Source organism: Mycobacterium novum, from assembly GCF_010726505.1.
In the GTDB taxonomy this organism is placed as follows: domain Bacteria; phylum Actinomycetota; class Actinomycetes; order Mycobacteriales; family Mycobacteriaceae; genus Mycobacterium; species Mycobacterium algericum.
On record NZ_AP022562.1, the window covers coordinates 2933883 to 2988656 of the forward strand.

At 69.2% G+C, this 54774-nt stretch carries 64 protein-coding genes and 2 pseudogenes (2 of these 66 running past the window's edge); 50 read left to right on the forward strand and 16 right to left on the reverse strand.

The window, feature by feature from the left end; all coding sequences use genetic code 11:
- Window positions 1–861, forward strand: partial view of a carboxylesterase/lipase family protein gene (locus G6N19_RS13540; RefSeq protein ID WP_013830266.1) — the 3' portion only. It extends 783 nt beyond the left edge of the window; the window shows 861 of its 1644 coding nt (coding positions 784–1644); its start codon lies off the left edge, out of view; it ends in the stop codon at window positions 859–861.
- 95 nt (window positions 862–956) lie between these two features.
- Here G6N19_RS13540 and G6N19_RS13545 read toward each other — a convergent pair whose 3' ends face one another.
- Window positions 957–1439 carry a hotdog fold domain-containing protein gene (locus G6N19_RS13545; RefSeq protein ID WP_193465114.1) on the reverse strand — a complete coding sequence of 161 codons (483 nt, stop codon included), beginning with the start codon at window positions 1437–1439 and terminating at the stop codon, window positions 957–959.
- A 404-nt stretch (window positions 1440–1843) separates the two neighbouring features.
- Between G6N19_RS13545 and rpsJ the strand changes: the two genes are divergently transcribed.
- The 11 genes from rpsJ to rpsQ are packed head-to-tail and all read left to right on the forward strand — an operon-like array spanning window position 1844 to window position 7416.
- Window positions 1844–2149 (forward strand): 30S ribosomal protein S10, encoded by a 306-nt coding sequence (gene rpsJ, locus G6N19_RS13550; RefSeq protein ID WP_003883485.1) that lies wholly within the window; start codon window positions 1844–1846, stop codon window positions 2147–2149.
- Between the two features lie 12 nt (window positions 2150–2161).
- A complete protein-coding gene (rplC, locus tag G6N19_RS13555) occupies window positions 2162–2839 on the forward strand; it encodes a 50S ribosomal protein L3 (protein ID WP_041318655.1) in 678 nt (225 codons plus the stop codon).
- Complete coding sequence (rplD, locus tag G6N19_RS13560; protein WP_193465115.1) at window positions 2839–3516, forward strand: 50S ribosomal protein L4; 678 nt, start codon at window positions 2839–2841, stop codon at window positions 3514–3516. The genes rplC and rplD overlap by 1 nt, the downstream gene beginning before the upstream one ends.
- Window positions 3516–3818: a 50S ribosomal protein L23 gene (gene rplW, locus G6N19_RS13565; protein WP_013830262.1), complete on the forward strand. Its 303-nt coding sequence runs from the start codon at window positions 3516–3518 to the stop codon at window positions 3816–3818. Before rplD ends, rplW begins: the two co-directional genes overlap by 1 nt.
- Window positions 3819–3845: 27 nt before the next feature.
- Window positions 3846–4682, forward strand: coding sequence for a 50S ribosomal protein L2 (rplB, locus tag G6N19_RS13570; protein WP_013830261.1), 837 nt, complete (start codon window positions 3846–3848; stop codon window positions 4680–4682).
- Between the two features lie 17 nt (window positions 4683–4699).
- The gene (gene rpsS / locus G6N19_RS13575) at window positions 4700–4981 is read left to right on the forward strand and encodes a 30S ribosomal protein S19 (protein WP_006245110.1); all 282 of its coding nucleotides are present in this window, start codon (window positions 4700–4702) and stop codon (window positions 4979–4981) included.
- On the forward strand, window positions 4978–5580 hold the full coding sequence (gene rplV / locus G6N19_RS13580) for a 50S ribosomal protein L22 (protein WP_193465116.1): 603 nt from the start codon (window positions 4978–4980) through the stop codon (window positions 5578–5580). Before rpsS ends, rplV begins: the two co-directional genes overlap by 4 nt.
- The gene (gene rpsC / locus G6N19_RS13585; protein WP_193465117.1) at window positions 5580–6437 is read left to right on the forward strand and encodes a 30S ribosomal protein S3; all 858 of its coding nucleotides are present in this window, start codon (window positions 5580–5582) and stop codon (window positions 6435–6437) included. Before rplV ends, rpsC begins: the two co-directional genes overlap by 1 nt.
- Window positions 6438–6440: 3 nt before the next feature.
- Entirely contained in the window at window positions 6441–6857 is a 417-nt protein-coding gene (rplP, locus tag G6N19_RS13590) for a 50S ribosomal protein L16 (RefSeq protein ID WP_013830258.1), read from the forward strand.
- A complete protein-coding gene (rpmC, locus tag G6N19_RS13595; RefSeq protein ID WP_013830257.1) occupies window positions 6857–7099 on the forward strand; it encodes a 50S ribosomal protein L29 in 243 nt (80 codons plus the stop codon). Before rplP ends, rpmC begins: the two co-directional genes overlap by 1 nt.
- Window positions 7099–7416 carry a 30S ribosomal protein S17 gene (gene rpsQ, locus G6N19_RS13600; RefSeq protein ID WP_013830256.1) on the forward strand — a complete coding sequence of 106 codons (318 nt, stop codon included), beginning with the start codon at window positions 7099–7101 and terminating at the stop codon, window positions 7414–7416. Before rpmC ends, rpsQ begins: the two co-directional genes overlap by 1 nt.
- A 15-nt stretch (window positions 7417–7431) precedes the next feature.
- On the opposite strand, the gene eccE is transcribed toward rpsQ, so the two are convergent.
- Together eccE and G6N19_RS21615 are read right to left on the reverse strand one after the other, a co-directional pair.
- The gene (gene eccE / locus G6N19_RS13605; RefSeq protein ID WP_013830255.1) at window positions 7432–8643 is read right to left on the reverse strand and encodes a type VII secretion protein EccE; all 1212 of its coding nucleotides are present in this window, start codon (window positions 8641–8643) and stop codon (window positions 7432–7434) included.
- 156 nt (window positions 8644–8799) lie between these two features.
- Window positions 8800–9843, reverse strand: coding sequence for a hypothetical protein (locus G6N19_RS21615; protein ID WP_193465118.1), 1044 nt, complete (start codon window positions 9841–9843; stop codon window positions 8800–8802).
- A 448-nt stretch (window positions 9844–10291) separates the two neighbouring features.
- On the opposite strand from G6N19_RS21615, the gene G6N19_RS13615 reads away from it, so the two are divergent.
- The 23 genes and pseudogenes from G6N19_RS13615 to G6N19_RS13725 all read left to right on the forward strand — a co-directional run bounded on the left by G6N19_RS13615 (window position 10292) and on the right by G6N19_RS13725 (window position 30348).
- The gene (locus G6N19_RS13615; RefSeq protein ID WP_193465119.1) at window positions 10292–11206 is read left to right on the forward strand and encodes a LysR family transcriptional regulator; all 915 of its coding nucleotides are present in this window, start codon (window positions 10292–10294) and stop codon (window positions 11204–11206) included.
- Between the two features lie 69 nt (window positions 11207–11275).
- Complete coding sequence (locus G6N19_RS13620) at window positions 11276–13624, forward strand: arylsulfatase (RefSeq protein ID WP_041318647.1); 2349 nt, start codon at window positions 11276–11278, stop codon at window positions 13622–13624.
- Between the two features lie 20 nt (window positions 13625–13644).
- Entirely contained in the window at window positions 13645–14502 is an 858-nt protein-coding gene (locus tag G6N19_RS13625) for a formylglycine-generating enzyme family protein (RefSeq protein WP_013830250.1), read from the forward strand.
- A 380-nt stretch (window positions 14503–14882) separates the two neighbouring features.
- Window positions 14883–15251, forward strand: coding sequence for a 50S ribosomal protein L14 (gene rplN / locus G6N19_RS13630; protein WP_013830249.1), 369 nt, complete (start codon window positions 14883–14885; stop codon window positions 15249–15251).
- Entirely contained in the window at window positions 15252–15569 is a 318-nt protein-coding gene (gene rplX / locus G6N19_RS13635; RefSeq protein WP_013830248.1) for a 50S ribosomal protein L24, read from the forward strand.
- A gap of 2 nt (window positions 15570–15571) precedes the next feature.
- Window positions 15572–16135 carry a 50S ribosomal protein L5 gene (gene rplE / locus G6N19_RS13640; RefSeq protein WP_013830247.1) on the forward strand — a complete coding sequence of 188 codons (564 nt, stop codon included), beginning with the start codon at window positions 15572–15574 and terminating at the stop codon, window positions 16133–16135.
- 4 nt (window positions 16136–16139) lie between these two features.
- Window positions 16140–16325 (forward strand): type Z 30S ribosomal protein S14, encoded by a 186-nt coding sequence (locus tag G6N19_RS13645; RefSeq protein WP_013830246.1) that lies wholly within the window; start codon window positions 16140–16142, stop codon window positions 16323–16325.
- 19 nt (window positions 16326–16344) lie between these two features.
- The gene (gene rpsH / locus G6N19_RS13650; protein ID WP_013830245.1) at window positions 16345–16743 is read left to right on the forward strand and encodes a 30S ribosomal protein S8; all 399 of its coding nucleotides are present in this window, start codon (window positions 16345–16347) and stop codon (window positions 16741–16743) included.
- 13 nt (window positions 16744–16756) lie between these two features.
- Complete coding sequence (gene rplF / locus G6N19_RS13655) at window positions 16757–17296, forward strand: 50S ribosomal protein L6 (RefSeq protein ID WP_013830244.1); 540 nt, start codon at window positions 16757–16759, stop codon at window positions 17294–17296.
- A 41-nt stretch (window positions 17297–17337) separates the two neighbouring features.
- The gene (rplR, locus tag G6N19_RS13660; RefSeq protein ID WP_193466396.1) at window positions 17338–17706 is read left to right on the forward strand and encodes a 50S ribosomal protein L18; all 369 of its coding nucleotides are present in this window, start codon (window positions 17338–17340) and stop codon (window positions 17704–17706) included.
- Window positions 17707–17752: 46 nt separating this feature from the next.
- On the forward strand, window positions 17753–18448 hold the full coding sequence (gene rpsE, locus G6N19_RS13665; protein WP_085975778.1) for a 30S ribosomal protein S5: 696 nt from the start codon (window positions 17753–17755) through the stop codon (window positions 18446–18448).
- 2 nt (window positions 18449–18450) lie between these two features.
- Window positions 18451–18639, forward strand: coding sequence for a 50S ribosomal protein L30 (gene rpmD, locus G6N19_RS13670; protein ID WP_013830241.1), 189 nt, complete (start codon window positions 18451–18453; stop codon window positions 18637–18639).
- Window positions 18639–19082 (forward strand): 50S ribosomal protein L15, encoded by a 444-nt coding sequence (rplO, locus tag G6N19_RS13675; RefSeq protein ID WP_041318643.1) that lies wholly within the window; start codon window positions 18639–18641, stop codon window positions 19080–19082. Before rpmD ends, rplO begins: the two co-directional genes overlap by 1 nt.
- Before the next feature lie 272 nt (window positions 19083–19354).
- Window positions 19355–23293 (forward strand): PGRS repeat-containing protein, encoded by a 3939-nt coding sequence (locus G6N19_RS21620; RefSeq protein ID WP_193465120.1) that lies wholly within the window; start codon window positions 19355–19357, stop codon window positions 23291–23293.
- The gene (locus tag G6N19_RS13685; protein WP_109560648.1) at window positions 23293–23511 is read left to right on the forward strand and encodes a hypothetical protein; all 219 of its coding nucleotides are present in this window, start codon (window positions 23293–23295) and stop codon (window positions 23509–23511) included. Before G6N19_RS21620 ends, G6N19_RS13685 begins: the two co-directional genes overlap by 1 nt.
- 68 nt (window positions 23512–23579) lie before the next feature.
- Window positions 23580–24101 (forward strand): hypothetical protein, encoded by a 522-nt coding sequence (locus G6N19_RS13690; protein WP_193465121.1) that lies wholly within the window; start codon window positions 23580–23582, stop codon window positions 24099–24101.
- 15 nt (window positions 24102–24116) lie between these two features.
- Entirely contained in the window at window positions 24117–24368 is a 252-nt protein-coding gene (locus tag G6N19_RS13695; RefSeq protein WP_193465122.1) for a hypothetical protein, read from the forward strand.
- A gap of 148 nt (window positions 24369–24516) precedes the next feature.
- Entirely contained in the window at window positions 24517–24732 is a 216-nt protein-coding gene (locus tag G6N19_RS21625) for a hypothetical protein (protein ID WP_193465123.1), read from the forward strand.
- Window positions 24733–24753: 21 nt separating this feature from the next.
- On the forward strand, window positions 24754–24960 hold the full coding sequence (locus G6N19_RS13705) for a hypothetical protein (protein WP_193465124.1): 207 nt from the start codon (window positions 24754–24756) through the stop codon (window positions 24958–24960).
- Between the two features lie 15 nt (window positions 24961–24975).
- The gene (locus G6N19_RS13710; RefSeq protein WP_193465122.1) at window positions 24976–25227 is read left to right on the forward strand and encodes a hypothetical protein; all 252 of its coding nucleotides are present in this window, start codon (window positions 24976–24978) and stop codon (window positions 25225–25227) included.
- A gap of 68 nt (window positions 25228–25295) precedes the next feature.
- Entirely contained in the window at window positions 25296–28160 is a 2865-nt protein-coding gene (locus G6N19_RS21630) for a collagen-like protein (RefSeq protein WP_193465125.1), read from the forward strand.
- A gap of 72 nt (window positions 28161–28232) precedes the next feature.
- A pseudogene (sppA, locus tag G6N19_RS13720) lies at window positions 28233–30021 on the forward strand (signal peptide peptidase SppA).
- Window positions 30022–30099: 78 nt separating this feature from the next.
- On the forward strand, window positions 30100–30348 hold the full coding sequence (locus tag G6N19_RS13725) for a DUF732 domain-containing protein (RefSeq protein WP_049793053.1): 249 nt from the start codon (window positions 30100–30102) through the stop codon (window positions 30346–30348).
- Here the strand turns inward: G6N19_RS13725 and G6N19_RS13730 are convergent.
- A pseudogene (locus tag G6N19_RS13730) lies at window positions 30345–30512 on the reverse strand (transposase); the annotation flags it as partial. The gene G6N19_RS13725 and the pseudogene G6N19_RS13730 overlap by 4 nt on opposite strands.
- 227 nt (window positions 30513–30739) lie before the next feature.
- Here G6N19_RS13730 and G6N19_RS13735 point away from each other — a divergent pair.
- The 3 genes from G6N19_RS13735 to G6N19_RS13745 all read left to right on the forward strand — a co-directional run bounded on the left by G6N19_RS13735 (window position 30740) and on the right by G6N19_RS13745 (window position 34375).
- Window positions 30740–32131 (forward strand): PPE family protein, SVP subgroup, encoded by a 1392-nt coding sequence (locus G6N19_RS13735; RefSeq protein WP_083037853.1) that lies wholly within the window; start codon window positions 30740–30742, stop codon window positions 32129–32131.
- 58 nt (window positions 32132–32189) lie between these two features.
- On the forward strand, window positions 32190–33983 hold the full coding sequence (gene sppA, locus G6N19_RS13740; protein WP_193465126.1) for a signal peptide peptidase SppA: 1794 nt from the start codon (window positions 32190–32192) through the stop codon (window positions 33981–33983).
- Between the two features lie 86 nt (window positions 33984–34069).
- A complete protein-coding gene (locus tag G6N19_RS13745; protein ID WP_013830232.1) occupies window positions 34070–34375 on the forward strand; it encodes a DUF732 domain-containing protein in 306 nt (101 codons plus the stop codon).
- Window positions 34376–34425: 50 nt separating this feature from the next.
- On the opposite strand, the gene G6N19_RS13750 is transcribed toward G6N19_RS13745, so the two are convergent.
- Genes G6N19_RS13750 through G6N19_RS13760 form a run of 3 tightly spaced genes read right to left on the reverse strand, consistent with a single transcriptional unit; the run spans window position 34426 to window position 37555 of the window.
- Complete coding sequence (locus tag G6N19_RS13750; RefSeq protein WP_193465127.1) at window positions 34426–35658, reverse strand: serine hydrolase domain-containing protein; 1233 nt, start codon at window positions 35656–35658, stop codon at window positions 34426–34428.
- A gap of 50 nt (window positions 35659–35708) precedes the next feature.
- Window positions 35709–36617 (reverse strand): class I SAM-dependent methyltransferase, encoded by a 909-nt coding sequence (locus G6N19_RS13755; protein WP_013830230.1) that lies wholly within the window; start codon window positions 36615–36617, stop codon window positions 35709–35711.
- A 5-nt stretch (window positions 36618–36622) separates the two neighbouring features.
- A complete protein-coding gene (locus G6N19_RS13760; RefSeq protein ID WP_013830229.1) occupies window positions 36623–37555 on the reverse strand; it encodes a class I SAM-dependent methyltransferase in 933 nt (310 codons plus the stop codon).
- A 309-nt stretch (window positions 37556–37864) separates the two neighbouring features.
- On the opposite strand from G6N19_RS13760, the gene secY reads away from it, so the two are divergent.
- Genes secY through G6N19_RS13780 form a run of 4 tightly spaced genes read left to right on the forward strand, consistent with a single transcriptional unit; the run spans window position 37865 to window position 41095 of the window.
- Entirely contained in the window at window positions 37865–39196 is a 1332-nt protein-coding gene (gene secY / locus G6N19_RS13765; RefSeq protein WP_013830228.1) for a preprotein translocase subunit SecY, read from the forward strand.
- The gene (locus tag G6N19_RS13770) at window positions 39193–39744 is read left to right on the forward strand and encodes an adenylate kinase (RefSeq protein WP_013830227.1); all 552 of its coding nucleotides are present in this window, start codon (window positions 39193–39195) and stop codon (window positions 39742–39744) included. The genes secY and G6N19_RS13770 overlap by 4 nt, the downstream gene beginning before the upstream one ends.
- A 57-nt stretch (window positions 39745–39801) precedes the next feature.
- Window positions 39802–40533: a type I methionyl aminopeptidase gene (gene map, locus G6N19_RS13775; RefSeq protein ID WP_408632503.1), complete on the forward strand. Its 732-nt coding sequence runs from the start codon at window positions 39802–39804 to the stop codon at window positions 40531–40533.
- A gap of 55 nt (window positions 40534–40588) precedes the next feature.
- Complete coding sequence (locus G6N19_RS13780) at window positions 40589–41095, forward strand: MarR family winged helix-turn-helix transcriptional regulator (RefSeq protein WP_083037858.1); 507 nt, start codon at window positions 40589–40591, stop codon at window positions 41093–41095.
- A gap of 63 nt (window positions 41096–41158) precedes the next feature.
- Here the strand turns inward: G6N19_RS13780 and G6N19_RS13785 are convergent, their stop codons facing one another.
- Together G6N19_RS13785 and G6N19_RS13790 are read right to left on the reverse strand one after the other, a co-directional pair.
- Window positions 41159–42445, reverse strand: coding sequence for a GAF domain-containing sensor histidine kinase (locus tag G6N19_RS13785; RefSeq protein WP_013830224.1), 1287 nt, complete (start codon window positions 42443–42445; stop codon window positions 41159–41161).
- On the reverse strand, window positions 42442–43092 hold the full coding sequence (locus G6N19_RS13790) for a response regulator (protein WP_193465128.1): 651 nt from the start codon (window positions 43090–43092) through the stop codon (window positions 42442–42444). The genes G6N19_RS13785 and G6N19_RS13790 overlap by 4 nt, the downstream gene beginning before the upstream one ends.
- A 117-nt stretch (window positions 43093–43209) precedes the next feature.
- Between G6N19_RS13790 and G6N19_RS13795 the strand changes: the two genes are divergently transcribed.
- Both G6N19_RS13795 and G6N19_RS13800 read left to right on the forward strand, forming a co-directional pair.
- A complete protein-coding gene (locus tag G6N19_RS13795) occupies window positions 43210–43743 on the forward strand; it encodes an HAD family hydrolase (RefSeq protein WP_193465129.1) in 534 nt (177 codons plus the stop codon).
- A 117-nt stretch (window positions 43744–43860) separates the two neighbouring features.
- A complete protein-coding gene (locus tag G6N19_RS13800; RefSeq protein ID WP_275987176.1) occupies window positions 43861–44484 on the forward strand; it encodes a L,D-transpeptidase family protein in 624 nt (207 codons plus the stop codon).
- 4 nt (window positions 44485–44488) lie between these two features.
- Here G6N19_RS13800 and mmsB read toward each other — a convergent pair whose 3' ends face one another.
- The 7 genes from mmsB to G6N19_RS13835 form a co-directional block, all read right to left on the reverse strand.
- Window positions 44489–45364 carry a 3-hydroxyisobutyrate dehydrogenase gene (mmsB, locus tag G6N19_RS13805; protein ID WP_013830220.1) on the reverse strand — a complete coding sequence of 292 codons (876 nt, stop codon included), beginning with the start codon at window positions 45362–45364 and terminating at the stop codon, window positions 44489–44491.
- Between the two features lie 8 nt (window positions 45365–45372).
- Window positions 45373–46548, reverse strand: a complete 1176-nt coding sequence (locus tag G6N19_RS13810) for an acyl-CoA dehydrogenase family protein (RefSeq protein WP_193465130.1) — start codon at window positions 46546–46548, stop codon at window positions 45373–45375.
- A 12-nt stretch (window positions 46549–46560) separates the two neighbouring features.
- Window positions 46561–48081 (reverse strand): CoA-acylating methylmalonate-semialdehyde dehydrogenase, encoded by a 1521-nt coding sequence (locus G6N19_RS13815; RefSeq protein ID WP_013830218.1) that lies wholly within the window; start codon window positions 48079–48081, stop codon window positions 46561–46563.
- A 147-nt stretch (window positions 48082–48228) separates the two neighbouring features.
- Window positions 48229–49470 carry a carotenoid oxygenase family protein gene (locus G6N19_RS13820; RefSeq protein ID WP_232062389.1) on the reverse strand — a complete coding sequence of 414 codons (1242 nt, stop codon included), beginning with the start codon at window positions 49468–49470 and terminating at the stop codon, window positions 48229–48231.
- A 148-nt stretch (window positions 49471–49618) separates the two neighbouring features.
- A complete protein-coding gene (gene rfbC, locus G6N19_RS13825; RefSeq protein WP_013830215.1) occupies window positions 49619–50191 on the reverse strand; it encodes a dTDP-4-dehydrorhamnose 3,5-epimerase in 573 nt (190 codons plus the stop codon).
- Between the two features lies 1 nt (window position 50192).
- Entirely contained in the window at window positions 50193–51188 is a 996-nt protein-coding gene (gene rfbB / locus G6N19_RS13830) for a dTDP-glucose 4,6-dehydratase (RefSeq protein ID WP_083037862.1), read from the reverse strand.
- 96 nt (window positions 51189–51284) lie between these two features.
- The gene (locus tag G6N19_RS13835; protein ID WP_193465131.1) at window positions 51285–52142 is read right to left on the reverse strand and encodes an LLM class F420-dependent oxidoreductase; all 858 of its coding nucleotides are present in this window, start codon (window positions 52140–52142) and stop codon (window positions 51285–51287) included.
- Between the two features lie 270 nt (window positions 52143–52412).
- Between G6N19_RS13835 and infA the strand changes: the two genes are divergently transcribed.
- The 6 genes from infA to G6N19_RS13865 all read left to right on the forward strand — a co-directional run.
- Window positions 52413–52634 carry a translation initiation factor IF-1 gene (gene infA, locus G6N19_RS13840; protein ID WP_003418601.1) on the forward strand — a complete coding sequence of 74 codons (222 nt, stop codon included), beginning with the start codon at window positions 52413–52415 and terminating at the stop codon, window positions 52632–52634.
- A gap of 63 nt (window positions 52635–52697) precedes the next feature.
- Complete coding sequence (gene rpmJ / locus G6N19_RS13845; protein ID WP_003879483.1) at window positions 52698–52811, forward strand: 50S ribosomal protein L36; 114 nt, start codon at window positions 52698–52700, stop codon at window positions 52809–52811.
- Window positions 52812–52967: 156 nt separating this feature from the next.
- Window positions 52968–53342: a 30S ribosomal protein S13 gene (gene rpsM / locus G6N19_RS13850; protein WP_041318631.1), complete on the forward strand. Its 375-nt coding sequence runs from the start codon at window positions 52968–52970 to the stop codon at window positions 53340–53342.
- A 5-nt stretch (window positions 53343–53347) separates the two neighbouring features.
- On the forward strand, window positions 53348–53758 hold the full coding sequence (gene rpsK / locus G6N19_RS13855; RefSeq protein ID WP_013830211.1) for a 30S ribosomal protein S11: 411 nt from the start codon (window positions 53348–53350) through the stop codon (window positions 53756–53758).
- Window positions 53759–53782: 24 nt separating this feature from the next.
- On the forward strand, window positions 53783–54388 hold the full coding sequence (rpsD, locus tag G6N19_RS13860; protein WP_013830210.1) for a 30S ribosomal protein S4: 606 nt from the start codon (window positions 53783–53785) through the stop codon (window positions 54386–54388).
- Between the two features lie 130 nt (window positions 54389–54518).
- A protein-coding gene (locus G6N19_RS13865; RefSeq protein WP_013830209.1) for a DNA-directed RNA polymerase subunit alpha crosses the window boundary here: on the forward strand, window positions 54519–54774 show its 5' end (the start). 788 nt of this gene lie beyond the right edge of the window; 256 of the gene's 1044 nt are visible here — the first part of the coding sequence; the start codon lies at window positions 54519–54521; its stop codon lies off the right edge, out of view.

Genomic DNA, 54774 nt, shown 5'->3' on the forward strand with positions numbered 1-54774 from the left:
CCCGACGCGCGGCGGATCAGTCGCGACTACACCGAATCCGTCGGGTGCGCCGAACGGGGCAAGCGGGCCGCCGCCGAGGATGCGGCTGTGGCCGGCTGCCTACGCGGGCTGTCGGCCGACCGGCTGACCAAACCGTTGTGGTACGCCCGGTTCGGCACCGACCAGCTCAGTGGACCGGTCGTCGGGACTCCGTTGTTGCCGGCCGACCCGGTGCGGGTGTTCCGGGACGGCGGCGCGGCACGGGTGCCGGTGCTGCTGGGCGTCAACCGCGACGAGTTCACCCTGTTCGTCGCACTGCGCTATCTGCGTGTCGGCCGGGAGATCGCGGCCACGGAGTACTTGGACGAGCTGAAGGACACCTTCGGCTCCGGTGAAGGCCCCGCGGTGGCCGAGCACTACCCGCCGGCACGATTCGGCGACAGCACCTCGCTGGCCTACGCGGCGGCGGCCACCGACGACATCTTCGCCTGCCTGGCCGATCGGATGGCTCGCGGGCTGGCCGCCGGCGCGCCGGTGTACGGCTATGAATTCGCCGACCCGCACGCGCCGGCGCCCGAGCTCTTCGACCATCTGCCGTTCCCGATCGGCGCCACCCACTCGCTGGAGATGCGCTACCTGTTCGACATCGGCGGCGCCCCGCCACTGGATCCCGTGCAACGGCGGCTGTCCGACCAGATGATCGAGTACTGGACCGGTTTCGTGGTCACCGGCGCCCCGGTGGGCGTCGGCCAGCCCGACTGGCCCGCGGCCGCAGCCGGCGCCGACCGGCGGTGGATGTCGCTGCGACCCGACGGCAGCCGGATGATCACCGACTTCGGCGCGGCGCACCGGTGTGACTTCTGGGCAACCGTGCGGAGTTGATTCGCGCCCACCCGCCGAACGTGTGCTCAGTGCGAAAAACCGCGGCAGATTTCGCAGTGGTTGCACGCTCGGCGATAGAGCGGGAGCAGCGGCGATCAGGCCCGAGTCACCCAGGTGGTGATGTCGGCGTGCACCACTTCGACGCCGGATTCATCGGTGACGCTGACCGGCACCGTGACCTCCACGCCGTCGCTGATGGCCTCGAAGTCAGGCAAGTCCGGCGGGTCCAGCCGCGCGGTGGCCCGCAACGACGTCGTCGCCTTGGCCAGGTAGGCCACGTTCATCGACTTGGGGATCCAGCGGTGGCTGCGCGACACCGTGGCCTCCATCAACATCCCCATCGCCACCTCGGCGGCGTTGCAGGAGGCGATCGCGTGCACGGTGCGCAGGTGGTTGTAGACGAACGGCCACTTCGGCACCAGTACCTCGGCCAGTCCGGGCTCCATCCGGACCACGTGCGGCAGCACCGATGCGAAGTAAGGGACTCTGGCCATGGCCGCGGCCGAGAACAGCCGGGTGCCGCCGGGGAGGCCCGCCAACCGGCGCCAGGCCTGATATGTACTGGTAGGTCCGGTCACGGCGAGCTATCTTACCGGCAAGTAAGATCGCTCGCGGGGTGGCTCCACCGGGTCACGGCCGGAGGGCCGGCGTCGATGTGACCGGGGATTTGGCCGCTGACCCGATCTGGGGCATACTGTTCAGGTTCGCCTGCGCCGGGGTTGCCCTGGTCGGGCATACGACCAGCGCCCAACCGGGCGCGTCCGGTCCCACTCTCGCAGCACGGAGTTTTTTCGCCGTGAACGAGGCCGTGTGCGGGCGACACGCCCGACCGCGGGGACCGGTGGACCAGGACAGGTAAACAGCGGCGGCAGCGCCCAGCGCAATGTCGGCACAGGGCCGATGGCCCTGAAGAGGCAGCAGTGCGCGCGGGCACGAAGGGTTCGAAAGCCGGACCCCTTTGCAGGAGTGAGGTAGCAGAAGCGTGGCGGGACAAAAGATCCGCATCAGGCTCAAGGCCTACGACCATGAGGCTATTGACGCCTCGGCGCGCAAAATCGTCGAGACGGTCACCCGCACCGGTGCGTCCGTGGTGGGCCCGGTGCCGCTGCCGACCGAGAAGAACGTGTATTGCGTCATCCGGTCCCCGCACAAGTACAAGGACTCGCGGGAGCACTTCGAGATGCGCACCCACAAGCGGCTGATCGACATCCTCGATCCCACGCCGAAGACCGTTGACGCCCTGATGCGCATCGATCTGCCGGCCAGCGTCGACGTCAACATCCAGTAGGAGCAGAGGACGATGGCACGACAGGAAAATTCCGGCGCTGCGCGTCGGGGCCTTTTGGGTACCAAGCTGGGCATGACGCAGGTGTTCGACGAGAACAACAAGGTCGTGCCGGTCACGGTCGTCAAGGCCGGGCCCAACGTGGTGACCCGCATCCGCACCCCCGAGCGCGACGGCTATTCGGCCGTGCAGCTCGCCTACGGCGAGATCAGCCCTCGCAAGGTCAACAAGCCGCTGACCGGTCAGTACGCCGCCGCCGGGGTCAACCCGCGCCGGCACCTGGCCGAGTTGCGGCTTGACGACGCCGAGGCCGCCGCGACCTACGAGGTCGGCCAGGAGCTGACCGCCGAGATCTTCGCCGACGGCGCCTACGTCGACGTGACCGGCACCTCCAAGGGCAAGGGCTACGCCGGCACCATGAAGCGGCACGGCTTCGCCGGTCAGGGTGCCGGCCACGGCGCTCAGGCGGTGCACCGCCGGCCGGGTTCGATCGGCGGTTGCTCAACCCCGGGCCGGGTGTTCAAGGGCACCCGGATGTCGGGCCGGATGGGCAACGACCGCGTCACCACCCAGAACCTGGTGGTGCACAAGGTGGACGCCGAGAACGGCGTGCTGCTGATCAAGGGCGCCATTCCGGGACGCAACGGTGGGCTGGTTCTGGTCCGCAGCGCGATCAAAAAGGGTGAGAAGTAATGGCTGCCAAAGAGCAAACGGCACTGAAGATTGACGTCAAGAGCCCGGACGGCAAGAAGAGCGGCTCGGTCGAGCTGCCCGCCGAGCTGTTCGACGCTCCCGCCAACATCGCGCTCATGCACCAGGTGGTGATCGCTCAGTTGGCCGCGGCCCGTCAGGGTACGCACTCGACCAAGACCCGCGGTGAGGTTCGCGGCGGTGGCCGTAAGCCGTACCGGCAGAAGGGCACCGGCCGGGCCCGGCAGGGTTCGACCCGGGCGCCGCAGTTCACCGGTGGTGGCGTGGTGCACGGTCCCAAGCCGCGTGACTACAGTCAGCGCACCCCGAAGAAGATGATCGCCGCCGCACTGCGTGGCGCGTTGTCGGACCGGGCCCGCAACGGCCGCATCCACGCGGTCACCGAGCTGGTGAGCGGACAGACCCCGTCGACCAAGAGCGCCAAGGCGTTCCTGGGCACGATCACCGACCGCAAGCAGGTGCTCGTGATCATCGGCCGGGCCGATGAGACGGGCGCCCGCAGCGTGCGCAACCTGCCGGGTGTGCACATCTTGGCCCCGGACCAGCTCAACACCCACGATGTGCTGCGCGCCGACGACGTGGTGTTCAGCGTCGAGGCCCTCAACGCCTACATCTCCGGCAGCGGGGCGCACACCCAGGAGCAGGAGGTTTCGGTCTGATGGCGACCGTCAGCGACCCCCGCGACATCATCGTCGCGCCGGTCATCTCCGAGAAGTCCTACGGGCTGATCGAGGAGAACACCTACACCTTTATCGTGCACCCCGACTCGAACAAGACGCAGATCAAGATCGCGATCGAGAAGATCTTCGCCGTCAAGGTCGCGTCGGTGAACACCGCGAACCGGCCGGGTAAGCGCAAGCGGTCCCGGGCCGGCTACGGCAAGCGCAAGGACACCAAGCGCGCCATCGTGACCCTGGCGCCCGGCAGCAAGCCGATCGACCTGTTCGCCGCACCGGCCTGACCGGAGTGAAAGAGAGACCTAACTGACATGGGAATCCGCAAGTACAAGCCGACGACCCCCGGTCGTCGCGGTGCCAGCGTCTCCGATTTCGCCGAGCTCACCCGCTCTCACCCGGAGAAGTCGCTGGTCCGGCCGCTGCACGGCCGTGGCGGGCGTAACGCCCACGGCCGGATCACCACCCGGCACAAGGGCGGTGGCCACAAGCGTGCCTACCGGGTGATCGACTTCCGTCGCCACGACAAGGACGGCGTCAACGCCAAGGTCGCGCACATCGAGTACGACCCGAACCGCACCGCGCGGATCGCGCTGCTGCACTACCTGGACGGCGAGAAGCGCTACATCCTCGCCCCGCAGGGCCTGTCGCAGGGCGACGTGGTGGAGTCGGGCGCCAACGCCGACATCAAGCCGGGCAACAGCCTGCCGCTGCGCAACATCCCGGCAGGCACCCTGGTGCACGCCGTCGAGCTGCGCCCGGGAGGCGGCGCCAAGCTGGCCCGCTCGGCCGGATCCAGCATCCAGCTGCTGGGCAAGGAAGGTAGCTACGCCTCGCTGCGGATGCCCTCCGGTGAGATCCGTCGGGTCGACGTGCGCTGCCGCGCCACCGTCGGCGAGGTGGGCAACGCCGAACAGGCCAACATCAACTGGGGCAAAGCCGGCCGGATGCGGTGGAAGGGCAAGCGCCCCTCCGTCCGTGGTGTGGTCATGAACCCGGTGGACCACCCGCACGGTGGTGGTGAGGGCAAGACCTCCGGTGGCCGGCACCCGGTCAGCCCGTGGGGCAAGCCGGAGGGTCGCACCCGCCGGCCGAACAAGCCCAGCGACAAGCTCATCGTCCGACGCCGGCGCACCGGCAAGAAGCGCTAGGAAGCGGAGGGAAAGCGATGCCACGCAGCCTCAAGAAGGGTCCGTTCGTCGACGACCATCTGCTCAAGAAGGTCGACGTCCAGAACGAGAAGAACACCAAGCAGGTCATCAAGACCTGGTCGCGTCGGTCGACGATCATCCCCGACTTCATCGGGCACACGTTCGCCGTTCACGACGGCCGCAAGCACGTCCCGGTATTCGTCACCGAGTCGATGGTCGGGCACAAGCTCGGCGAATTCGCCCCGACGCGCACCTTCAAGGGACACATCAAGGACGATCGGAAGGCTAAGCGCCGGTGACCGTAACGACTGAATTTCCGTCCGCTGTCGCCAAGGCCCGCTTCGTGCGGGTCTCGGCCAGCAAGGCGCGCCGGGTGATCGACCTGGTGCGCGGCAAGTCGGTGTCCGAGGCACTGGACATCCTGCGCTGGGCGCCGCAGCAGGCCAGCCTGCCGGTGGCCAAGGTGATCGCCAGCGCGGCGGCCAACGCCGAGAACAACAACGGCCTGGACCCGTCCACCCTGGTGGTGGCGACCGTCTACGCCGACGAGGGCCCGACCGCCAAGCGGATCAAGCCGCGCGCCCAGGGGCGTGCCTACCGAATCCGCCGGCGCACCAGCCACATCACGGTCGTGGTGGAGAGCCGGCCGTCCAAGGGCGGTCCGGCGCGGTCCGCCGGTGCCGCGCGGGCGCGTCGTGCGCAGGCCAGCAAGGCCGCCTCCGAAAAGGGATCCGAGAAGGGCGCGGCGCCGGCCAAGAAGGCACCGGCCACGAAGGCTTCCGCGGCCAAGGCCGCCGAGAAGACGACCGAGAAAGCGGCGGCGAAGAAGGCGCCCGCCAAGAAGGCGGCAGCAAAGAAGGCGCCTGAGACGTCCGACGCGAAGGAGGGCTCGCAGTAATGGGCCAGAAGATCAACCCGCACGGCTTCCGGCTGGGTATCACCACCGACTGGAAGTCGCGGTGGTACGCCGACAAGCAGTACGCGGACTACGTCAAGGAGGACGTGGCGATCCGCCGGCTGCTGTCGACCGGGCTGGAGCGCGCCGGTATCGCCGACGTCGAGATCGAGCGCACCCGTGATCGAGTCCGCGTGGACATCCACACCGCCCGGCCGGGCATCGTCATCGGCCGACGCGGCACCGAGGCCGACCGGATCCGCGCCGACCTGGAGAAGCTGACCGGCAAGCAGGTGCAGCTCAACATCCTTGAGGTGAAGAACCCCGAGTCGCAGGCGCAGCTGGTGGCGCAGGGCGTCGCCGAGCAGCTGAGCAACCGCGTGGCGTTCCGCCGCGCGATGCGCAAGGCGATCCAGTCGGCGATGCGCCAGCCCAACGTCAAGGGCATCCGGGTGCAGTGCTCGGGCCGGCTCGGTGGCGCCGAGATGAGCCGCTCGGAGTTCTACCGTGAGGGTCGGGTGCCGCTGCACACGCTGCGCGCCGACATCGACTACGGCCTCTACGAGGCCAAGACCACCTTCGGCCGGATCGGTGTGAAGGTCTGGATCTACAAGGGCGACATCGTCGGTGGCAAGCGCGAGCTGGCCGCTGCCGCACCGTCCGCCGACCGCCCCCGCCGGGAGCGGCCGTCGGGCACCCGCCCGCGCCGCAGCGGCGCCTCGGGTACCACCGCGACCAGCACCGATGCCGGGCGGGCCGCCGAGACCACCGAGAGCACCGCTGCTGCCGAACCGGCCGTCGAGGGCCAGGGAAGCGCTGCGGCCGCCGAGCCGCAGGCAACGCAGAGCACGGAGAGCTGAATCATGTTGATTCCCCGCAAGGTCAAGCACCGCAAGCAGCATCACCCGAAACAGCGCGGTCTCGCCAGTGGCGGCACCGCGGTGACCTTCGGTGACTACGGCATCCAGGCACTGGAGCACGCCTACGTCACCAACCGGCAGATCGAGTCGGCGCGTATCGCCATCAACCGGCACATCAAGCGTGGCGGCAAGGTGTGGATCAACATCTTCCCGGACCGTCCGCTGACCAAGAAGCCCGCCGAGACCCGCATGGGTTCGGGTAAGGGCTCGCCGGAGTGGTGGGTCGCCAACGTCAAGCCGGGCCGGGTGCTGTTCGAGCTGAGCTACCCCAACGAGGCCATCGCCCGCGCCGCACTGACCCGGGCGATCCACAAGCTGCCGATCAAGGCGCGCATCGTCACCCGAGAGGAGCAGTTCTGATGGCAGTGGGAGTTACCGCCGGCGAACTGCGTGAGCTCAATGCCGACGAGCTCGTCGAGCGGCTGCGCGAGTCCAAAGAGGAGCTGTTCAACCTGCGTTTCCAGATGGCGACCGGGCAGCTCAGCAACAACCGTCGGCTCCGCACGGTGCGCCACCAGATCGCGCGCATCTACACCGTGTTGCGCGAACGGGAACTGGGCCTGGCGTCCGGTCCCGATGGTTCTGAAGGCGAGGCATCGTAATGGCACAGGCTGCAAAGGCTAACGCCACGGAGAAGGGCCCCAAGCACACTCCGCGCGCGGAGAAGCCGCGGGGCCGCCGCAAGACCCAGATCGGTTACGTGGTCAGCGACAAGATGGAGAAGACCATCGTCGTCGAGCTGGAAGACCGGGTGAAGCACCCGCTCTACGGCAAGATCATCCGGACCACCAAGAAGGTCAAGGCGCACGACGAGAACAACACGGCCGGCATCGGCGACCGGGTGTCGCTGATGGAGACCCGCCCGCTGTCGGCCACGAAGCGCTGGCGACTGGTCGAGATCCTCGAGAAGGCCAAGTAACAGCCGGTCTTCCGGTCAAGCCGGGAGTTTGACCCGCGCGAGCGGTTGCTGCGCGGTGGGCCCGAGCGGCACCTGCAGCGGCTCGTGGTCGTCCAACTGCCGGGCGGGCACGGCCAGCGTCCGGCGCATGGGCGTCGGCAGGCTGGTCCGCAGCGCAGTCAACTGCCGGCCGTTGAGGCGGTTCAATCCGGCCCACATGTTGCGGCGCAGCCGGCTGCCGGTGTGGTAGCGCACCAGCACCGACACGTCGGTGTGATTGTGCTGTGCTATGAGCCGGACGGTGACGGCCGTGGTGTCGGCCGCGCGCTGCCAGAGCTGTTCCAGATTCGCCGTGGTGATGTCGCGCGGCGACATCCAGAAGGTGGCCGCGTACTGCCTGGGTCCCTTGCGGTGCTTCTGCTTCAGCCGGCGTCGTCGCCGACGGATCCGGGTGGGCTGGAGCCCGGCCAGCACCGTCGCGTCGACCTGGCCGAACTCCTCGGCCGGTAGTACTCGGGTGACGATGTGTCGCTCCTGCAGGGTCTGCGCGAGCCGCTCGGTGGCCGCCGCCAGCGTCGCCGCCACCGAGTCGCGTACCGCCACCGCTTCGGCGTTGCGCATCGGATCCATCCGCAGGATCAGCCAGGTGTCGCGGGGGCCGGCGGTGTCGGGGACAGCCGGTGCCTGCTCGTCCTCGGCCGGGCCGGTGTCGGTGTCGCCGTCGGAGGTGGCGTCGCAGGTGGTGTCGCACGTTCGCACCGAGACGATGTCGATGCCGTCGAGGCGGACGTCGAACTGCCGCAGGGCGGCGGCGGCCAGACCCGCCGGTAGCGCGCCCAGCGGCTGGTGCCGGCGGGCGTGGCGGCCCGAGGCAGCGGGTGGCGGCGCCACGGCGATCACGGTGACCAACTGGCCCCGGTGTTCGCGCAGGCCGACGACGTCGTGGCTGTAGCGGCGGCGGTGATCGAAGCCGGGTGTGCAGCCTTCGTTGAGAAACGTCGCGGGATTGGCAAAGCGGTCCAGAACCCGTGCCAGCACTATCGAGGTCAGCGGGACCCGGCGGTGGGTGATCAGCGCAGCCGCCGTCACCACTACCGCGACCCCGACGCCCGGCCACCAGGCGCGGGCCGGCGATCCGAGCTCGGTGGGCCAATGGCCGGCGAGCCGCAGAATCGCGAGATCGATGAGGAACACCGTCGTCACGCGCAACCAGGACAGATTCAGCCCAAAGCTGTGCTGCGCTTTCACCGTTGCGCCTGCTTCATGACCCCCCCGGAGATTGTTCAGAAATTGCGCGCTGACCGGGTTTCCCGGTCTGGTCGTGGCCCAAACATCCCAGGCCCCGGCTGCTGGAGGCCTGGGATGCCGGGCCGGCCGAGCGCTCCGGCGGCAACGAGCGCTTGCTCAGAAGCCCAGGAAGCTCAGCGGATCGAACATGCTCGCGATATCGGTGGCGCCGGCGGCATCGGCTGCGCCGGCGGCGGCGTCCGCTGCGCCGCCGGCGGCCGCGTCGGCGGCGCCACCGGCCGCATCGGCTGCCGCGCCGCCGGCTGCGTCGGCGGCATCGGCCCCCAACGCGGACACCCCGCTGAACGCGTCACCCGGATCGAGCAGTCCGGCCGCATCGAAATCGGTCGGGATGTCGAAGTCGCCGAACGGGGTCACCAGGGTGTCGGTGATGGAGTTGGCGGCACCCTCCGATCCCGGGATGTCGGTGTAGATATTCGCGAATCCGTTGCCGAAGTTCATGACGTCATACACCGTGCCGACGGTGGGAAGGTCCGAGGCGGTGGCGTCACTGGCCGGGTCAACGTCGGTGATCGTGAACTGTGTGTTGTGGATACCGCCGAACAGGTTCGTGACGTTCTCGCTGGCCGTGACGCTGCCGAGGTCGGTGGCGTCGGTCCCGCTGCCGCTGGTGATATCGAACGACTGATCGCCCTCGGCCACCTGGAACAGTGGCGGGGCGCTGAACAGCGGGCTGAGCGGGGTGAAGCCCTCCGAACCGTCGGTCTGGACGGGGTTGAAGGTGGTGTCACCGATGGTGAAGCTGTCACCGGCGCCGGGCGTCGCAGCAGTGGACGTCAGGTCACCGGAAGTGATGTCAGGTGTGCCACCGGGGGTGGCGTCCGGCGCACCGGTGACCGGCAAGCCACCGGTATCACCGATCGGCTGCGGGCTGGTCGCGTCCGGTGCGGATGTCAGCGCGCCGAGGCCGCCGAGCTCGGGTGCGTTCGCGTCCGGGCTGAGCGTGCCGACGTCGCCGAGCGGCGCCGTGCCGCCCGTTCCCGCCGTGCTGCTCGTCAGGCCGACCGGCATCGCGGTGCTGCCGATGTCCCCCGCCGCGCCGACACCGTTGTCGGCAGAAGCGATCGTTGCGGGCAGGATTGTGGTCGTGAGTAGTCCGGCGGTGGCACCACCGACCGATAATATGATCCGACGATTCATTTGGGTGCGTTCCTTCCGTCTTTGATATTCCCGGGCATGAGTTCACCCTTGAACTCGCCCGGGCGCCGGTGAACATCGCCAATCACCCGGCGTCCGCGCACAGTAGACCGCGACGCGAACGCGGCGCATCAATAATGGTGGGCGACAACGTATGTCCGGACGCCCGGGACGCTGGCTGAGTCCCCCTCGGCATCCTCGTCAGACGCTAACGGCTCCCGACCGCGGCCACCACCCCTGCTAGCGGATCTTTCAACAGTTAATCTCAATGTAGAGAATCGCTGTCATCGATTGACGCACGTGAAGCTGGCGATGTAAGTCCTTGGGGCAGCTAACTTGTGGTTAGAATAAGCATTTGCCCTAGCTTGGTCTCAGCGGAATCAAAGTAATCCTGTTGGCGGAATGGAACTTTCGGTTTGACCGATCCGAGGCGAGCTGCACACTGATCGCTATGGAACTGCGCCAGCTGAAACACTTCGTCGCCGTGGCCGAAGAGTTGCACTTCACCCGGGCGGCAGCGAAAGTCCACGTGGTGCAGTCCACCCTTTCGGCCTCGATCAGCGGTTTGGAAGCCGAGCTCGGTACCGCGCTGCTGGTGCGAAACAATCGTCGCGTCGACCTGACCACCGCCGGGCAGGCATTGTTGCCGGACGCGCAGCATGCGCTGGCCGCCGCAGAGCGGGCGCGTGCCGCCGTCGACGCGGTCCGGGGGTTGTTGTCCGGGCAGTTGCGCATCGGGGTGATCCAGGGGCTGGGAACCGTCGACCTGCCCGCGCTGCTGACGCGGTATCACCGGAGCTTCCCGCGCATCGAGATCACGCTGCGTCACGATCCCATCGACACGCTGGTGCAGGCGACCGCCGACGGCGGGCTGGACCTCGCCTTCGTCAGCCGACCCTTCGACGGCAGTCGCGTCAAGGAACTGTCACTGGGCGCCGAGCACCTGGTGCTGGCGGTACGACACGACGACCCGCTCGCCGGCACCGGCACCGTCGCCCTGACCGACCTGCAGCAGCGCGACTTCGTCGAACGCCGGGCCGAGCTGCGGACTCGAATGCACATCGACAGCAGCTGCGCCGAACTCGGCTTCGAGCGGAACATCTGCGCGGAATCCAACACGCCCGACGATCTGGTCGACCTGGTCGCCGCCGGCCTGGGTATCGCACTGCTGCCGCCGGCGCTGGTGGCGAAGTCCGAGCACATCGTCGCGGTGGCGACCGACCCGGTGATCCCGCGCGAATTGGCGCTGATCACTCCGGGGGAGCGGGCGCCCTCGCCGGCGGCTGCCGCATTCCTCGGCGAGCTGCTGTCGACCGGTGCCGGGCAGCCCGAGATGTCCGGCCGGCGGGAGCGCTCTGCGGTGTGAAAGCCCGTTGCGGCCTCACCGGGTCGGTAGGCTCTCACCCGATCCGGGGGGCTGACAACGGAGTGAGCGATAGTGGATTTTCAGGGCAAGATCGATCTCGACATCCGAGATTCCGAACCGGACTGGGGGCCGTTCGCCGCGCCGACCGCCGCCGAGGGCGCACCCAATGTGCTCTACCTGGTCTGGGATGACACCGGCATCGCCACCTGGGACTGCTTCGGTGGGCTGGTGGAGATGCCGGCGATGAGCCGGATCGCCGAACGCGGCGTCCGGCTTTCTCAGTTCCACACCACCGCGCTGTGCTCCCCGACCCGAGCGGCGCTGCTCACCGGCCGCAACGCCACCAGTGTCGGCATGGCCACCATCGAGGAGTTCACCGACGGATTCCCCAACTGCAGCGGGCGCATCCCCTTCGAAACCGCGTTGCTGAGTGAGGTTCTCGCCGAACGCGGCTGGAACACCTTCTGCGTCGGCAAGTGGCACCTGACCCCGCTGGAAGAGTCCAACATGGCCAGCACCAGACGGCACTGGCCCACCCAGCGCGGATTCGAACGGTTCTACGGGTTCATGGGCGGTGAGACAAACCAGTGGTACCCGGACCTGATCCACGACAACCACCCCGTCGCGCCACCGGCGACACCCGAAGACGGCTACCACCTGTCCAAGGACATCGCCGACAAGACAATCGAATTCATCCGCGACGCCCAGACGATCGCGCCGGGCAAGCCCTGGTTCGGCTACGTCTGCCCGGGCGCCGGTCACGCCCCGCACCACGTCTTCACCGAATGGGCTGATCGCTACGCCGGACGGTTCGACATGGGTTACGAGCAGTACCGGGAGATTGTGCTGGCCAACCAGAAGAAGCTGGGCCTGGTGCCGCCGGACACCGAGCTCTCCGAGGTCAACCCCTACGCCGATGTCACCGGTGTTGACGGCCAGCCGTGGCCCGCGCTGGACACCGTGCGCCCGTGGGAGAGCCTGGACGCCGACGAAAAGCGGCTCTTCGCCCGGATGGCAGAGGTGTTCGCCGGGTTCCAGAGCTACACCGACGCCCAGATCGGCCGGATCCTGGACTACCTCGAGGAATCCGGACAACTCGACAACACCATCGTGGTGGTGATCTCCGACAACGGGGCCAGCGGCGAAGGCGGGCCCAACGGGTCGCCGAATGAGAACAAGTTCTTCAACGGCTACATCGACACCGTCGAGGAGGCGATGAAACTCTTCGACGAGCTGGGCACACCGGAGACCTACAACCACTACCCGGTCGGGTGGGCGATGGCGTTCAACACGCCCTACAAGCTCTACAAGCGCTACGCATCACACGAGGGCGGTATCGCCGATCCCGCGATCGTGAGCTGGCCCAAGGGAATCGCTGCTCGCGGTGAGGTGCGCGACACCTACGTCAACGTGTGCGATGTGACGCCGACGGTCTATGACCTGATCGGTATCACCCCGCCCGACACCGTCCGCGGCATCACCCAGCGGCCACTGGAAGGTGTCAGTTTCAAAGCTGCGTTGCAAGATCCGAACGCCGACACCGGAAAACACACCCAGTTCTACACGATGCTCGGCACTCGCGGGATCTGGCACCGGGGCTGGTTCGCCAATACCGTGCACGCCGCGACCCCGTCCGGGTGGGGCCACTTCGACACTGACCGCTGGGAGCTCTACAACCTCGCCGAGGATCGCAGTCAATGCCGTGACCTGGCCGCTGAACATCCAGAGAAACTCGAGGAACTCCAGGCGATGTGGTTCGCCGAGGCGGAGAAATACAACGGGCTGCCGCTGGCCGACCTCAACATCTTCGAGATGACGAGCCGGCAGCGGCCGTACCTGTCCCGTGACCGCACCAGCTACACCTACTATCCGCACACCGCCGAGGTGCCGATGGGGGCATGCGTGGAACTGCGCGGCCGCTCGTTCTCGGTGCTGGCCCGCGTCGTGGTGGAATCCGCCGATGCCGAGGGTGTGTTGTTCAAGCATGGAGCACGCCACGGCGGCCATGCGCTGTTCGTCCAGGGTGGTCGACTGCACTACGTCTACAACTTCCTGGGTGAGCGCGAACAGTGGTTGTCATCGCCTGACCCGATTCCGTTGGGGCAGCATGTTTTCGGGGTGCGTTTTGATCGCCGCGGCACCGTCGAGGGTAGTCACACGCCGGTCGGGGAGGCTGCGCTCTACATCGACGACACGGTGGCCGCGACGCTGCCCGACATGATCACCCAGCCGGCAGCGTTCGCGCTGGCGGGTGGCGGGGTGAGCGTCGGGCGCAATACCGGCCAGGCGGTGTCCTCGGCGTACCGGGCGCCGTTCGGCTTCACCGGCGGGACCATCGCCGAGGTCGCCGTCGACGTCAGCGGTGAGCCCTACCTCGATGTGAAAGCGAGTCTGGCAGCGGCTTTCTCGCGGGACTGAGTGGCCGCGGGATTGATGCGATGCTGACAGAACTCGTCGGTATCCCCGGCGGTGTCTTCCGGATGGGGTCGACGAGCTTCTATCCCGAAGAGGCGCCGATCCACACCGTGGCCGTGGCCGCGTTCGCGATCGAGCGGCATCCGGTGACCAATGCCCAGTTCGCCGAATTTGTCGCCGCAACCGGGTATGTGACCGTCGCCGAGCAGGAACCCGACCCGGTGTATGCCGCCGAGCCGGGCGCCCTGGTCTTCACCCCGACCGCCGGGCCGGTTGATCTGCGCGACTGGCGGCAGTGGTGGCAGTGGGTGCCCGGCGCGAGTTGGCGGCATCCGCTCGGTCCGCACAGCACCATCGAGCACAAGCCGGATCACCCGGTGGTCCAGGTCGCCTACCCCGATGCGGCCGGCTACGCCCGCTGGGCCGGGCGGCGGCTGCCCGCCGAAGCCGAATGGGAGTACGCCGCCCGCGCCGGCACGTCCAGCACCTACCCCTGGGGCGAGGAGGAGAAGCCGGGCGGGGAACTGATGGCCAACACCTGGCAGGGCGCCTTTCCCTACCGCAACGACGGCGCGCTGGGCTGGTCCGGAACCTCCTCGGTGGGCAGTTTCCCGCCCAACGACTGGGGGCTGCTGGACATGATCGGCAACGTCTGGGAGTGGACCACCACCGAGTTCTGCGGCCATCACCGCCTGGACGCAGCGCCCAAGTCTTGTTGCGCGCCGGACGGCCCCGCCGACCCGGGCGTCAGCCAGACCCTCAAGGGCGGATCGCACCTGTGCGCGCCGGCGTACTGCCACCGCTACCGGGCCGCGGCACGCTCCCCGCAGTCACAGGACACCGCAACCAGCCACATCGGGTTTCGCTGCGCGGCGGACTGACCAGTGGAGTAACCCCTGCGCGAGTGGGCGCGTCCCCGGTCCGACATGCCGCGCGCGGACCGGGAACGCGCACGTTCACGGCTCGGCTGGCTCGACCCCAGTGATGGAAGCCAGTGCGTCCCGGGGCGCGGGAGTGCGGGAATCCGGTCTCGACACGCAGTGTCGGATCGGGGGCACATTGCTCGCTCGCGGAGGAAGGGGCGAGCGATTTGGTGCAGGGCGGTCCGTCACCTAAGCTCTAGGGGTTGCCGAGGGCAGACCTCGGCCAGCGCAAGCTGGCCCCGCGTGCCCTTCGGCGATAAGAAGACCATGCACGACCGGGGAGATTCCGGCATGCGACTCGTCATGCCGCGCGTCGTCCCGATTATTGAGGAGATCTGGTGATTCAGCAGGAATCGCGGTTGAAGGTCGCCGACAACACCGGCGCCAAGGAGATCTTGTGCATCCGGGTGCTCGGCGGCTCGTCGCGGCGCTACGCCGGCATCGGTGATGTCATCGTCGCGACCGTCAAGGACGCCATCCCCGGCGGCAACGTCAAGCGGGGTGACATCGTCAAGGCCGTCGTGGTGCGCACCGTCAAGGAGCGTCGCCGCGCCGACGGCAGCTACATCAAGTTCGACGAGAACGCGGCCGTGATCATCAAGGCCGACAACGACCCGCGCGGAACCCGCATCTTCGGGCCGGTCGGCCGCGAGCTGCGGGAGAAGCGGTTCATGAAGATCGTCTCGCTGGCCCCGGAGGTGCTGTAGATGAAGGTCCACAAGGGCGACACCGTGCTGGTCATCGCCGGCAAGGACAAGGGCGCCAAGGGCAAGGTCCTGCAGGCCTACCCGGCCCGCAACCGGGTGCTGGTCCAGGGCGTCAACCGGATCAAGAAGCACGTCGCGAACTCGGCCAACCAGGCCGGCGCCTCCTCGGGCGGGATCGTCACGCAGGAAGCCCCGATCCACGTCTCGAACGTGATGGTCGTCGACTCCGACGGCAAGCCCACCCGGGTCGGCTACCGGGTGGACGAGGAGTCCGGCAAGAAGGTTCGCGTCTCCAAGCGCAACGGCAAGGACATCTAGAGATGACGACGGCAGAGAAGATTCAGCCCCGGCTGAAGGTGAAATACCGCGAAGAGATCCGCGACGCGCTGAACAACGAGTTCAACTACGCCAACGTGATGCAGATCCCGGGCGTGGTGAAGGTCGTGGTGAACATGGGCGTCGGCGAAGCCGCCCGCGACGCCAAACTGATCAACAACGCGGTCAGTGACCTGGCGCTGATCACCGGCCAGCGTCCGGAGATCCGCAAGGCCCGGCTGTCGATCGCTCAGTTCAAGCTGCGCGAGGGCATGCCGATCGGTGCCCGGGTGACGCTGCGCGGTGACCGGATGTGGGAGTTCCTCGACCGGCTCACCTCGATCGCGCTGCCGCGTATCCGCGACTTCCGGGGGCTGTCGCCCAAGCAGTTCGACGGCTCCGGCAACTACACCTTCGGGCTGGCCGAGCAGTCGATGTTCCACGAGATCGACGTCGACTCCATCGACCGCCCGCGTGGAATGAACATCACCGTCGTCACCTCGGCGACGAACGACGACGAAGGACGAGCGCTGCTGCGGGCACTCGGCTTTCCGTTCAAGGAGAAGTGACCTGATGGCGAAGAAGGCGTTGATTAACAAGGCGGCCCGCAAGCCCAAGTTCGCGGTGCGCGCCTACACCCGCTGCAACAAGTGCGGCCGTCCGCGCGCGGTGCTCCGGAAGTTCGGCCTGTGCCGAATCTGCCTGCGCGAAATGGCGCACGCCGGCGAGCTGCCCGGTGTGCAGAAGAGCAGCTGGTGAGGGTGGAGGAGCAGCCTAAATGACCATGACGGACCCGATCGCGGACTTCTTGACCCGTCTGCGCAACGCCAACTCGGCGTATCACGACGAGGTGACCCTGCCGCACTCGAAGATCAAGGCCAACATCGCCGAGATCCTCAAGCGCGAGGGTTACATCACCGACTACCACGTCGAAGACGCCCGGGTGGGCAAGGCGCTGGTGGTCAACCTGAAGTACGGCCCGAACCGGGAGCGCAGCCTCGCCGGTCTGCGCCGGGTGTCCAAGCCCGGTCTGCGGGTCTACGCGAAGTCGACCAACCTGCCGCGGGTGCTCGGCGGCCTGGGCGTGGCGATCATCTCCACGTCTTCGGGTCTGCTCACCGACCGTCAGGCGGCCAGGCAGGGCGTGGGCGGCGAAGTCCTCGCGTACGTGTGGTGAGGGAGTAGCAGACATGTCGCGTATTGGTAAGCAGCCGGTCCCGGTTCCCGCCGGGGTCGACGTGACCATCGATGGTCAGAACGTGTCGGTCAAGGGGCCCAAGGGCACCCTGGAGCTCACGGTGGCCGAGCCGATCAACGTCGCCCGCAACGACGACGGCGCCATCGTGGTGACCCGGCCCGACGACGACCGGCGTAACCGGTCGCTGCACGGCCTGAGCCGCACCCTGGTGGCGAACCTGATCACCGGCGTCTCCGAGGGCTACGTCCGCAAGATGGAGATCTTCGGCGTCGGTTACCGTGTGGCACTCAAGGGCTCCGACCTCGAGTTCGCACTGGGCTACAGCCACCCGGTGCTGATCAAGGCCCCGGAGGGCATCACCTTCGCGGTGGAGACGCCCACCAAGTTCTCGATCTCGGGCATCGACAAGCAGAAGGTCGGTCAGATCTCGGCGAACATCCGCCGCCTGCGCCGTCCCGACCCCTACAAGGGCAAGGGCGTGCGCTACGAGGGTGAGCAGGTTCGCCGCAAGGTCGGAAAGACAGGTAAGTAGTCATGGCGCAATCAGAAGCAGGCACCGGGGCGCGCAAGCCCATCGGGCAGAGCGTCTCGGAGGCCCGGCGCACGCACCGGGTGCGTCGGCACGCGCGGCTGCGCAAGAAGATCGCCGGCACCCCCGAGCGTCCCCGCCTGGTGGTGCACCGCTCGTCGCGGCACATTCACGTCCAGTTGGTCGACGACCTGGCCGGTCACACGCTGGCCGCGGCGTCCTCGATCGAGGCCGACGTGCGCGGTGTGGACGGCGACAAGAAGGCACACAGTGTGCGGGTCGGCCAGCTGATCGCCGAGCGCGCCAAGGCCGCCGGCGTGCAGACCGTGGTGTTCGACCGCGGCGGCTACACCTACGGTGGACGGATCGCGGCATTGGCCGACGCGGCGCGCGAGGGCGGGTTGAAGTTCTGATGCGCCGGATGACTGACTTGATGAACATGACTGGAAGGACCGCATGATGGCGGAGCAGCCGACAGGGGCCTCCTCGGCAGGTCCCGACACGGGCAGCGCCCCCCGTACCGACGGGCGTGACAATCGTGACAACCGAGGCGGACGTGGTGGCCGCGACGGCGGCCGCGGCGGCCGGGACGGCCGGGACGGCGACAAGAGCAACTACCTCGAGCGCGTCGTCGCGATCAACCGGGTGTCCAAGGTTGTCAAGGGTGGCCGCCGGTTCAGCTTCACCGCGCTGGTGATCGTCGGTGACGGCAAGGGCATGGTCGGGGTCGGCTACGGCAAGGCCAAGGAGGTCCCGGCCGCGATCGCCAAGGGTGTCGAGGAGGCCCGCAAGAGCTTCTTCCGGGTGCCGTTGATCCGCGGCACCATCACCCACCCCGTCCAGGGCGAGGCGGCCGCCGGTGTGGTGTTACTGCGCCCGGCCAGCCCCGGTACCGGTGTGATCGCCGGCGGTGCGGTGCGTGCGGTGCTGGAATGCGCCGGGGTGCACGACATCCTGTCCAAGTCGCTGGGCAGCGACAACGCGATCAACGTGGTGCACGCCACCGTGGCCGCGCTGAAGATGCTGCAGCGTCCCGAAGAGGTGGCGGCCCGGCGCGGTCTGCCCATCGAAGACGTGGCGCCGGCCGCGATGCTCAAGGCCCGGCGGGAGAGCGAGTCGCTCGCCGCCAGCGCCGCCCGGGAAGGCACGGCATAACCATGGCAAATCTGAAGATCACCCAGGTCCGCGGCACCATCGGTGCCCGCTGGAATCAGCGCGAGAGCCTGCGCACGCTGGGCCTGCGCAAGATCCGCCAGTCGGTGGTGCGTGAGGACAACCCCCAGACCCGTGGTCTGATCCGGGTTGTCCACCACCTCGTAGAAGTTGAACAGGCCGGGGAGGAATGATGACGCCTATCAAGCTGCACGACCTGCGCCCCGCGCCCGGGTCGAAGACCAAGCGCACCCGCGTCGGTCGCGGTGAGGGCTCCAAGGGTAAGACCGCCGGCCGCGGCACCAAGGGCACCAAGGCCCGCAAGAACGTGCCGGTCCGGTTCGAGGGCGGGCAGATGCCGATCCACATGCGGCTGCCCAAGCTGAAGGGCTTCCGCAACCGGTTCCGCACCGAGTACGAGGTCGTCAACGTCGGCGACATCAACCGGTTGTTCCCGGACGGCGGCGCCATCGGCGTCGACGAACTGGTGGCCAAGGGTGCGGTCCGCAAGAACACGCTGGTCAAGGTGCTCGGCGACGGCAAGCTGACCGTCAAGGCCGACGTCACCGCGCACAAGTTCAGCGGTAGCGCCCGCGACAAGATCACCGCGGCCGGGGGCACAGCCACCGAACTGTAAGGCTTTTCAGGAAAAGACGCTACCCCGATCGCACCCCATTTCACCAGATGGGGTGCGATTTTTTGTCCGGGGCACGGGGATTTGACGCAGGCGTAAATTGAGTGCTTGCTATGCATCTCACAGCCTTATATAACGTAATGTGAGTGACGGGACTCACTCGTCCGGGGTCGGTCTGCTGGGAAGGCGTTGGGCATATGAGGCGTCGGCTGCGTTCAGGTTCTACCGGGGGGCGCGCCGGCGCCTCTCGCCGTGCCGTGGGAGCGGGCAGCGCCGTGGCGGCGTTCCTGGCATTCGGGATGACTCCACTGGCGGCCGCGCCGGAGGCCCGTGCGGACTTCGAGTTCGACGATTTTCTGGGCTGGTTCGGTCTGGAACCCGACTCTCAAGCACTGACGTCCGAGTGGATCGGCTCGGCCTGGGATCTGCCCGATTCGGCTGATGCGACTGGGATGGAGATCGCCCAGCTGTGGGACACCTACTTCTACATGCCGCTGCATGCACTTTTGCAGGACTGGATCAACTCTGACTTCGGGTCGCAGGTCAATGGCGTGATCAACCAGATCTTCGCGCCGTTCACCGAGAACTTCTGCGGGATGATCTGCAACGGCGCCGACGGCACCGAGAGCAGCGTGAACGGCCAGGCCGGTGGGCTCTGGTTCGGCGACGGCGGTAACGGCTGGACCTCGGACATCGAGGGTGTAGCCGGCGGTAACGGCGGCCACGCCGGCGGTATCGGCAACGGTGGTGATGGTGGCGCCGGCGGTCTGGGTGCCGATGGTGGTAACGGCGGTCACGGTGGCGAGATGTGGGGCCACGGCGGCGATGGCGGAGCCGGTGGCGCTGCGACGGCGACGCTGGTGGCTGGGGACGGTGGCAACGGCGGGTCCTCGGGTCAGGCCCAAGACTTCTTCGGCATGGGTGCGTGGGGCAACGGGGGCAACGGCGGCAAGGGTGGCGCGGGTCTGAACGGCGCCGACGGTGCGGACTCCTCGGCCGCCGGGGTGGCTGGTGGCGACGGCGGTACGGGCACGGCGGGCGGTAAAGGCGGCGACGGCGGGGCCGGTTCGACGTGGCTCGGCATCGGCGGTAACGGCGGCGCCGGCGGTGCCGGTGGCGGGGGCGGCGCGGGCGGCAGCGGCTTCGACGGTGCCGAGGGCTCCTTCGCCGGCGGCGGAGACGGCAATGGCGGCAACGGAAGTAACGGCGGCGCCGGTGGCAACGGCGGCGCCGGTGGACAGGCCGGCGCTGGCGGGGCGGGCGCGTGGTTGTTCGGTGGATCCGGTGCCGCGGGTACGAACGGCACGGCCGGGGCCGGCGGTGTCGGCGGAGACGGCAAGGACGGCGGTGATGGCGCCGACGGCGCGGCCGGGACCGACGGGACGGCTGTCGACCCGAATGGCGCCGCCGGAATCAGCGGCGGCAACGGCGGGAATGCCGGGCGCGGTGGCGCCGGTGGTGTGGGCGGCGACGGGGTGGTTGCCGCCGACGGCGCCGACGGCCACGCCGGGGCCGGCGGCAACGGGGGCAACGGCGGCGACGGCATCGACGGCATCGACGGCACCGCCACCAACCCGAACGGAACCGCCGGGGGCAACGGCGGCGCCGGCGGCAACGGCGGTCAGGGCGGATTGGAAGCCGACGGCACCACCCGCGCAGCCGACGGCACCGGTGGCGCCGGAGGTATCGGCGGCAATGGCGGAGCCGGATATGACGCGCTCGCCGCCGGTGCGGCGCCGGGCACGTCCGGCGGCAGCGGCGGTGCCGGTGGCAGCGGTGGCGCGGGCGGTACCGGTGCGACCGGAGGAGACGGCGGTAATGCCGGCGATGGCGGGCGGGGCGGTGATGGGGTCGCCGGACTGGCCGGAGCCGACGGCGCCAACGCCGGCGACGCGGGCACCGACGGACAAGCCGGAGGAAACGGGGGGACCGGCGGCGCCGGTGGTGCCGGGGGTAACGGAGGCGCGGCGACCTCGCCGGCCGGGGCGGCCGGCAGCAATGGCAACGGCGGCGACGGCGGCGCCGGAGGCAACGCCGCAGCCGGTGGTGCCGGCGGTGATGGCGCCGACGGCGACGCGAACCATGTGGATGGCGGCGCCGGCGGTAACGCCGGCGATGCCGGCACCGCCGGAGCGGGCGGTGCCGGCGGCGCAGCCGGCACCGGCGGATCCACGGGCACCGGAGTCGCGGGCAGCGGCGGGGCCGACGGATCCGGTCCGGCACCCACCGAAACCCACGGCGGTAACGGCGGCGACGGCTTCACCTCGACAACACCCGGAGTGTCCGGCGGCGCCGGCGGAGCCGGTGGCAGCGGCGGAACCATCGGCAACGGCGGGGCCGGCGGCCACGGCGGAGGCGGTGGTGACGATGCCGACGGCGGAAACGGCGGCGCCGGCGGTGACGGTGGCACCCAGGTCGGTAACGGTGGGGCCGGCGGAAACGGCGGCGCCGGGCAGGGCACCGGCACCGGCGGTGACGGCGGTGACGGCGGGGATGGCGGCGCCGTGCAGGGCGACGGCGCCGACGGCGGCGACGGAGGCGCCAACGGCGGCAGTGGCGGCAATGGCGGTGACGCCATCGGCAGCGGCAACGGCGGCGATGGCGGCGACGGCACCGCAGGGTTCAGCGGCGCCAACGGCGGCTCGGGTACCCAGCCGGGCGAGGCCGGCGGCGACGGCGTCGCCGGCCAGTCGGGTGGCACCGGCGGCAACGGCGGTACCGGCTCGGGCGCCGGTCATCACGGCGGCCAGGGCGGTGCCGGAGCCAACGGCGGCAACGGCGGCAACGGCGGTGACGGTGTGCAGGGTGCGGTCGGCACGTTCGACAACGCGGGCACCGGCAACGGCGGGAACGGTGGCGCGGGCGGAAGCGGCGCCGCCGGCGGTCAGGGCGGCGACGGCGGTGCCGGCGGCGCGGGCATCAACGGCGCAACCGCCGGCAGCCAGGGCGCCGGTGGCAGCGGCGGCAACGGCGGCGACGCCGGGGTGGCCGCCGACGGCGGCCGTGGCGCCGACGGGATCGCCACGCATCCCGATGCCGGCAACGGCGGCGATGGCGGTGCGGTCGGTCACGCCGGCGCAGCCGGTAGCGGTGGATCCGGCTCGACACCCGGTTCGGACGGCACGGCCGGCAACGGCCCGTCCGGTCAACAGGGCAACGGCGGTGACGGGGGCGACGGCTACGACGCCGCCAGTGATCCGAACGCGGCGCCGGGCACCGCCGGCGGCAACGGCGGCCTTGGCGGGGACGGCAGCCTGTTGGGCACCGGCGGCGTAGGCGGTTCCGGTGGCAATGGCGCCGCCGGTGCAACCGGTGAGGCCGGTATGACCGCGGGTGCTGATGGCCAGACCGGCGGAGCCGGCGGGAACGGCGGCAATGCCGGGAAGGGCGGCACCGGAGGCGCCGGTGACGGTGTTGATGGTGTCGCTGGTTCTGGTGGTGCTGGTGGTCGGGGTGGGGATGGTGCCACGGGTGCTGATGGTGAGGATTCGACGCAGGCTGGGGTGGCTGGTGGTGTTGGTCAGGATGGTGGTGCTGGTGGTGATGGGGGTGCTGGGGGCACGGGTGGTTTGACGGCCTCGGGTGCCGCTAGTGGTTTTGATGGTGTTCAGGGTGCTGGCGGTGATGGTGGCGATGGTGGTGTGGGTGGTCGCGGGTTTGATGGGGTTGCCGGTGGAGTCGGCACCGACGGTGAGGACGGCGTCGATGGGACGGCGACGTCGGTGGCGACTGCTGGTGGTGCTGGGGGCACGGGTCAGGCTGGTGGTGCCGGCAGTGATGGTGGTGCTGGGGGCAATGGTGGTGCGGCCGGTCATGGTTCCACCGATGGCACCCAGGGTGTTGGTGGTGTAGGTGGTGCTGGGGGCAATGGTGGTACCGGTGGTACCGGTGGTCGTGGTGGTGATGGTGGTGATGGGTATGACGCTGCGGCTGATGTGAGTGCGGTGGCGGGTACTTCTGGTGGTGATGGTGCGGTTGGTGGTTCCGGTGGTGCCGGGGGTGCTGGGGGTGCGGCCGGCCACGGTGGTGCCGGGGGTAGTGGCCTCAATGGTCAGGCGAGTTCGGGTGCTGATGGTGTCGCCGGCGACCTGGGTGCCGGTGGTGTTGGTGGCAATGGTGGTTCCGGTGGTGACGGGTCGACGGGTGCTCGGGGTGTTGATGGGGTGAACGCCGGTGAGGCCAGTGGCACCAGTGGCACAGTGGCAATGGGGTAATGCCGCCGCCGGTGGTGCCGGTGGTGTCGGGGCTGGTGGCGTGCAGGCGGCCAGTGGTGTTGATGGTGTCGCTGGTTCTGGTGGTGCTGGTGGTCGGGGTGGGGATGGTGCCACGGGTGCTGATGGTGAGGATTCGACGCAGGCTGGGGTGGCTGGTGGTGTTGGTCAGGATGGTGGTGCTGGTGGTGATGGGGGTGCTGGGGGCACGGGTGGTTTGACGGCCTCGGGTGCCGCTAGTGGTTTTGATGGTGTTCAGGGTGCTGGCGGTGATGGTGGCGATGGTGGTGTGGGTGGTCGCGGGTTTGATGGGGTTGCCGGTGGAGTCGGCACCGACGGTGAGGACGGCGTCGATGGGACGGCGACGTCGGTGGCGACTGCTGGTGGTGCTGGGGGCACGGGTCAGGCTGGTGGTGCCGGCAGTGATGGTGGTGCTGGGGGCAATGGTGGTGCGGCCGGTCATGGTTCCACCGATGGCACCCAGGGTGTTGGTGGTGTAGGTGGTGCTGGGGGCAATGGTGGTACCGGTGGTACCGGTGGTCGTGGTGGTGATGGTGGTGATGGGTATGACGCTGCGGCTGATGTGAGTGCGGTGGCGGGTACTTCTGGTGGTGATGGTGCGGTTGGTGGTTCCGGTGGTGCCGGGGGTGCTGGGGTGCGGCGGCCGGTGGTGCCGGGGGTAGTGGCCTCAATGGTCAGGCGAGTTCGGGTGCTGATGGTGTCGCCGGCGACCTGGGTGCCGGTGGTGTTGGTGGCAATGGTGGTTCCGGTGGTGACGGGTCGACGGGTGCTCGGGGTGTTGATGGGGTGAACGCCGGTGAGGCCGGTGGCACCGGTGGCACGGGTGGCAATGGGGGTAATGCCGCCGCCGGTGGTGCCGGTGGTGTCGGGGCTGGTGGCGTGCAGGCGGCCAGTGGTGTTGATGGTGTCGCTGGTTCTGGTGGTGCTGGTGGTCGGGGTGGGGATGGTGCCACGGGTGCTGATGGTGAGGATTCGACGCAGGCTGGGGTGGCTGGTGGTGTTGGTCAGGATGGTGGTGCTGGTGGTGATGGGGGTGCTGGGGGCACGGGTGGTTTGACGGCCTCGGGTGCCGCTAGTGGTTTTGATGGTGTTCAGGGTGCTGGCGGTGATGGTGGCGATGGTGGTGTGGGTGGTCGCGGGTTTGATGGGGTTGCCGGTGGAGTCGGCACCGACGGTGAGACGGCGTCGATGGGACGGCGACGTCGGTGGCGACTGCTGGTGGTGCTGGGGGCACGGGTCAGGCTGGTGGTGCCGGCAGTGATGGTGGTGCTGGGGGCAATGGTGGTGCGGCCGGTCATGGTTCCACCGATGGCACCCAGGGTGTTGGTGGTGTAGGTGGTGCTGGGGCAATGGTGGTACCGGTGGTACCGGTGGTCGTGGTGGTGATGGTGGTGATGGGTATGACGCTGCGGCTGATGTGAGTGCGGTGGCGGGTACTTCTGGTGGTGATGGTGCGGTTGGTGGTTCCGGTGGTGCCGGGGGTGCTGGGGGTGCGGCCGGCCACGGTGGTGCCGGGGGTAGTGGCCTCAATGGTCAGGCGAGTTCGGGTGCTGATGGTGTCGCCGGCGACCTGGGTGCCAGTGGTGTTGGTGGCAATGGTGGTTCCGGTGGTGACGGGTCGACGGGTGCTCGGGGTGTTGATGGGGTGAACGCCGGTGAGGCCGGTGGCACCGGTGGCACGGGTGGCAATGGGGGTAATGCCGCCGCCGGTGGTGCCGGTGGTGTCGGGGCTGGTGGCGTGCAGGCGGCCAGTGGTGTTGATGGTGTCGCTGGTTCTGGTGGTGCTGGTGGTCGGGGTGGGGATGGTGCCACGGGTGCTGATGGTGAGGATTCGACGCAGGCTGGGGTGGCTGGTGGTGTTGGTCAGGATGGTGGTGCTGGTGGTGATGGGGGTGCTGGGGGCACGGGTGGTTTGACGGCCTCGGGTGCCGCTAGTGGTTTTGATGGTGTTCAGGGTGCTGGCGGTGATGGTGGCGATGGTGGTGTGGGTGGTCGCGGGTTTGATGGGGTTGCCGGTGGAGTCGGCACCGACGGTGAGGACGGCGTCGATGGGACGGCGACGTCGGTGGCGACTGCTGGTGGTGCTGGGGGCACGGGTCAGGCTGGTGGTGCCGGCAGTGATGGTGGTGCTGGGGGCAATGGTGGTGCGGCCGGTCATGGTTCCACCGATGGCACCCAGGGTGTTGGTGGTGTAGGTGGTGCTGGGGGCAATGGTGGTACCGGTGGTACCGGTGGTCGTGGTGGTGATGGTGGTGATGGGTATGACGCTGCGGCTGATGTGAGTGCGGTGGCGGGTACTTCTGGTGGTGATGGTGCGGTTGGTGGTTCCGGTGGTGCCGGGGGTGCTGGGGGTGCGGCCGGCCACGGTGGTGCCGGGGGTAGTGGCCTCAATGGTCAGGCGAGTTCGGGTGCTGATGGTGTCGCCGGCGACCTGGGTGCCGGTGGTAACGGCGGCGTGGGCGGCAACGGCGGCAACGGCGCGGCCGGTGGGATCGGGGAGACCGGTGCTGACGGTGGCGTGGGCACGGCAGGAACCAGCGAGGCACCCGACGGTGGCACCGGCGAGACCGGGCACACCGGCGGACAGGGTCTAGCTGGCGGCAACGGCGGGGCCGGCGGCCAGGGCGGCGCGGCAGGCACGGGTTCCACAGACGGCGCGGTGGGCGCCGGCGGTATCGGTGGCAACGGTGGCATCGGCGGCCAGGGCGGAACCGGCGGCAACGGCGGCACCGGCGGCGCCGGCTACGACCAACCCGGCACCACCGGGCTGTCAGGCGGCAACGGCGGCACCGGTGGCGCCGGCGGAACCGGCGGGCAGGGCGGCGAAGGCGGTACCGCGGGCCTCGGCGGCCTGAACGGGGCCGGTGTCGACCGGGCCGACTCCGGAACAGACGGCACAACCGGTCTGCAAGGTGTCGGCGGCAACGGCGGCGAGGGCGGTGCCGGCGGCGACGGTGCGACCGGCACCACTGGCGGCAACGGCAGCACCGGCAACACCGGGACGACGGGAACGGTGGGCAGCCCCACCGGCGGCACCGGCGGTACCGGTGGCGATGGCATCGACGGCGGGGTCGGCGGCAACGGCGGCACCGGTGGCCAGGGCGGCGCCGCGGGTACCGGCAGCACCAACGGCAACGTCGGTGCCGGCGGGAAGGGCGGTGACGCCGGCGACGGCGGTCAGGGCGGCGACGGCGGTGCGGGCGGAACCGGCGGCACCGGGTACACCTCGCCCACGGCGAATGGTGTCGATGGCGGTAATGGCGGGACGGGTGGCACCGGCGGCAACGCCGGCCACGGCGGCACGTCCGGCACCGCCGGCGCCGGCGGCCTCGACGGGGCCGGAAACAACCCGGCGAACGCCGGAAGCGCCGGCAGCACCGGGGCAGACGGTCACGCGGGCGTCGGTGGCGACGGTGGCGTCGGCGGCAACGGTGCGCAAGGCACGGCTGGCACCACGACCCTGGCCGCTGGTACCGGCGGCAAGGGCGGAACCGGCGGCAATGGCGGACAGGGCGGCCTGGAAACCGACGGCGCCACCCACGCTCAGCAGGGCGACGGCGGGGACGGCGGAACCGGCGGCAAGGGCGGTACCGGGTTCGCCGGAGCAAACGGTCAGGACAGCTTCGTACTTACCCCCGCCACCGATGGCAAAGCTGGTGGTGCGGCCGGGAGCGGTGGAACCGGCGGTACCGGCGGTAGCGGCTACAACGCCGGCAACGGCGGAACCGGTGGTGTCGGCGGGGACGGCGGCACCGGCGGCAACGGCGGCAACGCGACATTGGCAATCGGGGGCCTTGTCACCCCGGGCGACGGCGCTTCCGGCGGCACCGGCGGCACCGGCGGCGTCGGCGGCCTCGCCGGTACCGCCGATGGCGGAGCTGCCGGTGCCAATGGAGCCGGTGGCGACGGCGGGGTCGGCGGCACGGGCGGCAATGCCGGCTCGGCCCTGGTCGGGATCGGATCGACCGGTACCGCCGGAACCGGTGGAACCGGCGGCGTCGCCGGCGTGGGCGGCGGCAGCGGCGCCGATCAAGGTGCCGCGGGCGTCGGCGGTACCGGCGGCCAGGGCGGTCAGGGTTCGGTCGGCGCCGTTGCCAACGCTCTCGGCGGCGTCGGCGGCAACGGCGGAACCGGTGGTGCCGCGGCAGACCAGAGCGGCAGCATCGGCGGCGTCGGCGGGCAGGGCGGTACCGGTGGCGGCGGGCTGGTCGCAGGTGTTGTCGGCGGTGCCGGCGGCCAGGGCGGCGCCGGTGGTGCCGCGGCCGATCAAACCGACAGCATCGGTGGTGCCGGTGGCCAGGGCGGACAAGGTGCGACCGCTGTCGTCGGCGCACTCGGCGGGACCGGAGGCACCGGTGGCACCGGTGGGGCGGCCGGTGACGCTGCCGGCAGCAACGGCGGTGCCGGCGGGCAGGGCGGTACCGGGGGCAGCGCGGTGGTCGGTGCCCTCGGGGCTGGCGACGGCGGCGACGGTGGCACCGGGGGTGCCGCCGGGAACATCGCGGGAAGCACCGGTGGCACCGGCGGTCAGGGCGGCGACGGTGGCGCGGGCCTGGCGAACGTGTTGGCCGGCGGGGACGGTGGTGACGGCGGTACCGGCGGCTCCGGCACCGCACCCGGCACGATCGGCGGTGACGGCGGACTGGGTGGTACCGCTGGTCCCGGCGTGCTCAACCTCATCGGTGGCGCCGGCGGGGACGGCGGCGACGGCGGCAACGGTGGCGCGATCGGCGGCACTGGCGGCGACGGCGGAACCAACAGCAATGGTGCCGCTGGTGAGCCGGGTGAAGGGCCGAGCGGTCAAACGGGTGGCGCCGGTGGCGCCGGGGCGCCCGGGGGTCTGCTGTAGCAGAACATCACCCGATGAACGCCCGCAGCCAACACCGCGGTCGGTGACCGCGACGCCGGTAGGCTCAAATCCATGTTCTCCCTGCTGCCCGGGGTACCCGGCCTGGACGACCTGCGCGGCGTAGCCCGTCGTATCGACACCGCTCGCCATCACGGCGTGCCCGACGGTGTGGTGCTCGAACTCGACCTGCAGTCGTTGCCACACGAAACCGGTGGGTTCGATCCGCTGGCGCTGATCCGTTCGGGGAGCCAGCCCCCGGTGCTGCGCGACGTGGTGGCTGCGATCCACCGCGCGGCCGAAGACCCCAGGGTCGCCGGACTCATTGCGCGGGTGCAGCTTTCTTCGGCGGCTGCCGGCCCGGTCCAAGAGCTTCGCGCCGCCATCGCCGACTTCACCGCGGTCAAGCCGTCGCTTGCCTGGGCCGAGACCTACCCGGGCACGCTGTCCTACTACCTGGCGTCGGCGTTCGGCGAAATCTGGATGCAACCGTCCGGGACGGTGGGCCTCATCGGCTTCGCCACCAATGCGACGTTCTTACGCACCGCGCTGGACAAGGCCGGAATCGAAGCGCAATTCATTGCTCGCGGCGAATACAAGTCGGCGGCCAATCTGTTCACCCAGGATTCCTACACCGACGCACACCGGGAGGCCGACACCGCTCTGGTGGAGAGCCTGCACGCGCAGGTGCGCCAGGCCGTCGCCGAATCCCGGAATCTGGACGCCGCCGTCGTCGACGAGCTGGCCGACCGGGCGCCGTTGCTGCGTGACGACGCCGTGCAGGCGGGCTTGGTCGACCGGATCGGCTTCCGCGACGAGGCCTACGGCCGGATCGCTGAACTCGCTGGCGGCCCAGGGGATTCGGCAGCTGATCCCGATGGCCCCGACGCCCCGCCGAGGCTGCTGTACTGTACCTGACGCGGTACGCGCACGCGACCGCCGGGCGTCCGGTGTCGACTACGCCCCTGCCGTCCCTTCCGGGCCGCAAGAACAAACCGGCCGTCGCGGTGGTGACCGTGGCCGGGCCCATCGTCAGCGGGTCCGGTGGCCCCCAGCTGTCACCGTTCGGCAACCGCAGTGTCGGCGGCGACACGATCGCCGCGGCCCTGCGCGAGGCCGCCTCCGACGACGATGTCGCCGCCATCGTGCTGCGGGTGGACAGCCCGGGCGGGTCGGTCACCGGGTCGGAGACCATCTGGCGGGCGGTGCAGCAGGCCCGGGAGGCCGGCAAGCCGGTGGTGGCGTCGATGGGCGCGGTCGCCGCGTCCGGCGGGTATTACATCGCGACGGGTGCGGACACCATCGTCGCCAACCCCGGCACCATCACCGGATCGATCGGGGTGGTGACCGGCAAGCTGGTCGCCCGCGGGCTCAAGGACCGCCTCGGGGTCGGCACCGACACGGTGCGCACCGGCGCCAACGCCGATGCCTGGTCGATCAACGCCCCGTGGGGCAAGTCGAGACCGAAACCGACCTGTTCTACAACGATTTCGTGGTGCGGGTCGCCCAAGGCCGCAACCTGTCCACCGAGGCGGTCGACGCGGTGGCGCGCGGGCGGGTGTGGACCGGTGCCGACGCCGCCGAACGCGGCCTGGTCGACGAGCTGGGCGGCCTGCGCACCGCAGTGCGGCGCGCCAAGGTACTGGCCGGGCTCGACCCCGACGCGCAGGTCCGCACCGTGTCCTATCCCGGCTCGTCGCTGTGGGAATTCATCCGGCCCCGCCAGTCGTCGCAGCCGGCGGCGGCGTTCTCCGATGCGGTCGGGGCCCTGCTGGTCCGCTCGCTGACCGGGATCGCCGAACAGGCGGGGCGATCGATCAGCGGGGCACAGGTGCTCTGGCTCGGGGAATCCCGCTGGATGTAACACAGATTCAACAAACGCTTGCGCGACAGAAAAAGCTTAGTAACGCCCGCGTAACGCGTGCCGCCCATGCTGATGAGCATGAAACGGTTACTGCTGTTGGCGGGTCTGAGCGCGATGATCGGCCTCGCTGCCCCCGCCCTCGCCGCACCCACGGGCGTTGACGGGCAGTTCCTGGCCACCCTGACCGGCGCCGGGCTGAGCCACACCGGAAATGACCAGGCCGCCGTCTCCGCCGGCCGCGCCGTATGCCAACTGATGGACGCGGGACTGTCCCCGATGGACACCGTCGTCGCGGTGCAGGCCACCAACCAGGCTCTTCCGAGTTAGCAGGGGCGTAGCCGCCTGGCTCTGAGTGGCGCTCGCCGTGATTGGCGGGTGCAGGCCCACCGTACTCGGCGGCGTTGGTTGGTGGGGTTACGGAAGCCGAAGGCGGTCCGGCCGACGTGCTTGACGATCCGGTTGTAGCCTTCACTGCGGGCATTTGTCAGGCCTATCGTTGGACAAGGCTCGCGCCCTTCTTGTGTTGGATGCGTGAAGAACACCCAGTTCACAAGGGCGCGAGCCCTCAATCAGTCACCGACACGATCCGAATCGGTCACCCCAGTACCCCCATCAAGTCGGAAGAGCTGAGCATTGGCTGTGTCTGCCGAACGCGTCTCTAGTACAGTCTTCCAAACGGGTGTACACGGAACTGGTGTGAGGGCGAGGCAGCGAGGGCATGGATTTCGGGTTGGTTCCGCCGGAGATCCAATCCGCCCTGATGTACGCCGGACCGGGACCCGGGCCGATCTCGGCGACTGCCGCGGCATGGGATGGGCTGGCCGCCGAACTCGACGCCGCGTCGGCCTCCTACGCCTCGCTGGTCACCGATCTGACCAGCACCGGATGGCTGGGCTCCACAGCGGCGCTGATGGCCGCGGCGGTATCGCCGTACCTGGCCTGGATGCACACCACCGCCGTGCAGTGCGCTGAGACCGCCGCCCAGGTCAGGGCGGGCGTGGCGGCTTATGAGGAGGCGTTCGCGGCCACCGTGCCGCCGCCGGTGATCGCGACGAACCGCGCCGAGCTGCTCACGTTGCTCGCCACCAACATCTTCGGCCAGAACACCGCGGCCATCGCGGCCAACCAGGCCGAATACGCCGAGATGTGGGCGCAGGACGCCGCGGCGATGTTCGGCTACGCGTCCGCGGCGTCGACGGCCACGCAACTGACGCCGTTCACCGCGCCGCCGAAGGCCGCCAACTCCGACGGATCCGACAACACCACCGCGGCGGCGGCGCAGGCGGCCGGCAGTGCCACGGCGACCCAGACCCAAAACGCACTGGCGGGTGTGCCCCAGACGCTGCAACAGCTGGCATTGCCGATGGCGGCGCCCGCGGCGGCCGACCCGGTCGTGGGACAGGCCACCGCGGCCGGTGTTTCGGGGATCAGCGCGAGTTCGGCGTACCACACCATCATCGGGAGTGCCAATTTCTTCCAGCGCATCTACAGCCAGTTCCAAAGCTCGTTCGCGGCCAGCAACGAACCCTCAACCACGGACATCATGGAACGGCTCAACCGGATCGGCCTGGTTACCGGCGCGGTCGACTCCGATGAGGTGGGGAGGGCCGCGGACGGCGGCCCACTGGGCACCCTCGGGCTCGGCGGGTTCGGGGATTGGCACAACTGGGCGCGTTTCTTCAAGGGGTTCCCCCTGCTGAAGCTCTCGGCGGCGGGGAGTATGGGCGAGTCGGGCCTGGTCGGCGGGTTGTCGGTGCCGCCGACGTGGGCCGAGGCGCTCCCGGACGTCCGGCTGGCCGCTGCGGAGACCACCGGCACCGGCGTCAATGCCGCCCCGAGCGCCGCGGGTGGCGGTTTCGGCATGCTGGGCGCGCAAGCGGCACTGACGGGGATGGCCGGGCGCGCCCTGGCCGGCGCTGTGCTCCCCGCCCGGGAGAACACCCGGTCGACCGCCCCCGCCCAGGAGAGGCCGTCGAGTACCGCGGCCAAAGAGATCGCTGAAGCGTTACGCGAGTACGCCTCGCTGCGCGATTCCGGAATCATCACCGAAGTGGAGTTCAACAAACACAAAGAGCGCCTGATGAGCCTGGATCCGCTGTCGGGCCGGTGAGGCCGCGGCGCGGGCGATCACGCTCCCCGTCACCGTGTGACGTCGGTAGGCTCAATCCATGTTCTCGTTGCTGCCCGGGGTCCCCGGCCTGGACGACCTGCGCGGCGTCGCCCGCCGTATCGACACCGCCCGGCACCGCGGTGTGCCCAACGGCGTCGTCCTCGAACTCGACCTGCAGACCATGCCGCACGAGACCGGCGGCTTCGACCCGCTGGCACTGATCCGTTTCGGTGCCCAACCGCCGGTACTGCGCGACCTGGTGGACGCGATTCACCGGGCGGCCGACGACCCTAGAGTCGCCGGATTGATTGCGCGGGTGCAGCTTTCGGCGGCAGCGGCCGGCCCGGTCCAGGAGCTGCGGGCCGCGATCGCCGAGTTCACCGCCGTCAAACCGTCGCTGGCATGGGCCGAAACCTACCCGGGGACGCTGTCCTACTATCTGGCATCGGCCTTCGGGGAGGTATGGCTGCAACCCTCGGGCATGGTCGGGCTGATCGGCTTCGCCACGAACGCGACGTTCCTGCGCACCGCGCTCGGCAAGGCCGGTATCGAGGCGCAGTTCGTCGCGCGCGGCGAATACAAATCGGCGGCCAACTTGTTCACCCAGGATTCCTACACCGATGCCCATCGAGAGGCCGACACCGCGCTGGTGGAGAGCCTGCACACCCAGGTGCGCGCCGCCGTCGCCGAATCCCGGAACCTGGACGCCGGCGCAGTCGATGCCCTGGCCGACCGCGCGCCACTGCTGCGTGACGACGCGGTCGGGGGCGGCCTGATCGACCGGATCGGCTTCCGTGACGAGGCCTACGACAGGATCGCCGAGCTGGTCGCCGGCGGCGGATCGCCGGTCGACGCCGATGACCGTGAGGCGCCGCCCCGGCTGTACCTGACGCGTTACGTGAACGCGACCGCCGGGAATCCGCTGGTACCCGCACCGAGCCTGCCGGCCCTGCCAGGCCGCAAGAATAAGCCGGCGATCGCCGTGGTGACGGTGGCCGGCGCCATCGTCAGCGGCGCCGGCGGGCCGCAGCTGCCGCCATTCGGCAACCGCAGCGTCGGCGGTGACACGATTTCGGCGGCGTTGCGTGAGGCGGCCGCCGACGACGACGTCGCCGCGATCGTGCTCCGGGTCGACAGTTCCGGCGGCTCGGTCACCGGGTCCGAAACCATCTGGCGGGCGGTGCAGCAGGCCCGGGAGGCCGGCAAGCCGGTGGTGGCGTCGATGGGCGCGGTCGCCGCGTCCGGCGGGTATTACATCGCGACGGGTGCGGACACCATCGTCGCCAACCCCGGCACCATCACCGGATCGATCGGGGTGGTGACCGGCAAGCTGGTCGCCCGCGAGCTCAAGGACCGCCTCGGGGTCGGCACCGACACGGTGCGCACCGGCGCCAACGCCGACGCCTGGTCGATCAACGCCCCGTTCACCGCCGAACAGCAGGGCCAGGTCGAGAACGTAGCCGACCTGTTCTACAACGATTTCGTGAGGCGGGTCGCGCAAGGCCGCAACCTGTCCACCGAGGCGGTCGACGCGGTCGCGCGCGGGCGGGTGTGGACCGGTGCCGACGCCGCCGAACGCGGCCTGGTCGACGAGCTTGGCGGACTGCGCGCCGCGGTGCGACGCGCCAAGGTGCTGGCCGGGCTGGACGAGGACGCGCAGGTCCGCACCGTGTCCTACCCGGGGTCGTCGCTGTGGGACTTCGTCCGGCCGCGGCAGTCCTCGCAGCCGGCGGCGTCGCTGCCCGACGCCGTCGGCGGCCTGCTGATGCGATCGCTGGCCGGGATCCTCGACCAGGCGGAACGGTCGGTCAACGGCGCCCACGTGCTGTGGCTGGGGGAATCGCGCTGGTGAGCGTGTAACACAGATTCAACAAAGCGCTTCGCCGCAGTAAAAGCTCGGTAACGCCTGCTTAACGAGCGCCGGCCACGCTTACGGGCATGAAACGGTTACTGCTGTTGGCGGGTCTGAGCGCGATGGTCGGCTTGGCCGCTCCCGCCCACGCCGCGCCCTCCGGCGTCGACGGGCAGTTCCTGGCCACCCTGTCGGGGGCGGGACTGAGCCACCGGGCCAGTGACCAGGCCACCGTCTCTGCCGGCCGCGCGGTGTGCCAGCTGATGGACGCGGGACTGTCCCCGATGGACACCGTCGTTGCGGTGCAGGCCACCAACCCCGGTTTCACCATTCAGACGGCCGGCCAGTTCGCCGCCATCTCCACCGCGCACTACTGCCCGGAGCACATGTAGCCGTCGCGGCACGAGCTGGGTTGTGCCGGGGCGCCGCGGGCGGCGGCCGTCTAGGTCTGCGGCCGGGCGCCCAGCACGTCGCCGAACAACGCCTGGCGCAGCGCGAGCTCCCGAGGATCGCTGTAGAGGTGAAAACCCAGACGGTTCATCACGTACGAATAGCCGACACCGGTGTCGGGGTCGGCGAATCCGAACGAGCCGCCGAAACCTGGTGTGCCGTAAGCCTTGTCGGTGGAGCCGAACACCGCGCCGAACGCCGGTTTGGACAGCCCCAACGAGAACACCACCTCGACGCCCAGCACCTTGTCACGCTCGCCGCGGGATGGCGGCGCCGGCAGCGCGGTGAGCGCATCACGCACCCCGGCGCCCAGGGCCAGTAACGGATCTGCGGTTGCCGCGGCACCGTAGAGTCGCGCGATCGCCGACGCGGCGCCGATCCCGTTGGCCGACGGGATCTCGACGGCGCGCACGTCGTCGCGGTTGTAGTCGCCGTCCCAGGGTTTGATGTCGCGCGGCAAGGAACTCGCCCGCGCCAGCAGACCGAACGGGTTGAACGACGCGGCCACCAGTGCCGCGGGCATCACGCCCAGATGCCGCAGCGACTCGGCCCGTTTCCACTGGTGCAGCAGCGCCACCCGGTCGCGTGGCACCGAAGCCGGTAGACCGATGTGCAGGTCGAGTCCCAGGGGGTTGGCGATCTCGTCGGCGAAGAAGCCGCCGAGGGTGCGCCCGGCGGGGTCGGTGCGGCGGATCAGCTCGGACTCGTACCAGCCCAGTGTGATCGCGTGATACCCGTGCCGGGTGCCCGGAGCCCAGAGCGGTTTCTGGGCGGCGAGTATCGGCGCCAGCCGATCCGGGTCGGCGATGTCGGCCAGGGTGGGCGCGGGTTTCAGCGCGCAGAGCCCGGCCCGATGGCCGAGCAGGTCGCGAATCGTGACGTCGCCCTTGCCGGCCTGGGCGAACTCGGCCCAGTGGTCGGCGACCTTGTCGTCGTAGCCGAACATGCCCCGTGACACCGCCAGCGCCACGGCAAGGGCCGCCACCCCCTTGGTGGACGAGAAGACGTTGACCATGGTGTCCCGGTGCCACGGTTGCCGGGTGAAGCCGTCGCGGTAGCCGCCCCACAGGTCCACGACCTTGACGCCGTCGCGGTACACCGTCACGGCGGCACCCACCTCGTGGCCGCCGGCGAAATTCGCGCGAAACGCGTCCGCTACCTTGCCGTAGCCCTCGTCGACGTCGCCGCCGATCAGGTCCTGCGGAACATCGACCTTGAGCACCATTGGTGTGGTTATACCGTGGCCGGCGGTCAGGGATGGGCCGAATGGCGCAGCTAGCTGCGAAGCGCTTCGATCGCCACCGAACTGCGCAGCCGGGCCACGATGTCGCCGTCGGGGAAGCTGCGGCCGTAGCAGCCGAAGACCTCATCTCGGGTGCGTTCGTTCACCTGCCACCCCCGCTCGTTCAGATAGGGCCCGACCGGGTGTCGCTCGCCGGCGTAGACCAGGTTGGCCATGTCGAGATCCAGGCCCTGATCGGCGAACCGCTGACCCAGCGACTGGTTCGAGTCGCCGAGCGCGGCGGCGCCGTCAGGGTGATACTCGGTGGCCAGCCGGCTGCCCGGCGCGCTGAGCGCGGTGATGTTGTCGAACAGCCGGTCCTGCGCCTGCGGGGGCAGATAGATGAGCAGGCCCTCCGCGCTCCACGCGGTCGGTTTGGTCTCGTCGAACCCGTTGCGGCGCAAGGCGGCCGGCCAATCGTCGCGCAGATCGACGGCAACCGTCCGGCGGTCGGCGGTGGGTTGGGCGCCCAGTTCGGCCAGGGTGCTGGTCTTGAACTCGATCACATCGGGCTGGTCGATCTCGTAGACCGCGCTACCCGGCGGCCACGCCAGGCGGTAGGCCCGCGAATCCAATCCGGCGGCCAGGATGACGGCCTGCCGGGTCCCGGCCTCGGTCGCCTGCAGAAAGAAGTCGTCGAAGAACCGGGTGCGGACCGCCATCACGGCGGTCATGGGTTCGGCAGCGGCGCGGGCCTCGGCGGCCACCGCCGGTTCCAGCGTCCCGTCGAGCATCCCGGTGAAGAAATCGATGCCCACGGCGCGCACCAGCGGTGCGGCGAACGGGTCGGAAATGAGCGGGTCGGCTTCGGCGGTGGCCAGGGCGCGGGCGACGGCGACCATGGTGGCGGTGGTACCCACGCTGGACGCCAGATCCCAGCTGTCGTTCTCGGTGCGCGCCATGCCCGTCAGCCCCGGATCGCGCTGATGTAGGACAGCCCGCCGAACCCGGGACCGTCACCCTCCTGCAGCGGCGGCAGTCCGTGCGCGGCGAACAACTCGCCGACGCCGCGACTGCTGACCTGCCAGCCGTGGTCGGCGAGATAGGAACCGGCCTCGTTGCGGTCGCCGAAGTAGAGCAGTTCGGTCATGTCGAGGTTGAGGCCGTGGCTGCGCATCCGGTCAGCGGCCTCGCGCATCTGCCGCCGAGCCTGCTCCTCGGTGTCGCCGTCCAGGCCCGGCATGCTCTCGGTGGCCACCCGACTGCCCGGCGCGCTCAGTGCGGTGATGGTGTCCAACAGTCGGTCCTGCGCTTCCGGCGGCAGGTAACCCAGCAATCCCTCGGCGCTCCAGGCGGTCGGCCGACCCGGCTCGAAGCCCGCCGCTCGCAGCGCCGCCGGCCAGTTCTCGCGCAGGTCGATCGAGACCGTGCGGCGCTGAGCGGTCGGCGCCGCGCCGTGCTCGGACAGCACTCGGGTCTTGAACTCGATCACCTCGGGCTGGTCGACCTCGTAGACGACGGTGCCGGCGGGCCAGGGGAGTCGGTAGGCGCGGGAGTCCAGACCCGAGGCCAGGATGACCGCCTGCCGGATCCCGGCCTCGGTCGCCTGCAGAAAGAAGTCGTCGAAGAACCGAGTGCGCACCGCCATGTTGTCGGCCATCCGCATCATGCCCATCGGGCTGTCGTCGCCCAGGTCGGCGGGGTCGATCTCGCCGCTGGCCAGTCCGGTGAACAGGTCCAGCCCGACGGCGCGCACCAAGGGCTCGGCGAACGGGTCGTCGATCAGGGGGTGTTCGGCCCGGCCGGCCATCGCGCGGGCCGCGGCCACGCCGGTTGCGGTGACGCCCACGCTGGAGGCCAGGTCCCAGGTGTCGCCAGGAAATCGGCCGGTTTGTGCCATCGCGCATACTCCTTATCTGGACCGGCGGCCGGCCCGAAAGTTAGTTAGCGTATTTAATGAGCTATCGACGACTGTACGCCGGTTCGCTGATCTTCCGCTGGCAGGCGGGTGTCCCTGCGGCTGCCCGGCCCGCGGCGCTGAGCTGTTAGTCTCGTAGACTGCTGACGCGCCTGAAGACACGTGTGGCCGCATCATGACCGGTCGGCGCGTCGATGCGAAAGCGCAGGACCACCCAGGACTAACACGGGCCGGAAGAAACCAGCCCAATGGCACGCCGCGACCGGACCTCGGCTGCGCAGGAGGAGAAGAGTGTTCTCGGCTTTCATCTCATCACTGCGGACGGTCGACCTACGGCGCAAGATCCTGTTCGCGCTGGGCATCATCATCATTTACCGGCTCGGGGCGGCCATCCCGTCGCCCGGCGTCGACTACCAGAACGTGCAGCAGTGCATCAAGGAGGTCAGCGGCGGCGACGCGGCGCAGGTCTACTCGCTGATCAACCTGTTCTCCGGCGGCGCGCTGCTGCAACTGACGGTGTTCGCCATCGGCGTGATGCCCTACATCACCGCCAGCATCATCGTGCAGCTGTTGACGGTGGTCATCCCGCGCTTCGAGGAGCTGCGCAAAGAAGGCCAGTCCGGCCAGAATAAGATGACGCAGTACACCCGTTATCTGACGGTCGCACTGGCCGTGCTGCAGGCGACGTCCATCGTGGCGCTGGCCGCCAATGGCGGGCTGCTGCAGACCTGCAGCCTGCGCCACGACATCATCGCCGACCACAGCATCTTCACCCTGGTCGTCATCGTGATGGTGATGACCGCCGGCGCGGTGCTGGTGATGTGGCTCGGTGAGTTGATCACCGAGCGCGGCATCGGCAACGGCATGTCGCTGCTGATCTTCGTCGGTATCGCCGCTCGTATCCCGATCGAGGGCAAGACCATCCTGGACTCCCGGGGCGGCCTGGTCTTCACCATGGTCTGCCTGGCCGCGCTGGTCATCGTCGTCGGTGTGGTCTTCGTCGAGCAAGGGCAGCGCCGCATCCCGGTGCAGTACGCCAAGCGGATGGTCGGCCGGCGCATGTACGGCGGCACCTCGACGTACCTGCCGCTCAAGGTCAACCAGGCCGGCGTCATCCCGGTCATCTTCGCCTCCTCGCTGATCTATATTCCGCAGCTGGTCACCCAGCTGGTCCGCAGCGGCAGTGGCGGTGTCGGCAACAGCTGGTGGGACAAGGCCGTCAGCACCTACCTGTCGGATCCGTCCAACCTGGTCTACATCGCCGTGTACTTCGGGCTGATCATCTTCTTCACGTACTTCTACGTGTCGATCACGTTCAACCCCGACGAGCGCGCCGACGAGATGAAGAAGTTCGGCGGGTTCATTCCGGGGATCCGGCCGGGACGCCCGACCGCGGACTACCTGCGTTTCGTGCTCAACCGGATCACGCTGCCGGGTTCGATCTACCTGGGCGTGATCTCCGTGCTGCCCAACCTGTTCCTGCAGATGGGCAACTCCGGGACGGTGCAGAACCTGCCGTTCGGCGGAACCGCGGTGCTGATCATGATCGGTGTCGGCCTTGACACGGTCAAGCAGATCGAGAGCCAGCTCATGCAGCGCAACTACGAAGGGTTCCTCAAGTGAGAGTCATCCTGCTGGGACCGCCCGGGGCGGGCAAGGGCACGCAGGCCGTCAAACTGGCCCAAGAGCTGGGTGTCCCGCAGATCTCCACCGGCGATCTGTTCCGCAACAATATTGCCCAGGGCACCGAGCTGGGCCGCAAGGCCAAGGCGTACCTGGACGCCGGTGACCTGGTGCCCTCCGAGCTGACCAACGCGCTGGTCGCCGACCGCATCGACGGAGAGGACGCCGCCAAGGGTTTCATCCTCGACGGCTTTCCCCGGTCGGTGGAACAGGCCCAGGCGCTGCACGACATGCTCGAGGAGCGCAACACCAAGCTGGACGCGGTGCTGGAGCTGCGGGTCAGCGAGGACGAGTTGCTCGCCCGGTTGCGGGAGCGGGGCCGCGCCGACGACACCGCCGAGGTCATCCACAACCGGATGATCGTCTACCGCGAGGAGACCGCGCCGCTGCTGGACTTCTACCAGCACGAACACGAGCTGCACGTCGTGGATGCGCTCGGCACCGTCGACGAGGTCTTCGGCCGGCTGCTGAAGGCGCTGGGACGCTAAGTGATCGGACTGCCGAAGCGGCGGGTGCCGCATCGCAGCCCGGGGGAGCTCGACGCGATGGCCGCGGCAGGCGCCGTCGTGGCGGCGGCACTGGCCGCGGTGCGCGAGGCCGCTGTGGCGGGTACCTCGACCCTGCAGTTGGACGACATCGCCGAATCGGTGATTCGGGACGCGGGTGCGACGCCGTCGTTCCTGGGCTATCACGGCTTTCCCGCCTCGATCTGCAGCTCGGTGAACGATCGGGTGGTGCACGGCATCCCGTCGTCGACCGAGGTGCTCGAGCTCGGTGACCTGGTATCCATCGACTGCGGTGCGATTCTGGACGGCTGGCACGGCGATGCGGCGATCACCCTCGGTGTCGGGAAGCTGGCGCAGGCAGACGAGGACCTGTCGGCGGCGACCCGGCAGGCGCTGGGGGCCGGGATCGCCGCGATGGTCCCCGGCAACCGGCTCAGCGATGTCTCGCATGCCATCGAGACCGGGGCGCGCGCCGCGTCGGCCGAGTTCCGTCGCTCGTTCGGCATCGTCGCCGGTTACGGCGGACACGGCATCGGCCGCCAGATGCACATGGACCCGTTCCTGCCCAACGAAGGGTCGCCGGGCCGCGGACCGCTGTTGGTGGCCGGGTCGGTGCTGGCGATCGAGCCGATGCTGACGTTGGGCACCGACCAGACCGTGGTGCTCGACGACGAGTGGACGGTCGTCACCGCCGACAGTTCCCGCGCGGCGCACTGGGAACACACCGTGGCGGTCACCGATGACGGGCCGCGAATCCTGACCGTGGCCTAGCGGTTCGAACACTTCAGTTCCCACGCGGTCGCAGCCAAAAGTGATAAGAACGGGCGTGGACTTCCACCCTCCCGACGACGCCGACCCGATCGCGCTGGCCCGCGCCAACTGGGAACGGGCCGGCTGGGGCGACGTCGCCGACGGGATGGTGGCGGTGACGTCGGTGATGCGGGCGCATCAGATTCTGCTGGCGCGGGTGGAGGCGACGCTGCGGCCCTACGACCTGAGTTTCTCCCGGTTCGAGTTGCTGCGGCTGCTGGCGTTCAGCCGGTCCGGGGCACTGCCGATCACCAAGGCCTCCGACCGGCTGCAGGTCCACGTCACCAGCGTCACGCACGCGATTCGGCGATTGGAGGCCGCCGGCTTGGTGGAGCGGCTGCCGCACCCCACCGACGGCCGCACCACGCTGGTGTCGATCACCGACGCGGGCCGCTCGACGGTGGCCGACGCGACGGCCAGCCTCAACAGCGAGGTCTTCTCCGACATCGGGATGTCGGGGCAGGAGTCGCGCATGCTGTCGTCGGCGATCGAGACGCTGCGGCGCAACGCCGGGGATTTCTGACGGGCCGGTCCGGGGCGTCTCGGGGATGCGTTTTTCGGGCGCGAGGGTGCCTAATCCCGGTGATCAGTCCGGTGTGTCGGCCGGGGACGCGCACGCTCGCGCGGAGGGGGACGGCACCGGGATGGTGGCGGTGACGGCGGTGCCCGCACCCGGCCGCGAGCGGATGTTGAGCCGGCCGCCCACCAGCTCGGCGCGCTCGGCCATCGACAGCACCCCGTAGCCGCCCATGTCGTCGCCGCCCACCGGGTGCTCGAAGGTGTCGAAACCCACCCCGTCGTCAACGATCTCCAGCCGCGCGACGTCGGGGTCGGCGGTCACCGTGAATCCCAGCCGGACCGTCGTCGCGGCGGCGTGCTTGACGACGTTCTGCAGGCCCTCCTGCGCGATCCGGTACAGCGCCAACTCGATGTGCTCGGGCAGCCGGATCTCGGCCAGGTCCAGCTCGATCTTGAGTTGCGGTATCGACTGAGCCAGGCTGGCCAGCCCGCCGGACAGGCCCAGGTCGTCGAGCACCGGCGGCCGCAGCCCGCTGATCGCCACCCGGGTCTCCTGCAGTGTCAGCCCGGCCAGCTCCCGGGCGGCCTCCAGTTGCTGCGACGCCTCGTCCGGGTCGTTGCCGACCGCCCGGGCGGCGGCATCCAGCCGGTAGGACAGTGTCACCAGCCGCTGCGAGATGCCGTCGTGGATATCGCCGGCCAGCCGGCGCCGCTCGATCTCCTGGGCCTCGATCACCTGCTCGACGAAGAGTTCGTGGGCGCGTTCGCGCGCCACCAGCTGCCGGTGCAGCCGGGCCTGGTGCATGGCGCCGGCGATGAGCCGGCCGATCACCCGCAGCAGCTCGATGTCGCCGGGGGCGAAGTCGCGGCGCTCCACGGTGTGCACGTTGAGCACCCCCACCAGGCCGCCCGGATCTGTCTCCATCGGCACCGACACCATCGAGGTGAAATCGCGCCCGCGCAGCGACTCGATCGGCACGTAACGCGGGTCGGCCTCCTTGTCGTCGCTGATCACCACGGGCTCGCGGTGCCGGGCGACCCAGCCCGACACCCCCGACTCCAGCGGCAGCCGGATCTTGCCCACCTCGGTGTCGAACGGCGGGGTGGCGCCGGTCAGCGTCAGCGAGCGTTCGGTGTCATCGAGGACGTGCACGAAGCAGACGTCGGTGCCGGTCGCCGCGGTGATCATCCGGGCCGCCGCGGCGGCCAGCGGCTCCACCCCGGGCCCGCTGGAGGCGGCCTGGATCAGTTCCCGCAGCAGCGCCAGCTCGTGGTTGGGGTCGACGAAATCACCGAAATCGCGTACCGCGCCCCGTTTGCGGGCGCGGGACCGGTTGTTGCCGGAGGTGCTCACCGGTAGATGCCCTCGCGCAATGCGGTGGCCACCGCACCGGTGCGGTCGGACACCCCCAGCTTGCGGTAGATCGAGCGGAGGTGGCTCTTGACGGTCTCGTCGCCGATCACCAGTTTGGTGGCGATGCCGCGGTTGGACAGCCCGCTGACCATGCAGGCCAGGATCTCGCTCTCCCGCTGGGTCAGGCCCTGGCGAGCGCCCGGCCAGAACTCGTCGCGTTGCAGTCGCGCCGCGGTGCCGGCCGCCCGGGCCGCCATGCCTGGATCGATCACCGTCTCGCCGCGGTGGGCCAACTCGATCTGGTGCACCAGGTCGTCGCTGCTGATGCTCTTGAGCAGGTAGCCGCTCGCACCGACCCGCAGCGCTTCGAACAGGTACTGCTCGTCGTCGTAGACCGACAGCATCACGACCTTGCGTTCCGGATCGCGTTCCCGCAGCGCCAGGCACAGGTCCAGGCCGCTCTCACCGCGCATCCGCACGTCGCACAGCACGATGTCGGGATCGGTGTCGGCGACCACGGCGAGGGCCTGTTCGGCGCTGATCGCCTGCCCCACGACCTCGATGCGGTCGGAGAATGCGGTGAGCATGGCACGCAGGCCCTCGATCACCATCTCGTGATCGTCGACGAGGACCAGTCGCACGGGCATAGCACGACAATAAGGCCCCATCGGTTCAGTGCCCCCGCTCAGACCCTCCGGCGATTACCCGGACGGTTCCCCCGGATGGGGGAGGACGCCCGGCCCGATCTTCGGCATCCTGCTGTTATGCAGATCACAACTGAGCTCGCGACATGGACCAGTGCCGGCCGCCCGTTCTGGTGGGACCAGGTGCAACCCGACGCCGAGGTGTACCCCCTGCAAGCGGTGATCTTCGACATCGACGCCCTTTCCGATGCCGACGGCGAGCCCCGCTCCGGCCTGGTGGACCTGGTGCTGAGCCTGTTCGCCGCCGGTCTCTGGGTGGCCGTGGTCGGCGCCGGACCCCGCGACGTGGTGCAGGCCCGGGTGCGGGAGTTGATCGGGGACGGTATGACCGAGACCATCGTCACCGCCGAGGACCTGACCGGTCCCGCCGGTGACGCCGAGCTCTACCGGCTGGCGCTGTGGGAACTGGGCATCGTCGCAGGCGAGTCGCTGGTGATCGCCGGATCCGAGGCCGGCGCCCGGACCGCCGCGGCTATCGGCCTGCCGGCGATCTTCGCCGACCGGGACGGCTACGACGGGTTGTCGGCCAACGGGTGCCGGGAGCTGCAGGCGCAGCGGGTGGTGGCGCGGTTCAGCTGCCGCGAAGCAGGTTGATGACGGCGCTTGTTGCTTGACGCGCAGCGCGGTCATCATTTGACGTTGCCGCCACCGGCCATCGACCATGACGTGGTGCGTCAACTGGTGCTTCTGCTGTGCGCAGTGCTGTGCGCGATGAGTGTGACGGCGGTGACCGCGCCACCGACCGCGGCGGTTGTCGATCCGTGGTTCGCGAATGCGGTCGGCTTCCCAGTTGCGGCCACCCAGGTGGTTTCGGTTGTCGGAGTGGGTCATTCGACCGCGAAGATCGATGTCTATCAGCGGACTCCCGCGGGCTGGGAACCGGTTGCTGCCGGGATTCCGGCGCATGTCGGTTCGGCGGGCATCACCCCGCGAACCAAAGAAGGTGAGCCGTCGACTCCGATGGGGTTCTACACGCTCGATTCCGCATTCGGCACCGCTCCGAGTCCCGGTGGCGGCCTGCCGTACGTGCAGGTCGGATCCGACCACTGGTGGGACAGCGACTCCAAGAGCCCGACCTACAACACCATGCAGATCTGCAAGAAAGCCCAGTGCCCGTTCGACACGACGGCCAGCGAGAACCTCAACATCCCGCAGTACCGGCACGCGGTGGTCATCGGCGTCAATAAGTCTCGTACACCCGGTGACGGTTCCGCCTACTTTTTTCACACCACCGACGGCGGGCCGACGGCGGGCTGCGTGGCGATCGATGACGCCACGCTGGTGAAGATCATCGGCTGGCTGAGGCCGGGCGCGGTGATGGCCATCGCGAAATAGTCGCTCAACTGCCGCGCAGCATCTCGATCACGGCGCTGAAGTCCTTGCCGCCGTGTTCGGCGGCGAACTCGGCGTAGATCGCCGCGGCATGGCTGCCCAGTGGGGCGTTGGCGCCGGTCGAGCCCACCGCGTCCATCGCCAGGTGCAGATCCTTGTTCATCAGCGCGGCGGCGAATCCCGGCTCGAAGTTCCGGTTCGCCGGCGAGGTGGGCACCGGGCCGGGAACCGGGCAGTTGGTGTGCAGTGCCCAGCAGTTTCCGGTGGCACCGGTCATCACGTCGAACAGCGCCTGGTCGGCCAGGCCGAGCTTGTCGGCCAGTACGAACGCCTCGGCGACGGCCACCTGCTGGACGGCCAGCACCATGTTGTTGCAGATCTTGGCGGCCTGGCCGGCGCCCGCCGCGCCGCAGTGGGTGACCTTGGCTGCCATCGGCTCCAGCACCGGTGTCGCGCGCTGTACCGCGTCCTGCTCTCCGCCGACCATGAAGGCCAACCGCCCCGCGACCGCGCCGGTGACCCCGCCGGACACCGGCGCGTCGAGTTGGGCGAACCCGTGCGAGCCGGCCAGCGCGTGGACCTCACGTGCGTCGGCGACCGAGATGGTGGAGCTGTCGATGAACAGGGCGCCCGGTTGGGCCGCCGGCAGGATGTCGGCGTAGCAGCGTTTCACCGCGTCGCCGTGCGGCAGCATGGTGATCACCACGTCGGCGCCGGCGACCGCTTCGGAGGCCGACGGCTGGACGCTCACGCCGCGCTGCTCGGCGGCCGTGGCCGCCGCCGGCACCGGGTCGAAGCCGCGCACGGTGTGCCCGGCGGCCACCAGGTTCGCCGACATCGGCCCGCCCATGTGTCCCAGTCCCAGAAATGCGACGGTCTGCATCGAAGCTCCTAGCTGCCGGTCCGGACCCGAGCGGCCTCGGCTCGGCCGACGACCATCCGCATGATCTCGTTGGTGCCCTCCAGGATGCGGTGCACCCGCAGGTCCCGGACGATTTTCTCCAGACCGTATTCGCGCAGATATCCGTAGCCGCCGTGCAGCTGCAGTGCCTGATCGGCCACGGTGAAGCAGGCGTCGGTGACGTAGCGCTTGGCCATCGCGCACAGCTCCACCTTGTCCTCGGCGCCGTCGTCGAGGGCGGTCGCCGCCCGCCACAGCAGCAGCCGGGAGGTCTCCAGTGCGGTGGCCATGTCGGCCAGCGTGAACCGGATCGTCGGCTCGTCGAGCAGCGCCTTGCCGAACGCCGACCGGTCGGCCAGGTAGCCGCCGGTCTTGTCGAACGCGGCCTGGCCGCCGCCTAGCGAGCAGGCCGCGATGTTGATCCGGCCACCGTTGAGGCCGTTCATCGCGATGTTAAAGCCGTTGCCTTCGCCGTCTTCGCCGCCGAGCATCGCTTCGGCGGGCACCCGCACCCCCTCCAGGATGACCTGTGCGGTCGGTTGGGCGTTCCAGCCCATCTTCTGCTCGGCGGCTCCGAAACTCAGTCCGGGAGTGTCCTTTTCGATGATGAACGCCGAGATGCCGCGAGGGCCGTCGGCGCCGGTGCGCGCCATCACCACATACACATCCGAGACGCCCGCGCCGGAGATGAACTGCTTGACGCCGTCGAGCACGTAGTCTGCGTTCCGTCCGGGCCCGGACCGCACCGCGCGGGTGCTCAACGCGCTGGCATCGGATCCCGCCCCCGGCTCGGTGAGGCAGTAGCTGGCGACCGCGGTCATCGGCGCCAGTCGCGGCACCCAGTTCTTGCGCTGCTCTTCGGTGCCGTAGCTGTCGATCATCCAGGCGCACATGTTGTGGATCGACAGGTAGGCGGCGATCACCGGGTCGGCGATCGCCAACTGCTCGAAGATGCGCACCCCGTCCAGCCGGCGCAGCCCGGACCCGCCGACGTCGTCGCGGCAGTAGATCGCCGCCATTCCCAGTTCGGCCGCCTCCCGCATCACATCGACCGGAAAGTGGTGGGACTCATCCCATTCCAGGGCGTGCGGAGCGAGGCGCTTCTCGGCGAACGCCGCTGCGGTCTCGACGATCACCCGTTCTTCGTCATCCATCACGGTTTTCATGTGCCCAAACCCCTATTGCATGGTGGGGATGTGGAATTCGGCACCGTCCTTGATCCCCGAGGGCCAGCGCTGAGTCACCGTCTTGACCTTGGTGTAGAAGGTGATCGACGCCGTGCCGTGCTGGTTGAGGTCGCCGAAGCCGGACCGCTTCCAGCCGCCGAAGGTGTGGTAGGCCACCGGAACCGGGATCGGCACGTTCACGCCGACCATGCCGACCTGCACCCGGGAGGTGAAGTCGCGGGCGGTGTCGCCGTCGCGGGTGAAGATCGCCACCCCGTTGCCGTATTCGTGTTCGCTGGGCAGCCGCAATGCCTCTTCGTAGTCCGCTGCGCGCACCATGCACAGCACCGGCCCGAAGATCTCGTCGGTGTAGATCGACATCTCGGTAGTGACGTGGTCGAACAGCGTCGGCCCGGCGAAGAAGCCGCCGGACAGGTCCGCGTCGCCGAACTGGGTGTCGTCGCTGGCCCGTTCCCGGCCGTCGATCACCAGTTCGGCGCCGGCGGCCACGCCCTGGCCGATGTAGTCGTTGACCCGCTCGAGGGCCGCGCGGGTGACCAGCGGGCCGTAGTCGGCCTTGGGGTCGAGGCTGTGGCCCACCCGCAGGTTGTTGATCCGCTCCACCAGCCGGCCGCGTAACCGCTCGGCGGTCTGCTCGCCGACCGGCACCGCCACCGAGATCGCCATGCAGCGCTCGCCGGCGCTGCCGTAGCCGGCGCCGATCAGCGCGTCGACGGCCTGGTCCAGGTCGGCGTCGGGCATCACGATCATGTGGTTCTTCGCCCCGCCGAAGCACTGGGCGCGCTTGCCGTTGGCGGTGGCCGTGGAGTAGATGTACTGCGCGATGTCGGAGCTGCCGACGAAGCCGATCGCGGCGACGTCGCGGTGGTGCAGCAGCGCGTCGACGGCCTCCTTGTCGCCGTGCACCACCTGCAGCACCCCCGGCGGTAGGCCCGCCTCGACGAACAGCTCGGCGAGCCGCACCGGGACCGAGGGGTCCCGCTCGGACGGCTTGAGGATGAAGGCGTTACCGCAGGCCAGCGCCGGCCCGGCCTGCCACAGCGGGATCATCGCCGGGAAGTTGAACGGGGTGATCCCGGCGACCACGCCCAGCGGCTGGCGCAGCGAGAAGACGTCGATTCCCGGCCCGGCACCCTCGGTGTGCTCGCCCTTGAGCAGGTGCGGGATGCCGACGCAGAACTCGATCACCTCGATACCGCGCTGGATGTCGCCGCGGGCGTCGTCGAGGGTCTTGCCGTGCTCGCGGGAGAGCAACTCGGCCAGCTCGTCGGCATTGGCGTTGACCAGGTCGATGAAGCGCATCATCACTCGGGCCCGGCGTTGCGGGTTCTGGGCGGCCCAGCCGCGCTGGGCGGCCGCGGCCGAGGCGACCGCGCCGTCGACGTCGGCGGTGTTGGCCAGTGGCAGCGTCGCCTGGACCTCGCCGGTGTTGGGGTCGAAGACGTCGGTGCTGCGTTGCGAACCGCCGGCGGTGCGGCGACCGTCGATGAAGTGTGGAATCTGAGTGCTCATGCGCCATCCCCGTGAAGTCGTGGTGAGCCGGATCGGCCCTACCCGAAGAATACTAGGACATCCTAGTAAATGCGAGGGGGTTTCCTGCCCGCGTGCGCGGTTATGACCTGACGCGCGCCGCCCGCGGGGTGAAGCAGCCGTGGAATGTCAGCGGCAGGTGGTGTCGGAGCCGCCCGGTGAAAACCGGCCCGGCGGCAGCGCGTAGGTGAGCTGCGTCCCCGTACTGTTGTCGATGCGGGCGACCGCATTCGGATAGGCCCCGGCGCCGGTGTTCGCCGACAGGTAGGTGTAGCGCTGCGGGGAGCCGGTGCGGGTCAGGTTGAAGGTCGGGAATTCGCCGTAGCTCTCGGTGAGCCGTTCGGACGTCACGCTGCCCGACGGCGTGATCCGCATCCGCGTCAGATGCCCCCCGTAGGGCATGGTGCCGCTCTGGGCCAGCGTCTGCACCGAGGAGAGCTGGCCGTTGAGGTCTTCCCAGCTGGCGTCGTAGTCGGCCAGTTCGACGACGGTGTCGCCGCGGTCCTCATAGGCGTTGGCCAGGTGCAGGTGCAGCGTCGGATCTGTGTGCCGCACAAGGGTTTTGCCGCCGTCCCGCGGCACCAGTGCGACCATGGTGCCGCGGGACGCCTCGTAGTCGATGGCATCGATGAAGTTGCGCATCCCCAGGCCCGCGGCGAGCATCTTGGCGGGCGGGAACATCAGCGGGGGGATCACGAACACCATGTGGCGTGCGGTCAGGCCGACATCATGGTTGAACATCGGCGCCGGCAGCTTGAGCTGCCCCAACCGGTGCAGCGTTCCGGCACGGTCCACCCGGTAGCAGATCAGTTTCGGGACGGGCAGCATCGCCATGCCGAAGTTGAACATCTCGCCTGTCGCGGGGTCCCACTTCGGGTGGGCGGAGAACGCGCCCAGCCACTTCAACTTGCCGCCGAATCGGTGAATACCGATAGTGCCCAGGGTGTCCGGGTCGACCTCGGTGGGCGGGCCGCCCTCCCATAGTGCCAGCAGCTTTCCGGCATGCGTGACCACGCCGGTGTTGGCGACGTTGGCCGGGAAGCGCAGCGCGTTGCGGAGGATCCCGCCGGGGCGCATCGTTCCCAGCGCGCGGTAGGGAGCGCCCTTGGAGGCTAGGGATTTCCGGTAGTGCTTGGTGGCGACGTAGCGGTTGCGGTAGTGCAGCCTGCCGTCCGCGAAGGTGAACATCGACAGCATGCCGTCGCCGTCGAAGAGGTGGCCGAGCTGCTGGCCCCCGGCATCGAGCTTCCCGGGTCCGTTGCGGTACAGCGTGCCATGCAGATCGGCGGGGAGTTCACCGTCGTAGTCGTCGATGACGTAGTCGAATTCGTCATACAGTGGGGCGTAGGCGGTGACCCTTGGGCTGGCCATGGCTGCTCCTGGTGGTTGACGGGCCAGCTGGTGACCGGCCCCTGACCTGACCGCATCTTGCGGGCTGAGCGGTGCCGAATGTGCGGCTTTGCATGTTTCGGGGCCGTTTTGCCTGCCAAACCGCACAGTCGGTGAGAGCCAACCTCGGTTACGCCTGATCCCAGACCGGCAGCAGCCCGGCGGCCCGCACCTCGGCCAGCGTCGGTGCCTCGCGGTCGCGCTCGGAGACCACCAGCGGGTGATCGGCGGGCCAGTCGATGCCGATCGCGGGGTCGGTGGCGCTGATGGTGTGCTCGCGCTGTGGGTCGTATTCGGCGGAGCACAGATACATCACTGTCGAATCATCTTGTAGCGCAAGGAATCCGTGCGCCAAGCCGGCGGCGATGTACACCGATCGGCGGTCGCGGGCGTCCAGCAGCACCGCATCCCAGCGGCCGTAGGTCGGCGAACCGGCCCGGACGTCGACGACGACGTCGAAGACCGACCCCGTCACGCAGGTGACGTACTTGGCCTGCCCGGGCGGCGGCTGGGCGAAATGCAGGCCGCGCAGCACGCCGGCGCGCGACACCGAGCAGTTGGCCTGCCGCAGATCGAACCGGTGACCGGCGAACCCAGTGAACTCGCGGTCGGTGAACCATTCGAAGAACACGCCGCGCGCGTCGGCGTGTTGGGTCGGGGTGAGCTCCCAGGCCCCCGGGACGGCCAGTTCGCGGAACGCCACCTCAGCGTCCCAGCTCGGCGTAGCGGGCTTCGGCGGCGTCTTTCAGCGGCGCCCACCAGGATTCGTTGGCGCGGTACCACTCGATCGTCGCGCGCAGCCCGGCCTCGAAGTCGGTGTGCTCGGGTTTCCAGCCCAGCTCGTCGCGCAGCGCAGACGGGTCGATCGCATACCGCAGGTCATGGCCGGGCCGGTCGGCGACGTGGTCGAAGTCGTCGGGGTCGTGGTCCATCAGCCGCAGGATGGCCTGCAGCACGCTGCGGTTGTCGCGTTCCCCGTCGGCGCCGATCAGGTAGGTGCGCCCGGGATGCCCGCCGGCCATGATGGCCCAGACCGCGCTGTTGTGGTCGTCGACGTGGATCCAGTCCCGCACGTTGGCACCGCTGCCGTACAGCTTGGCTCGGCGCCCGGTCAGCAGGTTGGTGATCTGGCGCGGGATGAACTTCTCCACGTGCTGGTAAGGCCCGTAGTTGTTGGAGCAGTTCGAGATCGTCGCGTGGGTGCCGTAGGAGCGCACCCAGGACCGCACCAGCAGGTCGGCGGCGGCCTTGGTCGACGAGTAGGGGCTCGACGGGTGATACGGCGTCGTCTCGGTGAACCGGCGGGGATCGTCGAGGGCCAGCTCGCCGTAGACCTCGTCGGTGGAGACGTGATGCAGCCGCACCCGGTGGGCGCGTACCGCCTCCAGCACGGTGAAGGTGCCGACCACGTTGGAGCGCAGGAACGGCTCGGGGTCGGCCAGCGCGTTGTCCACGTGGGTTTCGGCGGCGAAGTGCACCACCGCGTCGGATTCGGCGACCAGCTGCGACACCAGCGTGGCGTCGGTGATGTCGCCCTCCACCAGCCGGATATCGGCGGTGATGTCGCCCAGTGACTCGCGGCTGCCGGCGTAGGTCAGGGCGTCGAGCACCGTGATCTCGGCGCCGGGCCGCTGCGCCAGCGTGCTGTGCACGAAGTTGGCGCCGATGAACCCGGCGCCGCCGGTGACCAGCAGCCGCATGGGGCAACCCTAACGGGGGCGGGGCGCCCCCTTGGCGCGAGCGGGAAATCCACGACGCCGCGCCCGCGCGTCGCGTCGCCAGATTCCCACTCGCGGTCAGTCCCGCGGTGTCAACCCCAGGGGCCCGGCCAGCTCCGTCAGTGTCGGCAGCAGGGCCTTCCAGCCGCCCAGCACCTGGATCGTCACCTGATCCGCGCCGGCGTCCAGGTGCTCACCCAACCGGGCGGCGACCTTCTCGGCGGTGCCGTGGGCCACCACCGCGTCGATCAGCCGGTCGCTGCCGGGTGGGCGTACGTCGCGCTCGGTGAAGCCCAGCCTGCGCCAGTTGTTGACGTAGTTCGACAGCCGCAGATAGAAGCCGACCGCCTCGCGCCCGGCCTCGCGGGCGGCGGCGGCATCGGTGGTGAGCACCACCTTGTGCTCGGGCGCCAGGAACACCGACGGCCCGATCAGTCCGCGCGCGGTCGCGGTGTGCTCGGGAGTGGTCAGGTAGGGATGGGCCCCGGCGCTGCGCTCCGCCGCCAATCGCAGCACCTTGGGGCCCAGCGCGGCCAGCACCCGGCGGCTGGTGGGCACGCCGGCCGCGTCCAGGCTGTCGAGATAATCGACCAGGGCCTGATACGGACTGCGGTACTCGGCGGTGGCCTCGCTGTGACCGACGCCGATGCCCAGCAGGAACCGGCCGGGATGAGCGGCCTCGATGCGGTTATACGACTCCGCGACCTGCGGCGCCGGCGCCGACCAGATGTTGACGATCCCGGTTGCCACCTGCAGCGTCGTCGTCGCCGCCAGCAGCGGCTCGACGAAGGAGAGTTCTGCGGCCGGCGAGCCACCCACCCAGATCGCGCCGTAACCCAGCCGCTCGATCTCGGCGACCTGCTCGGGAGACGGGGATCCGAAGGTCCAAACCGCGTAGCGGCCCAGCTCGGGTTTGAGTGACAGTGCCTCGGTCATGTGCATCCCATCGCTGCGTGGCGGCGGCTGGTGCCGTTTGGGATCAGTCTCTCATCACCGACGATTTTGGCGCCCGGCTCTCCACCGGGTATCGTGGGACGACGGTGCGGCGTTCGCGTCGACTCTTGCGTGCCCAGTCTGAGATTCTTGGCTTTCTACCTGGAATTTCCTGCCACCGGCCCACGTTCTGTAGTCGTAGTCGATGCTGCGCCATGGCGGGCGCATGCATATACAACAGGAAAGCCAGACACGGAGGATCGCCGGAGAGTAATGGCCAAGAAAGACGGTGCCATCGAGGTCGAGGGCCGCGTGGTCGAGCCCCTGCCCAATGCGATGTTTCGCATTGAGCTGGAGAACGGTCACAAGGTGCTCGCTCACATCAGCGGCAAGATGCGGCAGCACTACATCCGAATCCTGCCGGAGGACCGGGTGGTCGTGGAGTTGTCTCCTTACGACCTGTCCCGGGGACGCATCGTCTACCGGTACAAGTAGCGCCGGGCCGCCCAGCCAGCAGACCTTTAGTAACCAGCGAATGAGAACAGGACCACAGCAGCCGTGAAGGTGAACCCCAGCGTCAAGCCGATCTGCGACAAGTGCAGGGTGATCCGTCGGCACGGCCGGGTCATGGTGATCTGCTCAGACCCGCGCCACAAGCAGCGTCAGGGCTAGCCAACATCCCGCCACACAACTGAATGCAGACCTCCCAGTACCACTGAACGGATTGGCCGTTCGGCAACGCCCGGATCGGAGGCCGGGCCCCGGAGCTATTTCGGCCGGGAACGGGCTGGGACCGACACCTCCGCTACGAAAGAGGGAATGCCACCCATGGCACGACTTGTGGGCGTCGACCTGCCGCGCGATAAGCGCATGGAGATCGCGCTGACCTACATCTACGGCATCGGCCGTACCCGCGCAGGCGAAATTCTCGCCGCGACTGGTATCGACAAGGACCAGCGCAGCAAGGACCTCACCGACGAACAGCTGACCGCGCTGCGCGACTACATCGAGGGCAACCTCAAGGTCGAGGGTGACCTGCGCCGCGAGGTGCAGGCCGACATCCGTCGCAAGATCGAGATCGGCTGCTACCAGGGCCTGCGGCACCGCCGCGGGCTGCCGGTGCGCGGCCAGCGGACCAAGACCAACGCGCGTACCCGCAAGGGCCCCAAGCGCACCATCGCCGGTAAGAAGAAGGCCAGGTAAGACCCATGGCAACCAAGAAAGCGACCGGGCCCAAGAAGGGCCAGAAGACCCGGCGGCGGGAAAAGAAGAACGTCCCGCACGGTGCCGCGCACATCAAGAGCACCTTCAACAACACGATCGTGACGATCACCGACCCGCAGGGCAACGTCATCGCCTGGGCGTCGTCGGGTCACGTCGGGTTCAAGGGCTCGCGTAAGTCCACCCCGTTCGCCGCACAGCTGGCCGCCGAGAACGCCGCCCGCAAGGCGCAGGAGCACGGTGTGAAGAAGGTCGACGTGTTCGTCAAGGGCCCGGGTTCTGGCCGCGAGACCGCGATCCGCTCGCTGCAGGCTGCCGGCTTGGAGGTCGGTGCGATTTCCGATGTCACCCCGCAGCCCCACAACGGTTGCCGTCCGCCCAAGCGTCGCCGGGTCTAGTCGGGTTCGAGGAGGAGAAACAACATGGCTCGTTACACCGGACCCGCAACCCGCAAGTCCCGCCGGCTGGGCGTCGACCTCGTCGGCGGAGACCAGGCATTCGAGAAGCGGCCCTACCCGCCCGGCCAGCACGGCCGCGCGCGGATCAAGGAAAGCGAATACCGGCTGCAGCTGCAGGAGAAGCAGAAGGCTCGCTTCACCTACGGCGTGATGGAGAAGCAGTTCCGCCGCTACTACGAGGAAGCCGTCCGTCGTGGCGGCAAGACCGGCGAGGAACTGCTGCGCATCCTGGAGAGCCGGCTGGACAACGTGGTCTACCGCGCGGGCCTGGCCCGCACTCGTCGGATGGCCCGTCAGTTGGTCAGCCACGGCCACTTCACCGTCAACGGTGTGAAGGTCGACGTGCCCAGCTACCAGGTCTCGCAGTACGACATCATCGACGTCAAGGACAAGTCGATCAACACGGTGCCGTTCCAGATCTCCCGGGAGACCGCGGGCGACCGCCCCATCCCGGGCTGGCTGCAGGTGGTCGGGGAGCGGCAGCGCATCCTGGTCCACCAGCTGCCCGAGCGCGCACAGATCGACGTCCCGCTCGCCGAGCAGCTGATCGTCGAGTTCTACTCGAAGTAACACCACACTCGGGGAACGCCCCCGAGTACCCCCGCGGGGATCGCAAGCGCGGCGTAGCCGGGCGAAGCGGATCGCCGCGAGACAACCGAGCGGCATCAAATAGCGGGTGCCAGAAGGAGAAAGAACACCAATGCTGATCTCGCAGCGTCCCACCCTGTCCGAAGAGGTAGTGGCCGACAACCGCTCCCAGTTCGTCATCGAACCGCTGGAGCCGGGATTCGGTTACACCCTGGGCAACTCGCTTCGCCGCACGCTGCTGTCGTCGATCCCCGGCGCGGCGGTCACCAGCATCCGCATCGACGGCGTGCTGCACGAGTTCACGACGGTCCCCGGCGTCAAAGAGGATGTCACCGACATCATCTTGAACCTCAAGGGCCTGGTGGTCT

Excerpts from the sequence above, each read along its gene's own strand:
- rplC (WP_041318655.1), top strand. The coding sequence starts at position 2,162 with ATGGCACGACAGGAAAATTCCGGCGCTGCGCGTCGGGGCCTTTTGGGT.
- rplD (WP_193465115.1), top strand. The coding sequence starts at position 2,839 with ATGGCTGCCAAAGAGCAAACGGCACTGAAGATTGACGTCAAGAGCCCG.
- rplW (WP_013830262.1), top strand. The coding sequence starts at position 3,516 with ATGGCGACCGTCAGCGACCCCCGCGACATCATCGTCGCGCCGGTCATC.
- rplB (WP_013830261.1), top strand. The coding sequence starts at position 3,846 with ATGGGAATCCGCAAGTACAAGCCGACGACCCCCGGTCGTCGCGGTGCC.
- rpsS (WP_006245110.1), top strand. The coding sequence starts at position 4,700 with ATGCCACGCAGCCTCAAGAAGGGTCCGTTCGTCGACGACCATCTGCTC.
- rpsC (WP_193465117.1), top strand. The coding sequence starts at position 5,580 with ATGGGCCAGAAGATCAACCCGCACGGCTTCCGGCTGGGTATCACCACC.
- rplP (WP_013830258.1), top strand. The coding sequence starts at position 6,441 with ATGTTGATTCCCCGCAAGGTCAAGCACCGCAAGCAGCATCACCCGAAA.
- rpmC (WP_013830257.1), top strand. The coding sequence starts at position 6,857 with ATGGCAGTGGGAGTTACCGCCGGCGAACTGCGTGAGCTCAATGCCGAC.
- rpsQ (WP_013830256.1), top strand. The coding sequence starts at position 7,099 with ATGGCACAGGCTGCAAAGGCTAACGCCACGGAGAAGGGCCCCAAGCAC.
- G6N19_RS21615 (WP_193465118.1), bottom strand. The coding sequence starts at position 9,843 with ATGAATCGTCGGATCATATTATCGGTCGGTGGTGCCACCGCCGGACTA.
- G6N19_RS13615 (WP_193465119.1), top strand. The coding sequence starts at position 10,292 with ATGGAACTGCGCCAGCTGAAACACTTCGTCGCCGTGGCCGAAGAGTTG.
- G6N19_RS13625 (WP_013830250.1), top strand. The coding sequence starts at position 13,645 with ATGCTGACAGAACTCGTCGGTATCCCCGGCGGTGTCTTCCGGATGGGG.
- rplX (WP_013830248.1), top strand. The coding sequence starts at position 15,252 with ATGAAGGTCCACAAGGGCGACACCGTGCTGGTCATCGCCGGCAAGGAC.
- rplE (WP_013830247.1), top strand. The coding sequence starts at position 15,572 with ATGACGACGGCAGAGAAGATTCAGCCCCGGCTGAAGGTGAAATACCGC.
- G6N19_RS13645 (WP_013830246.1), top strand. The coding sequence starts at position 16,140 with ATGGCGAAGAAGGCGTTGATTAACAAGGCGGCCCGCAAGCCCAAGTTC.
- rpsH (WP_013830245.1), top strand. The coding sequence starts at position 16,345 with ATGACCATGACGGACCCGATCGCGGACTTCTTGACCCGTCTGCGCAAC.
- rplF (WP_013830244.1), top strand. The coding sequence starts at position 16,757 with ATGTCGCGTATTGGTAAGCAGCCGGTCCCGGTTCCCGCCGGGGTCGAC.
- rpsE (WP_085975778.1), top strand. The coding sequence starts at position 17,753 with ATGGCGGAGCAGCCGACAGGGGCCTCCTCGGCAGGTCCCGACACGGGC.
- rpmD (WP_013830241.1), top strand. The coding sequence starts at position 18,451 with ATGGCAAATCTGAAGATCACCCAGGTCCGCGGCACCATCGGTGCCCGC.
- rplO (WP_041318643.1), top strand. The coding sequence starts at position 18,639 with ATGACGCCTATCAAGCTGCACGACCTGCGCCCCGCGCCCGGGTCGAAG.
- G6N19_RS13685 (WP_109560648.1), top strand. The coding sequence starts at position 23,293 with ATGCCGCCGCCGGTGGTGCCGGTGGTGTCGGGGCTGGTGGCGTGCAGG.
- G6N19_RS13725 (WP_049793053.1), top strand. The coding sequence starts at position 30,100 with ATGAAACGGTTACTGCTGTTGGCGGGTCTGAGCGCGATGATCGGCCTC.
- G6N19_RS13735 (WP_083037853.1), top strand. The coding sequence starts at position 30,740 with ATGGATTTCGGGTTGGTTCCGCCGGAGATCCAATCCGCCCTGATGTAC.
- sppA (WP_193465126.1), top strand. The coding sequence starts at position 32,190 with ATGTTCTCGTTGCTGCCCGGGGTCCCCGGCCTGGACGACCTGCGCGGC.
- G6N19_RS13745 (WP_013830232.1), top strand. The coding sequence starts at position 34,070 with ATGAAACGGTTACTGCTGTTGGCGGGTCTGAGCGCGATGGTCGGCTTG.
- G6N19_RS13750 (WP_193465127.1), bottom strand. The coding sequence starts at position 35,658 with ATGGTGCTCAAGGTCGATGTTCCGCAGGACCTGATCGGCGGCGACGTC.
- G6N19_RS13755 (WP_013830230.1), bottom strand. The coding sequence starts at position 36,617 with ATGGCGCGCACCGAGAACGACAGCTGGGATCTGGCGTCCAGCGTGGGT.
- G6N19_RS13760 (WP_013830229.1), bottom strand. The coding sequence starts at position 37,555 with ATGGCACAAACCGGCCGATTTCCTGGCGACACCTGGGACCTGGCCTCC.
- map (WP_408632503.1), top strand. The coding sequence starts at position 39,802 with ATGGCCGCGGCAGGCGCCGTCGTGGCGGCGGCACTGGCCGCGGTGCGC.
- G6N19_RS13790 (WP_193465128.1), bottom strand. The coding sequence starts at position 43,092 with ATGCCCGTGCGACTGGTCCTCGTCGACGATCACGAGATGGTGATCGAG.
- G6N19_RS13795 (WP_193465129.1), top strand. The coding sequence starts at position 43,210 with ATGCAGATCACAACTGAGCTCGCGACATGGACCAGTGCCGGCCGCCCG.
- G6N19_RS13800 (WP_275987176.1), top strand. The coding sequence starts at position 43,861 with ATGAGTGTGACGGCGGTGACCGCGCCACCGACCGCGGCGGTTGTCGAT.
- mmsB (WP_013830220.1), bottom strand. The coding sequence starts at position 45,364 with ATGCAGACCGTCGCATTTCTGGGACTGGGACACATGGGCGGGCCGATG.
- G6N19_RS13810 (WP_193465130.1), bottom strand. The coding sequence starts at position 46,548 with ATGAAAACCGTGATGGATGACGAAGAACGGGTGATCGTCGAGACCGCA.
- G6N19_RS13815 (WP_013830218.1), bottom strand. The coding sequence starts at position 48,081 with ATGAGCACTCAGATTCCACACTTCATCGACGGTCGCCGCACCGCCGGC.
- G6N19_RS13820 (WP_232062389.1), bottom strand. The coding sequence starts at position 49,470 with ATGGCCAGCCCAAGGGTCACCGCCTACGCCCCACTGTATGACGAATTC.
- rfbB (WP_083037862.1), bottom strand. The coding sequence starts at position 51,188 with ATGCGGCTGCTGGTCACCGGCGGCGCCGGGTTCATCGGCGCCAACTTC.
- G6N19_RS13835 (WP_193465131.1), bottom strand. The coding sequence starts at position 52,142 with ATGACCGAGGCACTGTCACTCAAACCCGAGCTGGGCCGCTACGCGGTT.
- infA (WP_003418601.1), top strand. The coding sequence starts at position 52,413 with ATGGCCAAGAAAGACGGTGCCATCGAGGTCGAGGGCCGCGTGGTCGAG.
- rpsM (WP_041318631.1), top strand. The coding sequence starts at position 52,968 with ATGGCACGACTTGTGGGCGTCGACCTGCCGCGCGATAAGCGCATGGAG.
- rpsK (WP_013830211.1), top strand. The coding sequence starts at position 53,348 with ATGGCAACCAAGAAAGCGACCGGGCCCAAGAAGGGCCAGAAGACCCGG.
- rpsD (WP_013830210.1), top strand. The coding sequence starts at position 53,783 with ATGGCTCGTTACACCGGACCCGCAACCCGCAAGTCCCGCCGGCTGGGC.